Genomic DNA, 54,609 nt, shown 5'->3' with positions numbered 1-54,609 from the left:
CCCGGCACTGCCGCTACGATGGCGGCATGAGACACCTCACCATTCTTACCGGCGCCTCGCGCGGCATGGGCCTCGCCATGGCCGAGCAACTGATCACCGCCGGCCACGACCTGTTGTGCATTTCGCGCAAGCACAACGACGCCCTGGGCCTGCGCGCTTCGGCCGCCGGGCGCCGTTGCGAGCAATGGCCGCAGGATCTGACGCACGCCGACGCGGCTGCGGCGAAACTGGAGGCCTGGCTGGCAGCACAGGACGCCGACGCCTTCGCCTCGGTCACGCTGATCAACAACGCCGGCATGTTGCCGCGCATCGCCCCGCTCGCGGCGATCCCCGCCCAGGATCTCGCCGATGCAATGCGGGTCGATCTGGAAGCGCCGCTACTGCTGACGTCCGCGTTCCTGCGCGCCACGCAATCGTGGAGCGCGGCGCGCAAGGTCCTCAACATTTCCTCGGGACTGGGCCGCCGCGCGATGGCTTCGCAAGCACCCTATTGCGCCGCCAAGGCGGGCATGGATCATTTCACCCGCTGTGTCGCGCTGGAAGAGGCGGACCGGCCCAACGGGGCCAGGCTCTGCTCGCTCGCGCCGGGCGTGATCGACACCGACATGCAAGTCCAGCTGCGAAGCGCCGACGCCAGCCAGTTCCCGGACAGGGGCAACTTCACCGGCTTGAAGGACAAGGGGGCCCTCGCCTCGCCCGCGCAGGCAGCGGCGAACGTGCTGGCGTTCCTGGCACGGCCGGATTTCGGCAGCAACCCGGTGGCCGACGTTCGCGGCTGATCTGCGATTTTCGGGCCCTACGGAGCCTGGTTAGGCGCTACCATTTGGTGCAGCCAACAAAGGAGGTCCCCATGCCCGAAGTCACCACCCGCACTGCTCCCAGGGAAAAGTTGATGACCGATCTCAAGCTGGTGATCGCCGATGCCGAGGAACTGCTCAGGCTCACTGCCGGACAGGCCGGCGACAAGGCGACCGAGATGCGCCTGCGCATGCAGGCCCGCATGGAACAGGCCAAGGCCGACCTCGCCAGGCTGCAAGACGCGGCAATGGTGGGGGCCAAGGACGCCGGCAGGGCGGCCGACATGTACGTGCACGAGAACCCCTGGCCCGCCATCGGCGCCGCAGCCGGGCTCGGGTTCGTGCTGGGCCTGCTGGTCAGCCGCCGCTAGCACCCTGGAAGCCGCCAGCGCGATAGGTCAGCACCAGCGTGTCGCGCTGCCCGTGCGCGGCTGTGGGCTGGATCGGTGTGGTTTCGTGGATCACCCGCTCGTCATCGAGCAGCAACAGGCTCCACGGCTCGGTCAGGGTGAATCGCTGGCCCGCCGGACCGTCGGCCTCGAACACGCGCGTCTCGCCGCCCTTGATGCTTTCGCGCCCGACCAGGAACACGCCCACCAGGTCGACGCCGTCGCGGTGCGCACCCTCAGGGGTGGGCCGGCCAATGCCGCCCTCGGTGTCGATGCGGAACTGGTGCGCCTCGACGTACCACGGCCGCTCGCCCTTCAGGTCGCCGCTCACCCGGCCCAGGGCCCGCAGCAATTGCTGCCAGGCCGGTGACTGCACGACAGCCGGCTCCATCGGCTCGAACCAGCGCTCCATGCCGCCATGCAAGGCGTTGTACTCCACCGGCTGCCAATGCGCGCGGTGCGGCGCCTGCGCGACTTCCTTGCCCTCGACCACAAAACAGGAGTGACGGCGCCGGCGATAGTGCCCGCCGTCCTTCAGGTAAGCGTCGGGCACGAGGTCGTCCCAGCTGGGACGCAGAGCCATCAAGTCCTCGATCTTGCACCCGGCCAGCGCGCAAACCGCCTGCGGCGCCAGGACGGCGTAGCCTTGGCCGCGCAGCACGGCCGGCAGTTGCAGAGAGGACGTAAGGGCCGGGGCAAGAATCATGGCCCAAGCATACCAAGGGCCCCTGGGGCGGGCTCAGGCCAGGGGCTTGAGCTTGCCCAGGATGGTCGGCAGGAATTCGGCCACCGTGGGGTGGATGGGAAGCGCTTCCTTCATCGCGTGCCAGCTTGCCCCCGCAGCCATGAAGTTGCTGATGACCTGGATGATCTCGTCGCCGTTGATGCCCAGGATGGAGGCGCCCACGAAACGCTCCGTGTCGGCGTCCACCAGCAGCTTGACGAGGCCATGGGTCTCGCTCTCTTCTTTTGCGCGGCTGACATCCTTCATCTTGAACTGCGCCATCAGGATGCGCCTGCCGGAAGCACGTGCCTCGGTCTCGGACAGTCCGACGCGACCCAGCGGCGGGTCGGTGAACATGGCATAGGCCATGACGCGGTCATCTGCCGAACGGGTGCCGCCGTCGTGATTGGCCAACACGATCTCATGGTCGTGATAACTCGTGTGGGTGAAGGCGCCGCGCTTGTTGATGTCGCCCAAGGCCCAGATGCCCGGCACATTGGTTTCCAGCCGGCCGTTGGTCGGAACGAAACCCCGCGCGTCCTTCTCCACGCCCACCGCGGCCAGGTTCAGCCGCTCGGTGTTGGGCAGCCGCCCGGTCGCCATCAGCAGATGCGAGCCCTCTACCCGGCGGCTGGCCAATTGCACCACCACGCCCTGCGTTGACCGCTCGACGCGAGCCACCGGTTCTCCCGTCAGGACGGTGACGCCCTCTTCGCCCAGGAAGGACGCAATGCTGGCGGAAACTTCCGGGTCCTCACGGCTCGCGACGCGCGGGCCGGGTTCGACCACGGTCACCTCGCTGCCCAGCCGCCTGAAAATCTGGCCCATCTCCAGGCCGATGTAGCTACCGCCGATGACAATCAGGTGCGCGGGCCGGCTGCGCAATGCGAGCAGGCTGACGTTGTCCAGGTACGGAACGCCTTCCAGTCCCGGGATCGGCGGGATAGCCGCGCGGGTGCCCGTGTTGAGGTACACCCGGCGGGCATGCACCGATTGCGCGCCGGCCATCAAATCGAACCCATCCGCGCTGCGGCCGGCAAACGAAGCCCAGGCTCGCAGCACCGTCACGTTGCGCTCACCGGCGAGCCAGCTCTCGAGGCCGCCGCGGGCTGCATCCACGCGCTCCTGCATGCGGTTCATCGCCGCGGCGAAGTCGACCTCGACCTTGCCGACCAGCACGCCGAATTCCGCGGCGCGGCGCGCCAGGTGGGCGACGCGGGCGCTCTTGCGCAAGGTCTTGGTCGGTGTGCAGCCCACATTGACGCAGCAGCCGCCGAGCTGGTCCCCCTCGATCAGCGCAACGCGTTCGCCGCGCTTGGCCAACGCCACGGCCAGCGCGGGCGCGGCCTGTCCCGAGCCGACGATGGCTGCGTCGACTTCTATCGGCTTGCTGCTCATGGGAACTCCTACGGCTCGATCTTCACGCCCTTCCAGAAGGCCACGCGGTCCTTGACCATTTCGGCTTCCGGCTTCGGGTCGGGGTAGTACCAGACGGCGTCGGTGTTCATCTCGCCGTTGATCATCAGCGAGTAGTAGCTCGCCCTGCCCTTCCAGGCGCAACTGGTGTGGTGATTGCTGAAACTGACGTAGTCGCGGTTGAGGGACGCGGCGGGGAAATAGTGATTGCCTTCCACCACGACGGTGTCGTCGCTTTGGGCTATCACGGTGCCGTTCCAGGTTGCTTTCATCGGTCTTTCTACTTTCTAGTCGGGTGCGTGCAGCCAGTGCACGCTGAAAAGCCTGTCCGGGTCCGTCCATACCGGTCCCGGCCTGAAGCCCGCGCGCTGCGCCAGCGCATGCAGCCCCGCGATGGTGAACTTGTACGAGTTCTCGGTGTGCAGGGCTTCGCCTTCGTCGAACTCGTAGCTGGCGCCACCGAAAGCTACGGTCTGGCGCAAGCGGCTGACCAGATGCATTTCTATGCGCTGCAGGGGAGCGTTGTAGAAGGCGCTGTGGTCGAACTGCTCCAGCACGAAGCGCGTGCCCAGTTCGCGATTGGCGCGCGCCAGCAGGTTGAGGTTGAAGGCAGCCGTCACGCCTTGCGCATCGTTATAGGCGGCATGCAGCACGGCGGGATCCTTCACCAGGTCCGCGCCCAGCAGCAACGCGCCGCCGCGCAGCTCCTGCCCCGCCGCCCGCAGGAAATGCAGCGCCTCGCCAGGCGTGAAGTTGCCGATCGTCGATCCCGGGAAAAAACCCACCCGCCGTCCCGCGCCCGGCAGCGGCGCCGGCAGGCGCAGGCGCTGGGTGTAGTCCGCGATCACGGGCTGGACCTGCAGGCCGGGATAGTCGCGCTGCAGCGCGACCACCGATAGCGACAGATGCTCCGCCGAGATGTCGATCGGCAAATAGCGCGCCGGCTGCTTCATTGCGTCGAGCAGTAGCCGCACTTTGCGCAGCGAACCCGCCCCGAACTCGACGATCTCGGCATGCGGCCCCATCTGCGCGGCGATCTCGCGCGCGTTGCTTTCGAGGATGCGCAGTTCGGTCCGGGTCGGGTAGTACTCGGGTAGCTCGCAGATGCGGTCGAACAGCTGCGAGCCCACGGCATCGTAGAAGTACTTGGGCGAGATGCTGCGCGGGCGCGAGGCCAACGCCGCCGTGAGGTCGCAGGCGAACTCGCTGGGGGCCTGGTCCGGGGGCCGGCTGTCTGCGGGGTCGCTCCCCGCTTCGACGCTGATCAGGTCGCGCGTCAGCATGGGCCTGCGTCCCTGGCCAGCCGCAAGCCGGAGAACTGCCAGCGCGCTGCCGGCGGAAAGAAGTTGCGGTAGCTCGGCCGCGTGTGGCCCGCAGGCGTCGCGGCGCTGCCGCCCCGCAGGACGATCTGCCCCACCATGAACTTGCCGTTGTACTCGGCCACCGCACCGGCCCAGGGGCGAAAGCCGGGATAGGGATCGTAGGAAGAGCGCGTCCACTGCCACACATGGCCGGCCATCTGCGTGATGCCAGGTGCATGGACGGCCGCTTCCCACTCGAACTCCGTCGGAAGGCGCCCGCCCGCCCACTCGGCATAGGCTGCCGCTTCGTAGAAGCTCAGCTGGCTCACGGGCCCGGCCGGATCCATGGGTCGCACGCCATGCAGGCCGAAGACCTGCCAGTGCGCTGCCGGCGCCCGCGGGTCATTGGGCGAGATCCAGTACAAAGGCGCTTGCCATCCGCCCGCCTGCACGGCAGCCCAGCCGTCGGACAGCCACAGCGCCGGCCGCTCATAGCCGCCATCGGCGATGAACTGCGCATACTCGCCGCAAGTCACCAGCCGGTCGGCGATGCGATACGGTGCCAGCAGCACGGGGTGGCGCGGCGTTTCGTTATCGAAGGCAAAACCCTCGCCGCCATGGCCCACCTCCACGGTTCCGCCCGGCATGTCGATCCAGCGGGACGCCGAAGCGGCGGTTGCCAGCCGCAGCCCAGGTGCGTGAGCCGGCTGGTACGCGGGCAACAGTGGGTTGCACGACAGCGCATGCAGGACGTCGGTGAGGATCAGTTCCTGGTGCTGCTCTTCGTGGTTCAACCCCAGTTCGACCAGCGGCGCGGCAGCCTCCCAGGCTTCGCCCGCGTCGCCGATCAGGCGCTGTATGGCGGAATCGACATGCGCGCGATACGCAAGAACTTCGGGCAAGTCCGGCCGGGTCAGCAGCCCGCGTTGCGGCCGCGGGTGGCGCGGCCCCAGCGACTCGTAATAGGAGTTGAACAGGTGTGAAAAACGCGGGTCGAAGGGCTGGTAGCCCGGCAAGTTGGGCGCCAGCACCACGGCCTCGAAGAACCAGCTGGTATGGGCCAGGTGCCACTTGGTGGGGCTGGCGTCGGGCATGGATTGCACGCACTGGTCTTCGGCGGAGAGCGGCTCCGCCAACGCCAGGCTATGCGCGCGCACCTGCGCATAGCGCAGGCCCAGGTCCGTACGGCAGGATGTGGCCGGCAAATAGCTGCGGGCGGATGATGACGGGAACGCGGGCATGCGAAAGCCTCCTGTGTGGCGTGCCTCAGCACATCAGTCGTGAACCCCTCCGGATTTATTACAGCACAAGCCCGTGAATCTTTCCTGTCCGCCCCGTCCGCCCTCCTGACAGAAAAAAACGCTTACACAACCTTGCGGATAGACGCCACTGCCGGGATTCCTGTCACTTGCGCTACCGGAGGGATCGGCCCCGGCCGCTACCATGCCTCATTTTCCAGCCCGACCCTTCCGGAGACACCATGAGCGCGATCACCACCCTCACCAACCATCAAGTCCGCCTGGCCAAGCGCCCGACAGGAACGCCGACGCGCGAGGACTGGTCCTTCACCACCGAGCCGGTGGCCGAGCCCGCAGCCGGCGGCGTACTGGTCAAGACGTTGGCGCTGTCCCTGGATCCGGCCATGCGCGGCTGGATGAACGATGCCAAGAGCTACATCCCGCCGGTGGGCATCGGTGAAGTGATGCGTGCTGGTGGCATCGGCAAGGTCATCGCCTCGCAGAACCCCCAGTACGCCGTGGGGGACCTGGTCTCGGCAGGGCTGGGCATCCAGGAGTACTTGGCTCTAGCCGAAGACCAGATCAAGCGCAACGGCATGTTCAAGATCGATCCGCGGATGGGCAGCATCACGCAGTGGCTCAATGTGCTGGGCATGCCCGGCATGACGGGCTACTTCGGCCTGCTGGACGTGGGCCAGCCCCGGCCCGGCGACACCGTGGTGGTTTCGGGCGCCGCCGGCGCCGTGGGCCAGACCGTGGGCCAGCTGGCCAAGATCAAGGGTTGCCGCGTGGTGGGCATCGCCGGCGGCCGCGCCAAGTGCGACTGGGTCGTCAGTGAGCTGGGTTTCGACGCCTGCATCGACTACAAGGCCGGAAACGTCAAGGCCGACCTGAAGCAACATTGCCCCAAGGGCGTGGACATCTATTTCGACAACGTGGGCGGCGAGATCCTGGACGACGTGCTGGCCCGCATCGGCCGGGGCGCGCGCATCATCATTTGCGGCGCCATCAGCCAGTACAACAACACCACGCCCATCCAGGGCCCCAAGAACTATCTGTCGCTGCTGGTGAACCGCGCGCGCATGGAAGGCATGGTGGTGTTCGACTATGCCGAGCGCTTCCCCATCGCCGTGGCCGAGCTGGCGGGCTACCTGAAGGACGGCCGCATGAAAAGCAAGGAAGACGTCGTCCAGGGCCTCGAGACATTCCCCGAGGCGCTGATGAAGCTGTTCACCGGCGAGAACTTCGGCAAGCTGGTCCTGCAAGTCGCACAGGACTGAACGCGGGTCAACTCTGGCCGGGTAACGGTGCGGCCAGCACCCGGACCGATTTTCCCTCGACCATCACGCGTGAGCCCGCGGCCAGCGCGCCGCGCTGCTCAACGGTGCGCGTGGTGCCATCGTCCATGCGGATGTGCATCTGGTAGCTGCTTGGCTTGGGCTGGCCGTAGTCGTGCACGGCCACGACCATCTGCACCACCCCGCAGTTTCGGCAGGCGGCGCTCGCGCCCATCGCGTGAGAGGCAGGCCGGCTTTCCGCGCCTTGCGGGCTCGCCTTGGCCGCGACCGGCGGCGCGGGCTTCAAGGGCGGCGCCGTGACGACGCTCTTGTCGCTGACGGACGTATCCGCGACCTGTTCCGCGGACGACGAACCATTGCGTTGCACCATCACCGAAGTGATGACGGCGGTGACTGCCACTACGGCAACGGCAAGCGTGGGAACGAGTGTTTCGCGGCGCCATCGCACGCGAGGGTCCGGCCCGTGGGGCGCCTCGTCGGCGCTCTCGGGCCGCTCGGCCGCCGGCGCGGCCGTATCCTTGTCAGTGTCCATGCCACAGACTCCTTTGCTCCTTCCGTTTTAACGAAGGATACGGAGATGGGTAAGGGGCAATTGCTGACCTTACTGTAGGAATCGTCCCACAGCACCTGTTACTGATGAGCCACAAACGCGCTCGGGCTCAGACCCGTGAGTTGCGGTTGGCTTCGTTCACGGTCACCCAGAAATCGTAGACCTGGCGCATCTTGCGGCGCAGTTCGTCGTAGTCCAGGCTCTTGCGCACCACGCTGTTGGCGCCTGCCTCGTAGCAACTGTCGAGCTCGGGCTTTTCCGTGGACGAGGACAACATGACCACCGGAACGGATTGCGTCAGAGCATGGGCACGCATGGCCTTGAGTACATCCAGCCCATGCAATCGCGTGAGCTTCATATCCAGGATGACCAGCCGCGGTTGCTTGCGCGTGTCCCGGCCATCGTGGATGCCCCGTCCGAACAAGAAGTCCAGCGCGTCGGTCCCGTCGGAAGCCGTCGCAATGCGCGCAGGGTCACAGCACTCGCGCAGTGCGAGAACGGTGAGTTCGCGGTGGTCTGGGTTGTCTTCGACGACAAGTATCGCAATATCGGTCACAGTAATTCCTGTGACGCCATCTTACACACCACCTTTGGGATGGGTGGGGTCGATCCACAGCACCTGCTCCGGTTTTTCCACCGGTTCGATGTCCAGGTTGACCGCCACCGCCTCGCCGTCGCTGCGGCACACCACGCACTCCAGCGTCTCGCTGGGGCTGGCGTTGATTTCCTGATGCGGCACATACGGCGGCACGTAGATGAAGTCGCCGGGCCCGGCTTCGGCCGTGAATTCGAGGTGGTCGCCCCATCGCATGCGGGCGCGCCCCTTGACGACGTAGATCACGCTCTCCAGGTGGCCGTGATGGTGCGCGCCGGTCTTGGCGTCGGCGTGGATCGTCACCGTGCCGACCCAGAGTTTTTGCGCCCCGACGCGCGCGAAGTTGATCGCCGCCTTCCGGTCCATGCCGGGGGTTTGGGCGGTGTTGGGATCGAGCTGGTTGCCCGGGATCACCCTCACACCGTCGTGCTTCCAGTGGTCGTGAGAATCCATGGGCGCAGACTAGCACTGTGCCAGCCCGCTGTCACTATCCCGGTCAGCTCAGCACCACCACATGCCCCGCCGAGGGGTCGATCCGGCCGGCGTGCAGATCGGCGATCAAACCCTGGGCGGCTTCGAAACCCGCGTGCTCCCGCACGGCCATCCAGGGCTTGCGGCTGTCGCCGATGCGGCGAATGAAGGCCAGCTGGGCTTCGTTGAACTTTCGGTTCACTTCGGCGTGGCCCCAGTCGGCGTTGCGCTTTCGGATCTGCACCGGCGCAAAGTAGAACTTGGGCTCCGGCCCCGGCAAGCCGGTATCGCGCAGGAAGTTGGTGTTCTGCGCCGAGCCCGCGAAGCAGTCGTACACCAGCGCCGCTCCGAAGTGATGGTGGATCCTGGCGCGCAGGTCCTCGTCGCCGGAAAAATCGACGTACAGGGTCGGCAGGTCGGCGTCGATGGTGTGCAGTTCGTCGTAGGCCACGGCCCGGTGATAGCAGCCCAGGCCTTCGACGAAGGCCTTGTTGCCGGCCGAGGTGAGCGCAACCAGTTCCACGCCAGCCAGCCCTTCCAGGCAGAACGCGGTGCCGTACGCCGTCTTGCTCGAGGCGCTGGAAACCACCAGCCGCCTGGCGCCGAAGAACGCGTTGTCCTGCAGGAAGTCGGCCAGCATGAAGGAAGTGATGAACAGCGGCCGCACCAGCATCTGGTAGTTCTCGTCGGCAGCGCGATAGGCCGGGTCTGCCGTGACCCGGGTGTACTGGTTGTAGGCCGAGGTGAGCGCGAGCCGGTGCTCGGCGCCGTCGTAGAAGCCGCGTTCGGTCACGCGCACCGGCTTCATGCGCAGATGGCTGGCGATGGGGAAGTAGCCGTAGAAGCGCTCGCCCACTTCCACGCCCGGCACGGTGGAGGCCACGACGTCGGCGAAGCCCCATACCGGCATGTGGCCCCAGCCGTCCTGGCCGCTGGGGAAGAAATTCCAGTACTGCATCGCGTCGCCGAATGCGGCGTAGGTGATGTTGTTGGTGGTCACCGCCACGCGGCGGATCTGGAGCAGCGCCTCGCCCTCGGCCGCCGGCGCCAGCGGCGTTGCGTCGATACGGGTGTGATTCAATGCGCTCTTGTCGGTCAACAGGCGTGTGAGCTCGGTCATGGTGATGTCCTTTGCGTATCCGGTGGGTCTGCAGCTACTGTATGGCCGCGCCGCCTTGCGCGGGTTCGGAAACCGGCCATGAGCAAGGTCGCCCCGTCCACCGGGGTCAAGCCCCTGAAACGTCCGTCGCAGGCGCGGGCCAAGTTCACGGTGCAGGCCATCTACGACGCATTTGTTCGGATTTGGCAGCGCGACGGCTGGGAGCGCCTGACCACCCGCTCGGTGGCGCTGGAGACCGGCATATCGGTCGGCACGCTTTACGACTACTTCCCCAACAAGCTGGCGCTGCTGTCGGGCTACGTGCGCCACAGCGTCGAAGTGCTGCTGATGGCCGTCGAGCGCGAAGCGGTGCAGCCCAAGGGGCTGTCATGGCAGCAACGCCTGCACCAGCTGGTCCGTTTGATGTGCGGCGTCGATGCGCCCGAGCTGACCTGGTTCCATCCGCAGATGCTGGCGCTGGAGGCGCAGATGGCGCAGCCCAAGCATCACCGGCGGGTGCAGGAGGAACTGGAGGGCGCATGGCAGCAGGTGTTCGACGCTTGCGCCGACCTGCCGCAACGGCCTTCGGCGGAAACTGTGCGTGCGCTGCACCTTGCCGTGTGGGGCGGACGGCGCTATGCGCTGTTGCTGGAGCTGGACGAAGCGCAGGCCCGGCTATGGGCGGCGCAGATGGAGCGGATGTGCTGCGGGCTCATTGAGAGGTAGGAGTCCTCGCGCCGCGGCCTGCCCGGACACGCCTTTGCCGCGAGGTCTGCGCCATCAACAATCGCGCAGACTTCTAGTCCAGCGCCGCGTAGACCAAATGCCTGAACAGGTTGCGAAAGAAGATGCGCTGGTTCGGCGCCTGCGTCAGCAGCATGGCGAACAGGTCCTCGGCCGGATCGACGAAGAACGAGGTGCCGCCGATGCCGCTCCAGAAGTACTGGCCCACCGAACCCGGCTGCGGCGCCAGCCCGGCATGCGTGCGCACCGCGAAACCCAGGCCAAAGCCATAACCCGGCAGCAGCAGGTCGCCTTCGGTCGGGATGACGCCCAGGTGGTCGGATGTCATCCATTCGATGGTCTTGCGCGAAACCAGGCGCGTGCCCTCGATCGTTCCCCGATTGCGCATGAACCGCAGGAAGCGCACGTAATCGCCGGCGGTCGATAGCAGGCCACCCCCGCCGGACTCGAACGCCGGCACCTCGCGCGCATTCATCATGACGACGGGCTCGCCGCTGTCGGGATCGTTGGCGAAGGGCTCGGCGATGCGGTGCCGCTGCTCCTGGGGCACGGAAAAGCCAGTGTCGTTCATGCCCAGCGGCTGCAGGACGCGCTCGCGCAGCAGCGTGCCCAGCGGCTGCCCCGCCGCCACCTCGAGCAGCGCGCCCAACACATCCGTGGCACGGCTGTAGTGCCAGCGGCTGCCCGGGTGATGGGCCAGCGGCAAGGCAGCCAGCACCTTGCAGAATTCCGCATTGGTGCGCGACCGGTTGACGATGTCCACGGAGCCGTACTGGCGCTGGACGGCACTGCTGCCCAGGAACTCATAGGTCATTCCCGCCGTGTGCCGCAGCAGGTCGTGCACCGTGGCCTCGCGGCGGGCGGGCTCCAGCCGCAGCTTATCGCCCTCTTCCACCGCGACCTGCTGGCCGGCAAACTCCGGAAGGTACTTCGCAACCGGATCGCCCAGCGGCAGGCGCCCCTCTTCCGCCAGCATCAGCGCCGCCAGCGAAACGATGGGCTTGGTCATGGAATAGATGCGGAAGATCGCGTCGTCCTTCATGGGCGCGCCCGCCGCCGCGTCCCGCCGGCCCAGCGCTTCGAACAGCTCGACGTGCCCGCCCAGCGCCACCACCGCGATAGCGCCGGGGATGCGGCCGCTGTCGATATGCGATTGCAATGTGCTGCGCAGCCGCGCCATCGCCCGGCGGTTCAAGCTGGCCATCAGCCGTACCTCCGGCGGGCCAGCTCGGCGCCTTGCGCCAGTGCCTGCAGCTTCTTCATGGCCACGTCCCGGTCCATCGGCGCCAGCCCGCAGTTGGTGCAGGGAAACAGCCGGTGCTTCGCGACGAATTGCAGGGCCGTCCCGATGGTGTCCGCGACCTGCTCCGGCGTCTCGATCTCGTCGCTGGCCACGTCGATCACGCCCACCATCACATCCTTGCCTTCCAGCAACTTCATCAGATGCGGCGGCACATGCGAGTGGTAGCACTCCAGGCTCACCTGCCGGATGCTGCTGGCAGCCAGTGCGGGAAATATCTGCTCGTACTGCCGCCACTCCTCGCCCAGCGTCTTCTTCCAGTCCACATTGGCCTGGATGCCGTAGCCGTAGCAGATGTGGACGGCGGTGGTGCAGGTCAGGCCCTGCGCCGCACGCTCCAGGGCCTTAACGCCCCAGTCCGCCGCCTCCTTCATGTAAACGTTGAAGGCCGGTTCGTCGAACTGGATGATGTCCACGCCGTCGGCCTGCAAGGCCAAGGCTTCCTGGTTCAGCAGTTCCGCGAACGCGAACGCCATCTCTACCCTGTCGCCGTAGAAGCGATCGGCCACGGTGTCGACGATGGTCATGGGCCCGGGCAGCGTGAACTTGAGCTTGCGCTGGGTGTGGGCGCGCGCCAGTTGCGCCTCGAACGCGTGCACCCGTCCCTTGAGCTTCAGCGGCGCGACGACCTGCGGCACCATGGCGTCGTAGCGGTTGTCGCGGATGCCCATCTTCACCTTGTGCTCGAAGTCGATGCCATCCACCTGTTCGAGGAAGCCATGCACGAAATGCTGGCGCGACTGCTCGCCGTCGCCCACGATGTCCAGGCCCGCATCTTCCTGGGCCTTGATCCACAGCAGCGTGGCGTCGGCCTTGGCCTGGCGCAACTCGTCGCCCTGGGCCTTCCACTGCGGCCAGAGCTTGTGGGTTTCGGCCAGCCAGGCCGGCTTGGGCAGGCTGCCCGCGATGGAGGTGGGGAACATGGACTCTCCTTGGGAGCCTTCATTGTGCCTTCCTCGCATAATGAACCCATGCCCTCAACAGACAACAAGAAAACCCGCATCGTCATCGTCGGCTGTGGCTTTGGCGGCCTGGAGGCGGCCCGCGCCCTGTCTGATGCGCAGGTTGACATCACCGTGGTGGACAAGACCAACCACCACCTGTTCCAGCCCTTGCTCTACCAGGTGGCCACCGCCGGCCTGTCCGCCCCCGCCATCGCGGCGCCGGTGCGCTACCTCTTCCGCAAGCAGTCCAACGTGACAACGCTGCTGGGAGAAGTGATCGCCATCGATACCGGCACGCGCCATGTCCAGCTCAAGGATGGGCCTTCCCTGCCTTACGACCACCTGATCGTCGCCGCCGGCGCCACCCACAGTTATTTCGGGCGGGACGACTGGGCCCCGTTCGCTCCAGGATTGAAAACACTGGACGACGCCTTCGAAATCCGCCGCCGCATCCTGCTCGCATTCGAAGCGGCCGAGAAAGAACCGGACGCTGAACGTCGCACCGCGTGGCTAACCTTCGTGGTGATCGGTGGCGGGCCCACCGGCGTGGAAATGGCCGGCACGCTGGCCGAGATCGCCCGCCACACATTGCCCGGCGAGTTCCGGCGCATCGACCCGGCCAGTGCGCGCATCCTGCTGCTGGAAGGCGGCTCGCGCATACTGCAGGCCATGCCCGAGGACCTGAGCCAGCGGGCCAGAGAGCAACTGGAAAAGCTGGGCGTGGAAGTGCGCCTGGATGCCCGCGTGACCGGCATCGATGGCGGCAGCGTCGAAGTCAAGCCGGGCGCCGGCGGTGACAACTACATCCTAGCCACCCGTTGCGTCGTCTGGGCGGCCGGCGTCGCGGCTTCACCCCTGGGCCGGCAGCTGGCGCAGGCACTGGGCGTGGCGACCGACCGGGCCGGGCGTGTGGCCGTGGAGCCGGACCTCAGCCTGCCCGGCCACCCGGAGATCAGCGTGATCGGCGACCTGGCGGCGGCCAAGAGCTACCTGAAAGGCCATGCCCCACGCGACGTGCCCGGCGTTTCGCCCGGCGCCAAGCAGATGGGCCGCGCGGCCGCGGCCAACATCCTGCGGCGCCTGGCGGGCCAGGCCACGCAGCCTTTCCACTACCGCGACTACGGCAATCTGGCCACCATCGGCCGCAACGCCGCCGTGGTGGACCTGGCCTCGCCGGTGGGCCACTTCAAGTTCAGCGGCTATTTCGCGTGGCTGTTCTGGCTGTTCGCGCACATCTACTTCCTGATCGGATTTCGCAACCGCATCGTGGTGCTGATCGACTGGGCTTCGGCGTACTGGAGCAAGCAGCGCTACGCGCGCGTCGTCACCGATATCGAGCCGGCTTAGGGCGGCGGCCTCGCCACCAAAGACGGCATGTCGGGCAGCTGGGTTCCGCACTGCTGGCAGAAATTCGCTTCCGGCCCGTAGCCCTCGGCACTGCATTTCGTGCAGGCGCGCCGCACCAACAGCGGCCGGGCATGGCGGCGAACCGTCATCTCGGCCGTCACGATGCCGGTGGGCACCGCCAGCGTGCCCCAGCCGATCAGCATGATCACCGAGGCGATCAGGCGCCCGATGTCGGTCTTGGGCGTGATGTCGCCAAAGCCCACGGTGGTGATGGTGGTGACGGCCCAGTACATCGCGGTGGGAATGTCGGTAAAACCATGCTCCGGGCCCTCGACCACATACAGCAAGGTGCCGAGGATCAGCGCCACCATGATCACCGCCGACAGGAACACCAGGATCTTGCGGCGGCTGGCCACCAGCGCTTCGATCATCACCTGGTAGTCGGCCACGTACTCGGTGAGCCGAAAGATCCTGAAGATGCGCAGCAGGCGCAGCACCCGCACATCGATCAGCGCATGCAGCTCGGGGAAGATCAGCGCCAGGTAGGTGGGCAGCACGGCGACCAGGTCGACGATGCCGAAGAAGCTGCGCGCGTAGCGCAGCGGCCGGTCCACGCTCACCAGCCGGGCCAGGTACTCCACCGTGAACAGGGCGGTGAAGAACCATTCCACCGACGTGAACGTGGTGCTGTGGCGGGCGTGCCAGACCTGCACGCTGTCGGCCATGACCACCGCCACGCTGATGACGATGGCTGCCACGATGAGCTGGTCGAACAGCCTGCCCGCGTGGGTATCGGACTCATAGATGACCCGGTAGAGCCGCAGCCGCCAGCCGCCCGCCGGGCGCCCCAATTCGTCTTGCGTCGTCATCTTCAGTCATTCGAATCAATGGCCGCCATGTACTTCTGCTTCGCGCTCGCGCGCGCTTGCGGGCCCTTGGCTGCAGCGCCGAGGATGGCTTCGGCGGTCTGCTGCGGATCCCGGCCATCCGGCTGAACCAACGAGATGGTCACCGGTGCCCCGTCCATTTCCTGAACCTCCGCTCGCAGCGCGTCCGTGAAGCCTTTGACGGCCTGCTTGGAACTGGCATACATGCCCTGCAGCGGACCCGATCCTTGCGAGATCTCGGCGCCGACGTTAACCAAGGAGCCACCCGTCGAAATCAGATGCGGCAAGGCGGCCAGCGACCCGTTCACCACGCCCCAGAAGTTGATCTCGAACAGATGCCGGCTGTCGGCCTCGCTCACGCCGTCGAGGCGGCCGTAGATGGAAACCCCCGCGTTGTTGATCCAGGCGTCCAGGCGGCCGAAGTGCTTGACCGCGGCGTGTGCGGCTGCCACGACCTGCTCGCGGACCGCAACATCTGCGGCCACATGGATGGCCTGGCCGCCGGCTGCGCCGATGGCCGCCATCAAGCTGTCCAGTACCTGGATGCGGCGCGCGACGAGCACCAGCCTGGCGCCCTGCTGCGCCGCCAACTGGGCGGTGCACAGACCGACTGCGTTTGAAGCGCCGGTGAGGACGACGACTTGACGAGCAAGGGACTCAATTTTTGTTGTCATGGATTCTCCTTGTCTCCATCAGGGCAAGCCCCGTGCCTGCGAAATGCCACTCAGACGCCTTCGTGCTCCGGCACGCCTTCCAGCGCGAAGGCGACGGCGGCCCCCAGCGAGTTGATGTCGAAGGGCTTGCGCAGGATGGCGGGCTTGCCGGCGAGCCGCTCCACCGCTGCCATGTCGGCATAGCCGGTGGCCAGTATCGCGGGCAGGTCTCCCACCATTTCGCGGGCCTTGGAGATCACCTCTGCGCCGGTCATGTCGGGCATGGCGTAGTCGACCACCAGCAGGTCGGGCTTGTTGATGGCGATCGCCGCCAGTCCCTCGGCGCCGTTGGCCGCTTCGGCGACGGAATAGCCGATCAGCCCCAGGCATTCGCAGATGACTCTGCGAACATCGGGGTCGTCCTCGACCACGAGGATCTGGCGCGACTTGACCACAGCAGGCAATGCCGGCGCGGGCGGCGGATCGCTCGCACCCTGAGCATTGGCTGGGGCCGCGGGAAAGTACATATCCACTGTGGTGCCGCGCCCCTGCTCGCTGCGGATGAAGGCTAGGCCCCCGGACTGCCGCGCGAACCCATAGACCTGGCTCAGGCCGAGCCCGGTACCGCTGCCCATCGGCTTGGTGGTGAAGAAGGGATCGAACACCTTGCTCAGCAGCGCGGCGGGAATGCCTTTGCCCGTGTCGCTCACCGAAACCACCACGTAATCGCCGCGCTTGAGCTGCGCTTCGTCCTGTGTCCGCGATTCGGTGCAGATGCTGATCTTGAGGACGCCGCCTTCGGACATCGCGTCGCGCGAGTTGACCGCCAGGTTCAGCACGGCCATCTCCAGCTGGCTCGGATCGACAACCACGGCAGCGCGCTGGTCGCACAATTCCAGCTCTACCGTGATGCCGGGCCCGGCCGAAATCTCGAGCAGGTCTTTCATGCCCACCAGCAGTGCGTTCACATGGGTCAGCTTGGGCAACAGGGACTGGCTGCGCGCAAACGAAAGCAGCTGGCCGGTGAGCTTGGCACCGCGCTTGGCGGCGCTTTTGGCGCGGTCCACCACCGGCTTGACCTTCTCTTCCTTGGCATAGAGCGAGATCAGCTCCAGGTTCATGTTGACCACGTGCAGCAGGTTGTTGAAGTCATGGGCGATCCCGCCCGTGAGGCGGCCTATCGCTTCCATCTTCTGGCCCTGGGTAAGTGCCGCCTGGGCCTTCTCGCGCTCTGCTATCTCCTTCATCAGCCGGTCGTTGGCGCTGGCCAGTTCGCGGGTGCGATCGAGGATGCGCGCCTCCAGCTCGCTGTTCAGCAGCTCCATCTCGTTGCGGGTGCTTCCTATCTCTTCCAGATGCTGGCGCGTGGCGTACTGGCGCTTGCGCGCCCTCACGGCGGCGTCGGCGGCGCTGGCCAGGGTTTCGGCGTTGAGCGGGCGTTCCAGCAGGATGACGTTGCCCAGGCTGTGCAACAGTGCGATCGCCTGGGCCGAGCGTCGGCCCGGCTGCTTGGTCGCCAGCACGATGAAGGGGAAATCGGACCAAGAGGGCTGGCGCCCCAGCCAGGCTGCCAGCGTCCGGGCCAGGCCTTCACTGGCCAACGCCTCCTCGGTGAGGATCGCGGCAGCAGCGCCCTCGTCCAGGCAAGCCGCAAGTTGCGCGCTCTCGCCGCAGACCTCGACCACGTGTTGGGGTTCCAGCACGCCCTTGACCACGGCTGCGTCGCGGCCGCGAGGAGCGTGGATGAGTACTCGCAGCTCCATCAGGGGCGCCCCGCCGCATCAGCGTCGCCGAGCAGCGGAATTGCCCCCCTGTACGACGCGACGCCCGTCAGCACGCCCTCGAAATCGACCAAGGCCTCCCCGACCTCGATGCCCTGTTTGCCGAGGCGGAACTCGCGGATCGTCAGCTCGTGGTCGCTGGTGCGGCTTTTGACCACGGAGACCGCTTTCAGCAGGCTGCCACGCGCCTCGAAGAACCGGAACAGCACGATGGAATCGCTGAGGTAGCTCAGGTCCACATCGCTGCGGACCTCCCCCAGTACGCCATGCTGCGCGAGGATCAGCAAAGTCACCACGCCCCGCTGCGTCAGGTAGCTGAGCAACTCGTGCATCTGCAAGAGCAGGTGCTTGTCGCCGGACATGGCCTGGAGGTATGCATTGAGGCTGTCGATCACGACCGTCTGCACGCCGGCTTCGACCGCGCTGCGGACCATGTCGGCGAATTCACCCGGCGACACCTCGGCCGGATCCAGCGTGTGGACCTCCAGCCGGCCCTCTTTCAGGAAAGAATCCACGCCCAGGCCCAGCGCGCGGGACCGCGTCAGCAGTGTGCCCAGGCCCTCGTCGAACAGGTAGAAGGCGGCCTTCTCGCCGCGATGCAGCGCGGCGCGCACACACGCCAGGGCCGTGGTGGTCTTGCCCACCCCGGATGGCCCGCTGAACAGCGTACTGCTGCCCCGGGCCAGCCCGCCGCCCAGCAGTTTGTCGAACGCGGGCGTCCCCGTCCCGACCAGCGAGTGGTCGACGTGGGCGCGATGATCTGCCGCGATCAGGCGCGGAAACACCGCCAGACCGCCCGTGTCGAGGTTGAAATCATGTTCGCCGCCGCCGTACTTGATGCCCCGCATCTTGATGACGCGCAGGTGGCGGCGTTCGGGGCCGTACTGGTCCACCGACTGCTCCAGGCTGATGACGCCGTGGGCGATGCTGTGCAGCTGAAGATCGTCATGGTCGGCGCTGCGGTCGTCGAGCAGCAGGACCGTACAGCCCCGTGTCGCAAAGAAACTCTTGAGCGCCAGCACCTGGCGTCGGTAGCGCAGCGGGTTTTGCGCCAGCAGCCGCATTTCGGACAGGCTGTCGAAAACCACCCGGGTCGGCTTCAGGCGTTCAACCGCGGCAATGACACCGCGGGTAGTTTCGCCCAGCTCGACCTCCGAGGGATGGAGGATCGACTGCTCGGCTTCAGGACTGAGGCCCTCCTCGGTCACCAGTTCGAACAGCTCCACACCGTCGAGCGACCAGCCGTGTGACCCCGCCACGGTCCTGAGCTCGGAGGCGGTCTCGGACAGGGTGATGTACAGGCCCTTCTGATCCTCTTCCACGCCGCGCAGCAGGAACTGGAGCCCCAGCGTGGTCTTGCCGGATCCCGGAGTTCCTTCGACGAGGTACAGGTGGTTGGAGGGCAGTCCGCCGCCCAGGATGGCGTCCAACCCGACAATACCGGTGGACGCTCTTTTTTGGTCGGGGATGGTGTTGTGTAGAGTGTTTTGTCTCATCGCTTCTGTCGTCGTCTCTCGCGGCCAATCCTAGGGGAAAAGCCCCAGACGCCGTGTAGGCGGTCTCCGACAGATGAGTAAGGCTCAGACCGCGCCGCGGCCCTTCTGGCTCTCGAAATAGACCACCTTGCGCGCCCGCTGAACGTCACCCAGGGGCCGGTGCTCCGCCAACGCCTGCCAGGGATCGAACACCGAGGCTTCCACTTGCCGCGCCAGGGCCTGGCCTTCCGGCGCCGTGGTGTCTTGCCGCGGCAACATCAGCCGCGCCACCGTGCTGTAGGGCGTGGGCCAGTTGACCGAGGCGTCCTCTATGGGTGTGAGTTCCTCGCTGGCGAAAAACTGGAGTTGCAAGTCCCAGTGCAGCGGCTGGCGGGCCAGCCGGGTCGAAAAATCCAGGGCCCAATCCTCACGCGCGCCCGGCGCGGCCGCCCCGTTCGAGGCAGCGGGCATCAGGCGCACGCGTACGGCGTAGGGGCCGTTGGCCATGGGCAACGCGCTGAACAGCGGCTCGGTGGCGAAGCCGCCAAAGGGTTTGCCGGCCGCCTTGATCATCTTGCTCAATTGGCGCGGGGTGCCCAGCAGGCCGTAACGCTTGAAAAGGTACTTGATCAGAGACCTGTTGCCATACGACGCGGCCGCGACGAAATCGACGAATTCGCCGCTGCCGGAAAAGGCAAAGGCCTCCTGGTTGATGAGCGTGAAATCCTGGCTCTTGGCCGGGCCGTTGCCCAGAGCCGACTCGCCTTGGACGCCAAATACCCGCAGGGAAAAGCCCCGTATATCGGGTGCCTTGTCCGGCGCGCGATCCATGCCGCCATTGGAAAGCCGCACCCAGACGTCGTAGTCGCGCGGTTGGGCAAACAAGCCATGCCGGGCGAAACCGGGCAGGCCATCCAGCACCTCGAGTACCCCCTGCGCGACCGTGAGCTGCTTGCGGTGCAATGTCCGCCCCGGGCCCCAACGCGCGGACTTGCGCGCCTGGATCTGCGCGAACTGCCTGGCATAGCCGGCGTAGCGCTGCTCCTCGTCGGGGGCAATCTTTTCCCGCCAGCCGGTGCTGGGCGCAGGGATCCTGCTCATGGGACTCTCGATATTCTTCTCTTCGAGAGTGCAGTCTACGCCTTGCTTTCCTGCTCCTGCAAGGTGCGCCACATCACTTTTCCGCTGCCGCTCTTGGGCAGCGCGTCGGCGAACTGCACGATGCGCGGCACTTTGTACACGGCCATGTTCTCGCGGCACCAATCCACGATGTCCTGCTCGCTGACTTGCCCCTTGTGGCTGGCGCGCAGCACCACCACGGCTTTCACGGTTTCGCCGCGGTAGCTGTCCTTGGCGGAGATGACGCAAGCCTCCTGGATGGCCGGGTGCCGGAACATCAGGGCCTCGACCTCGGCGGGCCAGACCTTGAAGCCCGAGGCGTTGATCATGCGTTTGAGGCGATCGGTGAGGAAGAAGTAGCCGTCCTCGTCGACGCGGCCGAGGTCGCCGGAGCGGAAAAAGCGCTTGCCCTCGAATTCGATGAAGGCCGCCGCGGTTGCCTCAGGCCGCTTCCAGTAGCCGGCGAACACCATGGGGCCGTGCATGATAATCTCGCCCTGCTCGCCGACGGCCACCTCCTCGAGCGTCTCGGGATCGACCACGCGTGCATCGCAGCTCATGAATGGAACACCCAGGCATTGCTGCTTGGGATCATCCGGCGGATTGCTGTGCGAGGGCGCCGCGGTTTCCGTCAAGCCATAGCCTTCGACGTAGCGCAGGCCGAACTGCTCGAGCAGCCGCTGCGCGACGGCTTGCGGCATGGCCGCTCCACCGCCGCCGATGTGGACCAGGCTGGACAGGTCGTACTGGTCGAAGTTGGGGCTGGCCAGCAGGTCGATCACCATGGTGGGGATGTTGGTCCAGGTCGTCACCTTCCAGCGCGAGATCAGGCGTCCGGCCAGTTCGCGGTCCCAGCGCGGCATGATCACGAGCGTGGCGCCCGCATAGATGTTGGCGTGCATCACGCTGACCATGCCCGTGATGTGGAACATGGGCACGACCAGCAGCGTCACGTTCTCGGCCGTGCCGTTGCCCCAGACGCAGCTGGACATGGCGTTGTGCATGATGCTGCTGTGCAGGTGCATGCAGCCCTTGGGCAGGCCGGTGGTGCCGCTGGTGTAGGGCAGCACGGCCATGTCGCCCGGTCCCACTTCCAGCGCCGGTAGCGGCGCCTCGCTGTCCAGCGCCTGCTCCCAGCTCATCACCTCGCCGCCGGCCAGGGCAGGCAGCGGATGCCGGGTGAGCAGCCAGTCGCGCCACGCCTCGGGCATGGCATCGCCCGCGGCCGCGCCGGGATCGAACGCGTCGGTGAAGTGGCTCACGATCATGTGGGCCAGGCGCTCCTGGGGCGGCAATGCATCGCTGGCCCTGGCGATCTCCGCCGCCAGGTCGGCGGTGGTGATCGCGACCTTGGCGTCCGGATCGTTGATGTAGTGCTTGAGCTCTTCCGCGCGGTTCATCGGATTGACGGGGACCACCACCGCGTTGGCGCGCAGGATCGCGAAATGCGCGATCACCAGTTGCGGGCAGTTCTGCATGTCGAGCATGACCGGGTCGCCCTTCTTCAGCCCCAGCGCGCTGAGCGTGGCGGCGAGCCGCTGAGCCTTGTCGACGAGTTCGCGATAGCTGAACACTCGGCCGAAAAACACCAGCGCGGCCTTGTCGGGGTAGCGGCGGGCGCTGATCTCCAGGTTGTCCCAGAGCGAGGTCGCCGGCGGGTTGAGGGCATGGGGCAGGCGCTTGGGCCAGAACTTGTGATGAGGACGGTGCATGGCGGTCAGCCTAGCGGGGGCCATGCTGCACCGCATCAGGGATGGCCCCAAGGCGCGTCACGTTGGTGACGCCAAGCAACGAGGCGGCGTCCTACAGACCGCCACCGGCAGCTTGCGCAGACTTGAACGCGTTTCCTCACAGGAGTTCGCCATGATCGAGAAGAAAGCAAGCGTCCATTGGGACGGCGCCGGCAAGACCGGCAAGGGCAAGGTCAGCACCGAAACCGGCGCGCTGCAGGGCTTTGACTACGGCGTCAACGCCCGCTTCGGCGACGACCGCAAGGGCACCAACCCCGAAGAACTCTTGGGCGCGGCGCATGCGGCCTGCTTCACGATGTTCTTTGCCGTCTCCTGCGAAAAAGCAGGCATCGCCACCAAATCGATCGACACCACGGCAGTGGTGCGCCTGGCCAAGGACGGCGACGGTTTCAAGATCGACCGCATCGCCTTGACCATGGAGGCCTCGGTGCCGGGAATCGATGAAGCCCGGTTCAAGGAACTGGCCGAAGGCGCGAAGAAGAATTGCCCGGTATCCAAGTCGCTGGCTGCCGTGCCCGAAATCACGCTGGACGCCAAACTGCGCGCGTAGCGGTCGGCGATCGCCGCCGTTACGATGGCAGTCGATGACACCGACCACGACCGTCCCCGAGTTTGACCCCGCCGCCGCCGCGCGGCGCCTGCTCGCTTCACGCAAAGGCGCGGCGCCGGCTCCCTGCGCGGAGATAGTGCCGCCTGATGCGGCTGGTGCCTATGCCGTGCAGGACACGACGATGGCAGTGCTCGGAACGATCGGCGGCTGGAAGGTCGGCGCCAAGAGCCCCAAGCTGGAGCCCGCCTGCGCGCCCCTGCCGGCCACCGCCATGCTCGACAGCGGCGCCGCGCTGCTGGGACCGCCCTGGCGGATGCGCGGTATCGAAGTGGAGGTGGCGGTGCGATTGCGCAAAGACCTGATTCCCACAGCCGGCGAGCCCGACACGGCCGCAGTGCGTGATGCCGTCGGCGCGGTGCTTCCCGTCATCGAAGTGGTCGAAACCCGCCTGGCCGATTGGCGCGAGAGCCCGCCCCTGGCGCAGATGGCGGACCTGCGAAGCCACGGCGCGCTCATTGCCGGCGCGCCGTCGCAGATGAGCCCCGGGGACCTCGATCTGCGAAGCGTGGAGGCCTATCTCGCCTTCGACGGCCAGCCCGTGGCCAGCACCCGTGGCGCCAACCCCGCAGGGGACATCTGGCGGCTGCTCGCATGGCTGGCCTGGCATTGCGCGCAACGCGGACATCCGCTGCGCGCCGGCCAAATCATCACGACGGGTTCCTGCACCGGGCTGCTGTTCGCGCCCGAAGGCGCGCGCGTGCAGGCGCAGCTGTTCGGCATCGGAATGGTCGAACTGCAGTTCTAGTCCCCATTCGCGGGCCATACCGAACCAGGCTGGTGCATCGGCCAGTGGCAAATCACCAATTTTGGTGCGCAAGTCTTGTATACCAGTGGCACGGGAACTGCTTGTACCTCGCCACCAATGGCTACTTCCTCCGACATCAGCGACCGAATCCTCGAAGCCGTCATGGCGCAAAAGCTCGCACCCGGCTCGCGCCTGGGCGAGCAGCAGCTGGCCATGCTGTTCGACTGCAGCCGCACGATCGTGCGCGAGGCGCTGATGCGGCTCGCCGCCCGCGGCATCGTCACCGTGAGCGCGCGCCGCGGCTGGTACGTGGTGGAACCGTCCCAGGACGAGGCCCGCGAGGCTTTCGAGGCGCGCCGCGTGATCGAGCTCGGCCTGATTCGCAGCGTCAAGTCGGTGGACAAGACCGGCATCCGCCAGCTCAAGGCGCACCTGAGCCGGGAGAAGGCCGCGATCAAGGGCAATGACGTTGGCGCGCGCAGCTTCCTGCTGGGAGATTTTCATGTCTGCCTGGCCGAATGCCTGGGCAACAGCCTGCTGGCCGACACCCTGCGCGACTTCACCGCCCGTACCATCCTGATCGCGATGCTGTACCAGTCCTCGCACGACGCCGCACAGTCTTGCGAGGAGCATGTGCAGATCGTTGCCGCGCTCGAGCAGGGCAAGCTGGCGCTGGCCGAAAAGCTGATGGCCCAGCACCTGGGCTCGGTACAGGCAGCCTTGAAACTGCACGCCACCAGCGACCCGCTGGCCAAACTGCGCGACGCCCTGGCGCCGGTAGCCAAGGCCGGCAAGGGATCGGCACAAGACTTGCATACAAGCCCGCGCAAAACCGGCCGCAAACCGGCCTCACCCTCCGACGATTCGTCAACCTACCTAGGAGCCCTGTTATGACACCGAGCAAACGCAATTTCGCCCTGGGCCTGGCCATGGCCGGGCTGTTGGCCGCGACTGGCGCCCAAGCCCAGGCCGCGCTGGACAATGTCCTGAAGAACAAGAAGATCACCATCGCCATCCCCACCGACTTCCCGCCGTATGGCTTCGTCGGCATCGACCTCAAGCCGCAGGGCCTGGACATCGACATGGCCAACTACATCGGCGCCAAGCTCGGGGTCGCCGTGGAACTGGCGCCGGTGACCAGCGCCAACCGCATCGCCTACCTGCAGACGCGCAAGGCCGACCTGGTGATTTCGACCCTGGGCAAGAATCCGGAGCGCGAGAAGGTGATCGACTTCACCGCCGCCTATTCGCCGTTCTTCCAGGCGGTCTTCGCCCCCAAGAGCACGAGCGTGAAAGGCTTTGCCGACCTGGCGGGCAAGTCCGTGGCCGTCACGCGCGGCGCGATCGAAGACCAGGAGCTGACCAAGGTCGCCCCGGCGGGAACGGACATCAAGCGCTTCGAGGACAACAACGGCACCGTCGCGGCCTTCGTCTCGGGCCAGACCCAGTTGATCGCCACGGGCGCGTCGGTCGCGGGCAACATGATGGCCAAAAATCCGCAGTTGGGCGCGGAGTTCAAGCTGCTGCTCAAGGAAAGCCCTAACTTCATCGGCGTGGCCAAGGGCGAGGACAAGCTGCGCCTGAAGGTCAACGAGATCATCGCCGAGGCGAAGAAGAGCGGCGACATCGACAAGATGTCCGTGAAGTGGCTGGGCCGGCCCGCGGGCGACCTGCCGAACTGACGCGTGGATGCCGGATCGAGTCCGGCATGACAGCCCAAACATGAACGTCACTTTCGACTTTCCCGCCGTCCTGGCCCAGTGGCCCCTGCTGCTCAAGGGCGTGGCCTGGACGCTGGCGCTCACCGCCATCTCGGCTGTCGTCGGCGTGCTGGTCGGCGTGGCGTGCGCCTGGGCGCGCAGCCACGGAGCGGCCTGGCTACGGGTGCTGGTGGGGGCCTACGTGGAGCTGATCCGCAACACGCCTTTCATCGTGCAGCTGTTCTTCATCTTCTTCGGCCTGCCCGCCGCCGGCGTGCGGTTGTCGCCGGAGACCGCGTCGATCATCGCGATGGTGGTGAACCTGGGCGCCTATGCCACGGAAATCATCCGCGCCGGCATCGAGGCGACGCCCAGGGGCCAGATCGAGGCGGCGTTGAGTCTGGCGATGACACGGGCGCAGATCTTCCTTCGGGTGGTATTGCCGCCCGCCTTGCGCAAGGTCTGGCCGGCCCTGACCAGCCAGATCATCATCGTGATGCTGGGCTCGGCGGTGTGCGGCCAGATCTCGACCGAGGAGCTGAGCTACGCCGCCAACCTGATCCAGAGCCGCAACTTTCGCGCGTTCGAAGCCTTCATCGTCGCCACCGGCATCTACCTGCTGCTGGCCATGGGCCTGCGCAGGCTGCTCAACTGGCTGGGCCCGCGCTTCCTGTTCGGCCGGTGATCGGCAAGCACCATGGTTGAGTTCTCTCTCTGGGACATCCTGCGCAACCTCCTGCTGGCGGCGCGCTGGACCTTCGTGCTGTCGCTGATCGCCTTCATCGGCGGCGGCCTCGTCGGGCTGGCCCTGCTGGTCGTGCGTCTCACGCCCGCACCCTGGGCCCAGAAGCTGGTGGCCGGCTACGTGCAGCTGTTCCAGGGCACACCGCTGTTGATGCAGCTGTTCCTGGCCTACTTCGGCATTGCCTTGTTCGGCATCAATACCTCGCCCTGGGTGGCCGCGGCGCTGGCGCTTACGCTCTACACCAGTGCCTTTCTCACCGAGATCTGGCGCGGCTGCGTGGCTGCCATCCCCAAGGGCCAATGGGAGGCGGCGCAAAGCCTGGCCATGAACTTCGGCGAGCAACTGCGCCATGTGGTGTTGCCGCAGGCCAGCCGCATCGCGATCGCGCCGACCGTGGGTTTCCTGGTCCAGGTGATCAAGGGCACGGCCCTCGCCTCGGTGATCGGCTTCGTCGAACTGACCAAGGCCAGCACCATGATCAGCAACGCCACCTTCAAGCCCTTCGTGGTGTACAGCTGCGTCGCCCTGCTCTATTTCGCGCTGTGCTTTCCCATCAGCCTGTATGCAAGAAAGCTCGAGAGGAGGATGAATGACAACCGTCGTTGAAATCACCGGCTTGCGAAAGTCGTTCGGTGCGAACGAGGTGCTCAAGGGCATCGACCTCGCCGTTCAGAGCGGCGAGGTGATCGCCATCATCGGCAAGAGCGGCTCGGGCAAGAGCACGCTGCTGCGATGCATCAACGGGCTGGAGGTTTTCCAGCACGGCGCACTCGCTGTCGACGGCAAGCCCCTGCTTCACGACAGCGCCTCCGCCATGCGCGAACTGCGCCAGCATGTGGGCATGATCTTCCAGAGCTTCAACCTGTTCCCGCACCTGACGGTGGGAAGGAACATCATGCTGGCGCCCACGCTGGTCAAAAAGAAGGACGGCGCCGCGGCCACGGAACTGGCGAAGAAGCTGCTGGCTCGCGTGGGCCTGGCCGAGAAGTTCGACGCCATGCCCGATCAGCTGTCCGGGGGCCAGCAGCAGCGCGTTGCGATAGCCCGCGCGCTGGCGATGGAGCCGGCGGTATTGCTGTGCGACGAGATCACCAGCGCGTTGGACCCCGAGCTGGTCGGCGAGGTGCTGCGCGTTGTCGAAACCCTGGCCGAAGACGGCATGACCTTGCTGATGGTGACGCACGAGATGAACTTCGCGCGCAAGGTCAGCGACCGCGTCATCTTCATGCACGAGGGCCGCGTGCACGAGATGGGCCCGCCGCAACAGCTGTTCGGCAATCCGCAGACGCCCGAGCTCAAACAGTTCCTGTCTTCGTTGAACGACTAGGACGGGTCGCGGCCGCGCTGGAACATCTCGAGATGCAACGGCCAATCGTTGCCCAGCCAGTACGCATGGGTCGTGTGGTCGGCCAGGTCGTCGCCGGTCAAACCGTGCACGAACACATCGAGATCGCCGCGATGCTCGTCCAGCCAGGGGATGACTTTGTCGAATTCGGCTGCGCTGAAGGCCAGCTGGCAACTCCAGGCCGGATGCGGACCGACCAGCTTCTCGTGCACCCGCCCGACCTGGACGTTCAAGTGCTTGCCGGCCTCGGCCACCAATGCCCGCGCCTGGTCGACGGTCTCCGGGCCGAAGTAAACGTGGGCGTGGTAGGCCTTGTGAAGGTTCTCGGGGCGGCGCGGCATGGGGTGAAAGCAGAATTCGGTGCCCCACGGTACCATCGCCGGCATCATGTTGAAAGCCCTCCTCCTGTGCTTCGGCGCGGCCGTTGCTTTTTCGTCCGCCGCCTTCGACCTCCAGGGCCACCGCGGCGCCCGCGGCCTGGCCCCCGAGAACACCCTTCCGGCCTTCGAGCGGGCGCTGGAACTCGGGGTGACGACACTCGAGCTGGATATCGGAGTCACGGCCGACGGAGTGGTGGTGATCCATCACGATCCCTACCTCAACCCAGCGACCGCCCGAGATGCCGGCGGCCAATGGCTGCCGGGCAGCAAAGGCCCACTGATCAAGACGCTGACACTGGCGCAGCTGCAAGCCTACGACGTAGGCCGCATCAACCCGGAAACGCCTTACGCCAGGACGTTCGACGCGCAGCAGGCGCGCGACGGAACGCGCGTGCCCACGCTGGCATCGCTGTTCGACCGCGTGAAGTCGCTGGGCGCCGGCGACGTGCGCTTCAACATCGAAACCAAGATCAACCCCGGCCAGCCGGAGGAAGCCGTGAGCCCCGAGGCGATGACCGGCGCGCTCCTCAAGGTGATTCAGGATGCCGGCATGACGCAACGCGTCGCCATCCAGAGCTTCGACTGGCGCACCTTGCAGCTGGTACAGCGGATCGCGCCGGCGATCCCGACCGTGTACCTCACGGTCCAGACTGCCAACAACGACAACGTGCGGGACGGCACCTGGACCGCGGGCTTCAAGATCGACGAGCATGGCAGCGTGCCCAGGCTGGTCAAAGCTGCCGGCGGAACCGTGTGGTCGCCCAACGGCGGCGCGCTCACGGAGGCGCTGCTGAAGGAAGCACAGGCTCTCGGGCTCAAGGTGATCCCCTGGACCATCAACAATCCCGCTGACATGGAAAGGCTGATCGCCTGGGGCGTGGACGGCATCATCACCGACTACCCCGACCGCCTGCGCAGCGCGATGCAAGCGCGCGGGCTGCCGCTGCCCAAGCCCGTGATGGCCAGGCGCTGACAGACGAACCATGCCCGCCATCCTCTACCTGTTCGCCCTGACCAACCTGGTCATCGGCACCGGCGCCTTCGTGCTGACCGGCATCCTGCAGCCGCTGGCCGCTTCGCTCGATATCAGCGTCGCGGCTGCGGGCCAGGTGATGACCGCCTATGCGCTGACGTCGGCGTGCCTGGCGCCTTTGTTCCTGCTGGCCACCGGCAGCTGGCCGCGCAAGCGCGCCATGCTGCTGGCGCTGGCGCTGTTTGCCGCCGGCTGCGTGCTGTCGGCATCCGCGCCCTCGTTCCCGGTATTGCTGATGGGGCGCGTACTCATGGGCGTGGGCTCGGTGTTCACGGCGCTGGCCGCGGGCGTGGCGGTCGCGCTGGTGCCACCGGAGCGGCGGGGCCGCGCGCTCTCGCTCACCTTTCTGGGCATGAGCCTGAGCTATGCGCTGGGTGTGCCGCTCGGCGCGTGGCTGGGCCTCACCTATGGCTGGCAGGTGCCGGTGTGGCTGGTGGCGGGCGCTTGCGGCGCGGTGTGGATCGTCTTGTGGGCGCTGCTGCCGCGCCACATCGCCGCGCCCGGGGCCAGCTTTGCCGGCATGGCTGCGGCCATTCGCCAATGGCCGATCGTGCGGGTGTGGATTCGCACCCTGCTGTACTTCATCGCCATCTTCAGCGTCTTCTCATACGCGGGCCCGGTGCTGCTGGCGCTCAATCCCATGACGCCCGGCCAGCTGTCCTTCACGCTCGTGATGTTCGGGCTGTCCGGTGTGGGCGGAACCATCATCGGCGGGCGGGCGGTGGACCGCTTCGGCGCGGTGCGCACCTTGCGCGTCCAGTTGGGGGTGCTGGCGGCCATGATGGTGCTCGTGCCCCTCGCGCGCGGCAACTACACGCTCATGATGCTGGTGTTCGTCGTGTGGGGCGTGGCCGGCTTCGGCATGATGTCGCCGCAGCAGGTCTTGCTGGCCACACTGGCTCCGGCCCAGGCGCCGCTTCTGATGAGCCTGAACGGTTCGATGCTGTACACCGGCACGGCCCTGGGCGCGATCATCAGCGGCGCATTCATCGGCGTGCTGGGCTTCGACAAGCTTTCGTGGGTGGGCGTGCCTTTCGCCCTCGTCGCCTTGAGCACCTTGTGGTTCGACCGGCGCGCCAGGCTGGTGACGGCCTGACCACTGTCAGTGGTCGTGCCGGTGGTGCGCGTCGGGAAAATGCGGGTGGCTGTGAACCAGCGGCTGGTGGCGGTGCGCATGGCTGTGGCGAGTTCCCGGCGGCACGGGCGGCACATGCGCGTGGTCGTGATGGACGTCGCCGCCATGCACATGCTCGTGCGTGTGCTCCATGGCCTCGTGCGCATGCCAGTGCACGTGCCGCTCCGATAGATGCAGCGCCACGCCGATAGCCATCAGCGCGCCGGCCAGGAGCAATGCAGCCGTGACCGGCTCGCCCAATAGCACGATGGCCAGCAGCGCGCCGAAGAACGGCGCCACGGAAAAGTAGGCGCCGGTGCGCGCAGTCCCCAGTTCGCGCAAGCCCACGATGAAGAGTGCCAGGCTGGCGCCGTAGCTGGCGAAGCCGACCAGCCCCGCCGCCAGCACCACCGGCAGCGCGGGCCACGAAGCACCCAGGACCCATGCCAGCGCCAGGTTGGTCGCGCCCGCGGCCAGCCCTTTGACCATCGCGATCCATGAGGCATCCGCCAGCGAGACCTTGCGCGTCAGGTTGTTGTCCACGGCCCAGGCGAAGCATGCGGCCACCACGAACAGCGCAGGTTGCCAGCCCGGCCAATTCATCTGGCCCGGCCAGGCCAGCAGCAGCCCGCCGGCTACGATGGCGCCCATGCCCAGCGCAACGCGGGGGTTGACGTTTTCCTTGAACACGAACCAGGCCAGCAGCGCCGTGAACACCGCTTCGGCATTGAGCAGTAGCGAGGCCGACGAGGCCGGCATGGCGGCCAATCCCAGCATCAGCAGCACCGGCCCGGCCACGCCGCCGGCCAGCACCGCGCCGGCCAGCCACTTGGCCTCGCCGGCAACCAGTCGCACCGGTGGCTTGGCCTGGATCCGCCGCATCAAGGCCAGGCCGATTCCCGAACCCAGGTAGAGAAGCGCGGCTAACAGCCATGGGCTGGCCTGCGCCAGCAACAGCTTGGCCAGCGGCGTGCCGGCGCCGAACAACAGCGCGGCCGCCAGGCTGGCCCACACGCCGCGCGGCAGCTTCATCGCATCGGTCCCTCGGCGTGGCATGCGCAGGCCTCGCCGTGCGCGGCGGCTACCAGCTCGTGGAGGATGCCGCACTCGTGCGTAGCATGGTCGGCGTCGCAGCTGTCGCGCAATGCCGTGAGCTGGCGCTCCATCGCCCGGAGGCTCTTGAGGCGCGCGCGCACCCGCAGCAACTGCCCGGCGATCAGCGCATCGATGTCGCCGCGCTCGTCGCGCGCGCCACCGACGAAATCGAGCAGGCGCTTCACGTCGGCCAGCGGCATGTCCAGCGCGCGGCAATGGCGCACGAAGGCCAGGCGCTCCAGGTGCGGCGCGCTGTAACTACGGTATCCGTTCGCCTCGCGCGCGGGCGCGGGCAACAGGCCGGCTTTTTCGTAGTAGCGGATGGTTTCCACGTCGACGCCGGTGGCACGGCTGAGGTCGCTGATCTTCATGGCTCCATCATAGGCAATTGACACTGGAGTGGCTCCAGGGTTTCCAATTCACCCGAAGGAAAGGAAAACATGTCCGCCCACTGCTGTCACCACGAGCCACAAAAAACCTCCAATGGACCCCCGCCGCCCGATTACCGCCGCGTGCTGTGGATCGCCCTGCTGGTGAATGCCCTGATGTTCGGGGTCGAGATCGCGGCCGGATTGAGTTCGGGTTCGGTGTCGCTGCTGGCCGATGCCATCGACTTTTTCGGCGACGCGGCCAACTATGGACTGACGCTGGCGGTGCTGAGCCTGGGCGTCGCGTGGCGCTCGCGGGCGGCGTTGGTCAAGGCGGCCAGCATGCTGGGCTTCGGTGTGATCGTCATCGGCAAGGCCCTGTGGTCCGCAAGCCAGGGCGTCGTGCCCGAGCCGCTCACCATGGGACTGGTGGGCGCGCTGGCGCTCGCCGCCAACCTGGGTGTGACGGCATTGCTCTATGCGTTCCGGGAGGGGGATGCCAACATGCGCGGCGTCTGGCTGTGCACCCGCAACGATGCGATAGGCAATGTCGCAGTGATGCTGGCCGCTCTGGGTGTCTTCGGCACCGCCACCGCCTGGCCCGACCTGGCGGTGGCTGCCGTGATGGCCTGCCTGGCCATCACCGCCGGCTGGTCGGTGATGCGCCAGGCGCGGCGCGAGTTGGCCGGTTCGGGTTTTAGCGCGTGATCTTGGCCAAAAGCCAGCCGATGGCGAAGGCCCCGGCCACGACCGCCAGCGGATTGGCCCGGACATGCTCGCGGGCCATGTCGCCGTATTCGTGTTGCCAGCTCATGACCTTCTCGCTGCTGGAGCCGAGCGTCTGCTCGAGTTTGTCCACGGCTTCGTGGGCTTTCTGGGCGACACGGCGGACCGTGCCCTCGTTGCCGACGCCGTTCAGGCTGGTGGAACCGCTGGGTCCGTTCATGCTGGTGATGCTGTCGCTTGTTTCGCTATTCATGGTGCTTCCTCTCGGGCATGTCGAAAAAATCGCCAGCGGCGCCGGCGAACGTCCACTGTAGAAAGCTCGGCACTGCTTAGCTGTCGGCGAAAGCGCCGCATCCGCTGTAGGACGTTTCCTGCGCCCGCCATGGATAATGAAATCCATGGACCGCTCTGCTATTACCGACGTTGCCGGCATCGAAGTCGGGCACTTCACCGACCCGAGGCGACCGACTGGTTGCACCGTGGTCATCGCCCGCGAGGGTGCTATCGCGGGTGTGGACGTGCGCGGCGCCGCGCCCGGCACGCGTGAGACCGACCTGCTGGCGCCCACCAACCTGGTCGACCGGGTGCACGGCATCCTGCTCGCCGGCGGCAGCGCGTGGGGCCTCGATGCCGCCACCGGCGTCGTGCGTTGGCTCGAGGAGCAAGGCGTTGGGTTTCCCGTCGGGCCGGTGCTCCTGCCCATCGTGCCGGGCGCGGTGCTGTTCGATTTGCTGGTGGGCGACGCCACCATCCGCCCGGACGCGGCCGCCGGCTACGGCGCCTGCGAGTCGGCATCGGCCAGCGCGCCGGCCGAGGGCAATGTCGGTGCCGGTGCGGGCGCCGTCGTCGGCAAGATCTTCGGCATAGAACGCGCCATGAAGGGCGGCATAGGCACGGCGTCAGTCACCGTCGATGGCGTCACGGTCGGCGCGCTGATCGCCTGCAACGCCTTGGGTGACGTGATCGACCCGCAGTCGGGCCTGCCGATCGCGGGCGCCCGCACCACCGACGGCAAGGCCTTGGTCGATACGCGGCGCGCCCTCTTGCGCGGCGAGGCGCCCAAGCCGCTGCTGGCCGGAACGAACACCACCATCGGCGTCATCGCGACCGACGCCGTCATCACCAAGGCCCAGGCCTCGCGCCTCGCGACCATGGGCCATGACGGCCTGGCGCGCAGCATCAACCCGGTCCACACCATGTCCGACGGCGATACCCTGTTCGCCCTGGGCACGGGCCGCGCCGGCAAATCCCCCGGCATGATGGTGCTGGGCACCATGGCGGCCGAAGTCGTGGCGCTGGCTGTGGTGCGTGCGGTGCGAGCCGCGCGAAGCATCACGGCGGGCAAGCTGTACCTGCCCGCGGCGGCCGACCTGTAATGAAGCCACACATGCCCAAGGCCATCCGCTACACCTTGCTTTCCATCCGCGACCTCCTCATCTCCGCCGGCCCCTTTGCGATCGTGGCGGTCGCACTGCTGGTGCTGGCCTACGTGTGGCTGGATCCGACACCGCCCAAGCGCGTGACGCTCGCCACCGGGCCGGCGCAGAGCGCGTATGACGAATTCGGCAAGCGCTACCAGAAAGCGCTGAGAGTCAACGGCACCGAGGTCGTGCTGCTGCCAAGCCAGGGCTCTTCCGACAACCTGCGGCTGCTGCGCGAAGGCAAGGCAGACCTGGGCTTTGTGCAAGGCGGCAGCAACGAGCGCGCGACCACCGAGGAAAGCGGGCTGGAATCGCTGGGCAGCCTGTTCGTCGAACCCGTGTGGCTGTTCTACCGCGAGGACTCCGCGCGCAAGGTGACGGCCACCGCCAGTCTGTCTGCGCTCACACAACTGCAGGGCCTGCGCCTGAACGTCGGCACTGCCGGCAGCGGCGTGCCGCGCCTGATGGAGAAACTGTTCGAGGCCAACAACATCGACATCAAGCGCGTGACCCTCTTGCAGCTCGAACAAACGCCTGCCACGGTGGCTTTCCTGGGCGGCGAGATCGATGCGGTGGTTTTCGCCTCGGCGCCGGAATCGCTGATGGTGCAGATGCTGCTCCAGACACCGGGCGTCAAGCTGATGGATTTCGCGCAGAGCGAAGCCTATTCCCGGCGGTTTCCGTTCCTCACGCCGGTCGTGCTGCCGCGTGGCGTGGTGGACCTGGCGCGCGATCTGCCGGCCAATGACCTGCGCCTGGTCGCCACCACCACGTCCCTGCTCACGCGCGAGCAAACCCATCCCGCCTTGTTGCAGCTGTTCACGCAGGCGGCGCGCGACCTGCACAGCCCGGCGGGCTGGTTCAATCGGGCAGGCACCTTCCCGACCACCGAGCACAGCGAGTACCCGGTCTCCCGGGAAGCCGAGCGCGCCATCAAGGGCGGCCAGCCCTTTTTGCAGCGGTACCTGCCGTTCTGGCTGGCCAACCTGGTAGAGCGCATGTGGCTGGCACTGGGCATCATCATCGCCATCCTGCTGCCGCTGTCGCGGATCGTGCCGCCGCTGTACGAGTTCCGCATCCGTTCGCGCGTGTTCCGCTGGTACGGCCAGCTGCGCGCGATCGAGAACGAGATGCAGGCACCGGACGCCGACTCGGCGCAGCTGGCGCAGGAACTGGACGCCCTGGAAGACAAGGCCGGTCGTATCAGCGTGCCGCTGTCGTATGCCGATGAGCTTTATGCATTGCGCAACAACATCAACCTGGTTCGGCGCAAGCTGGCGGAAATCTCGGGTACGCGAATCGCGCACCGTCCTACAAGTGCGCGCGGCAGCCCTGCCTAGCATGAGCTTTTCGTTCTCCACGGGAGCTAGAAGCATGCCGGACAACAAGACGCAGCCCATGGCCCGCGATCAGGATCGCATCGATATCCACCACGAATACGAGTTGTGCGCCTGGGCGAAGCACTTCAACGCCAGCGAGAAGCGCGTCAAGGAAGCGGTTGCCGCCGTGGGCGACCGCGCCGGCAAGGTGCGGGAGCACCTGTCGGCCAAGAGCGACCGGCCTTCGGGCAACTAGTCGAGGCTGTTGCGCAGTGCGGCCTGCGCCACCGCGTCGAGGGCGCCGTCCACCACGGCCCGGCCCGAGATCATGCGCAACGTGCCGCCTTGCAGCATCTTGCCCAGCAGGCGCCGCGTCATCGAATGGGGCTTGCCGGCGGCGCTGGAGAACATGAACAGCGTGCCGTGCGGGCTGGCCCATGTCACCTGGTAGCGTGCCCAGCCCCCATCCAGCATCATTTCCACCCAGGCGCCCGGCTCGAAGCCCGCTTCGGGCAGCGTCGGCGCCAACTCGCCGGAGGTGGGGCGGGTGTCGCCAAACCCGGGCTCGGTCTCCTGGAATATCGCTCGGGGAGCCGTAGGCAGGTGCGTTTCCATGAAGCCGGAATGCTGCGCCTCGGTCGGCGCCAGCCAGGGACCGGGGCCCTCGTCTTCATCGGTGCCCAGCATGGCCTCCAGCTCCTCACGCGTCATGCTCGTGGACAAGGGCGCGGGCCGCGCCGCCATCTCCACTGCCTGCCGATGGGCGCCCGCCAGGTAGTCCAGGAAGCGCTGCGTCGAAGGGGCGGGATAGTCGATGATCGCCAAGCCATGGCGCAGTTGTTCGACCAGTGCGGGCGCCAGCTTTGCCAGCCGCGCGGTGTTGCCGGCAGCCAACCGCGGCTGCGCGCTCCAGACCAGGTCTGCTACCAGCGCGGCATACCCGTCCGGATCGTTGCCGCCGCTTTCATCGGCCAGGCGCGCCTGGGCCATCACCTGCGACCAGGGCCCGGTGACGAAAACGGCCACCTCGCGAGGCACGCCCGCCATGTCGGGGCGGTAGCGAATCTCCCGCGCGATCTTCTCGGCCAGCAGGTTGCGTTGCTCGGCCTGCAGCAAGGCGCGCACGGCCTTCTGGCGATACCGCCGGTCGCGCTGCTGTTCATCGCCCCAGGCTTCCTCCAGCGTTTTCAGCGCGAAGTCGAAGGGCTCGGCGCCCGCAATGCGAGTTGACAGCAGCACCTCCACGGCCTGCTGCAAGGGCTCGATGAAACCGGCGAAGCCCGGCGCGTCCACGGATTGCCAAGCCAAGCTGCGCTGCGTCATCTGCTCCAGCAGTCGGCGCGCCGGATGCTTGCGGTCGCTGAAAAAGCGCGGGTCGCCCAAGGCCAACCGGAGCAAGGCCGGCTCGAGATCGCGCACGGTCTGCTGCACCGGCGGCAAGAGCCGCGGATCCTGGGCGATGTTCTCGACCATGAGATTGACCACTTCCAGGCCGAGCGCCTGCGTCGGGTTGCGCGCCTCGTCCTGGGTAACGCCGCCTTCGGCACGGCGTTGCCGCAGCCGCTTCATCACCTGGTCGACCTGCCTCATGTCCTGCAGCGCTTCGAACGCGGCGGGGACCGTCATCGAGAAGTCGGGTTGCTGCCTGCCACCGGCATCCGCCGGGGCGGCCTCCTCGGTGCCGCCGGAGAGCAAGCGCCTCAGCTCTTTCAGGTTGAGCAAGGCGCTGGCGTGCGTCGAGGCGCCGGCCGGCGTGGCCCGGGCTCCGGCAGGGGCAGCGCTCTCAGGCGCGGGGATGGCGTTGAAGCGCGCTTCCACCACCCCCTGCGACCGCAGGGTCTGGGAAAGTTCGGCATAGGCCCGGGCGAGCTCAGGCCCCAGGGCCTCGCCCAGGTCGAGCATCCAGCGGGCGCGCACAGCGGCCCCCACCGGGCTTTGCAGGACGACGCTGCGCAGGCTTCGGACATACACTTCCGGCCGCAAGGGGTTGCGCTCCACCTGCACCGTCCGCAAACCCTGGACCGAGCAGATGAGCGCGTTGAGCTCGGCCAGTTCGCCGTCGACTTGCAACGCCACAGCCTGTTGCAGGCGCATCAGCTCCACGCTTTCGCGCATCTGCTCGTCACCCATGAGTTCCAGCGAATCGAAGCTCAGCGCGCCCGCCTTGCGCGTATCGCCGGCTATGGCCTGGGCGAATTCCGCGAGCAAAGCCTGGGGATAGGCTTCGCAGAGCGTGGCTTCATGCTTCATGAGGATGCGCACCGCATCGGTCAGGAGCTTTCGCTCATGGTCGTCCGGCGCCAGCGCGGCGCGGCGCGGCATGGATTCACCGGCCCGCACTACCAGGCGCTGCATCAGGGTCTTGCCTTGGGCGGCCGCCTCCTTCATGCAGGCACGGTAGAGCGCCTGGTAGGAAGTTTTCTCCGGTGCGGTCGACATGGATGCTCCCTTGGCCTACGAACTGCTGTGTCAGCCCGAGTTTAAGCTGGCCCCATCATTGATCAATGGGAGTATTTCTGTGGCAAATCCTCTTTTGGGCCAGATCCTGGGCGGTATTTTCGCGAGCGCCATGCGCGGGCGCGGGCGCAGCGGGCCGTTCCGCGGCGGTACGGGCGGCACGGGGTTGGGCGGCTTGGCCGGCGGCAAGCGCGGCATGCTGCTGGCCATGCTGCTGCCCTTTGCCATGCAGTGGGTGCAGCGCAACGGCGGCATCGGCGCAGTGCTCGATCGCTTCAAGCAAAAAGGTTTCGGCCAGCAAGCCGACTCATGGGTGTCCACCGGGGTAAACCAGTCGCTGCAAGCTGACGCCGTGGACAACGTGGTTGGCCGCGAGGAGCTGTCCCGCTTGGCGCGCCAGCTTGGCGTGCCTGAGCAGGAGGTGGCCGATGGTTTCGCCGAGATCCTGCCGGAGATGGTCGATCAGCTGTCGCCCGAGGGCCAGGTGCCCCCGGAGGCCGACGACGCACTGGACGGCGGACTCTCCGAGATCGAAAAGGAATTGAGCCACCTCACGACCAGCACGCTGCCATGAGGCACTTAAAAACGCAACACAGTTGCGTTATTTAAGAGCTTTGTAGCGCATGCGCTTGGGCTTGGCGCCCTCTTCGCCCAGGCGCTTGCGCTTGTCGGCCTCGTATTCCTGGTAGTTGCCGTCGAAGAAGGTCCACTGGCTGTCGCCCTCGGCGGCCAGGATGTGCGTGGCGATCCGGTCCAGGAACCAGCGATCGTGGCTGATCACCATGACACTGCCGGCGAATTCCAGCAGCGCGTCTTCCAGCGCGCGCAGCGTTTCCACGTCGAGGTCGTTCGAGGGTTCGTCCAGCAGCAGCACGTTGCCGCCGGCGATCAGGGTCTTGGCCAGGTGCAGGCGGCCGCGCTCGCCGCCCGAGAGTGAGCCGACACGCTTTTGCTGGTCGCCGCCGTTGAAGTTGAAACGCCCCGCATAGGCGCGGCTGGCCATCTGGAACTTGCCCACGTTCAGGATGTCCAGCCCGCCGGAGATGTCTTCCCACACGGTCTTGTTGTTGGCCAGCTCGTCGCGGTGCTGGTCCACGAAGGCCATCTTCACGGTGGAGCCGATCTTCACCTCGCCGCTGTCCGGCGCTTCCTTGCCGGCGATCAGCTTGAACAGCGTGGACTTGCCCGCGCCGTTGGGCCCGATGATGCCGACGATGGCGCCGGCCGGAACCTTGAAGCTGAGGTTGTCGATCAGGACCCGGTCGCCGAAGGACTTGGTAACGTTCGTGAATTCGAAGACCTCATTGCCCAGGCGCTCGGCCACGGGGATGAAGATTTCCTGGGTTTCGTTGCGCTTCTGGTATTCGAAGTCCGACAGCTCCTCGAACCGGGCCAGCCGCGACTTGCTCTTGGCTTGGCGGGCCTTCGGGTTCTGGCGCACCCACTCCAGCTCCTTTTTCATCGCCTTCATGTGGGCGTCTTCGGATTTCTGTTCGGCCTCCAGGCGCGCTTCCTTCTGCTCCAGCCAGGTGCTGTAGTTGCCCTTCCATGGAATGCCCACGCCGCGATCCAGTTCGAGGATCCATTCGGCGGCGTTGTCCAGGAAGTAGCGGTCGTGGGTGATGGCGACCACGGTGCCGGAGAAACGCGTCAGGAACACTTCCAGCCACTCCACGCTTTCGGCGTCCAGGTGGTTGGTGGGCTCGTCCAGCAGCAGCATGTCGGGCTTGGACAGCAGCAGGCGGCACAGGGCCACGCGGCGCTTTTCGCCGCCGGAGAGCAGGCCGATCTTGGCCTCCCAGGGCGGCAGACGCAAGGCGTCGGCGGCGATCTCGAGCTGGTGCTCCGAGTCGGTGCCCGCCGTGGCGATGATGGCTTCCAGGCGCGCCTGTTCGGCGGCCAGCGCGTCGAAGTCGGCGTCGGGCTCGGCGTAGGCCGCATATACGTCCTCGAGCTTGGCCTTGGCGGCAAACACCTCGCCCATCGCCTCTTCGACGCTCTCGCGTACGGTGTGCTCGGGGTTGAGCTTGGGCTCCTGTGGCAGGTAGCCGATATTGAGGCCGGGCATGGGCGTGGCTTCGCCCTCGTACTCCTTGTCGACGCCGGCCATGATCTTGAGCAGGGTCGATTTGCCCGAGCCGTTCAGGCCCAGCATGCCGATCTTGGCGCCGGGGAAGAAGGACAGGGAAATGTCCTTGAGGATTTGTCGTTTCGGCGGCACGATCTTGCCGACGCGATTCATGGTGAAGACGTACTGGGCCATGGGGATATCTTTTCAGGAAAACTGCAGGTGCAACCCTCCATTATCGGCGGGATGAGGGATCGCAACCTGCCGGCTGGCTTTTTTGGCTTCGCGTCGCGGGAGGCGGTACCCGGCAGGGGCTCATACTGTGGCGGTCGGCGCTTTGCGCCGACTCCGCTGCGAGCCAACGTGGTGGGCGTGCGGTGCGACGAATACCAACCACCTCTCTACAAAGGCGTGTCTGGGCAAGCCGCGGCGCATCGTTGCGAGGCGCCTGGGTTTGCTCGATTTCGTGGCCGCGCGCAGCGCTTCGTGCTCTGACTTGTCGCAGCTGTTTGAGCGAAGCGGCCTCAGGGCGCGCAGCGAGTTCTGCGACGGGCCGCGAAATCGAGCAAACCCAGGGAAGTCGGTGCGAAGGCACCGACCGCCTTGTCGATGCGACGCGGCCTGCCCGGACACGCCTTTGCCGCGTGCCTTGGGCTTCGCTCTCACTGCCTCAGGCCTTGCCGTCGAGGCTGTTTCTCAGGGCTGCCTTGGCGACTTTGTCGAGCGCTTCGTCGACCACGTTGCGCTCGGCGACGATCTTGATCGAGCCCTGCGCCCGCAGCCGATCCAGGGTGCGGCGCGACATCGAGTGCGCCGATCCGGCCAGGGAGGTGAACATGAACAGGGTCGAGTGCGGGCTGGCCCAGGTGAGCTGCGCCCGGATCCACTGGTCCTTGACCAGCAACTCGACCCAGGTGCCGGTCCTCATGTCGCCCGCGCGAGCCTGCGCTGCCGGCTCCTCCTCCATCGCGTCGGGACTGGCCGGCTCCTCCGGCGCGACCGCTTCCTCGGCGACATAGCCCGATTCCGCGACCTCCTGCTCGTCCAGCCACACTGCGTCGACCGCGCTGTCGCTGAACTGCGATTCCTGGGCCTCCGCCGCATCCGCGGCGGCCTGGCTCACGGCATCGCGGCCCTCGTGCACGGCCGCCCGGTGGATGGCGATGAGGTTGTTGAAGAAGCGCGCCGTGAGCTCGGGCGGGTATTCGATGCGGTCCAGGCCTTCGCGCAGCTTGGCCAGCAGGCCCGGGATCATCTGGACCAGGCGGCGGGCCCGGCCACGGGTGGCGGTGCTCTTCTGGATGCTCCACACCATGTCATCGACCATGGCCCGGTAACCATACGGATCGTCCGATCCGTCGGCGCAGCTGAGCTGCGCCTCGGCCACCACCTGCGCCCATGAATTGCGCAGGAAATCGGAAACGAAATCCGCCACCTCCAGGCCTTCGATCTGCTGCATGAACTCGGCGGCGAGCTTCTGCGCCAGCAGGTTGCGCTGCTCCGCGTGCAGCAGCGCCCGCGCCGCTTCTTCGCGGCGCTGCATCAGGCCCTCATCCTGACCGGCCCATTGCGTCTGCAGATGGTCGATCAGTTCGCCGAAGGTATCGGCATCCACGACCTTGCTGGTGAGCCAGCGCACCGAATCTTCCACGGTGGCCTGGAAGCGCTGCCAGCCGGGATCGCTCTCGCTGGTGAAGGCCAGGCTGCGCTGGGTGATCCGGTCCAGGAACTGGCGCGCGGGGTGGGTGCGGTCGCTGAAAAACCGCGAGTCCAGCTCGGCCAGCCGCAGCATTCCAGGCTCGATCGTCTTGAGCTGGCGCTTGAACTCGGGCAGGAGGCGCTTGTCCTGCGCCAGGTTATCGAACATCAGCCGCACCACCTCTTGCCCGAGCTGCAAGCCCAGGCGGGGCAGCGCCTGGTCCTGTTCCGGGGGAGCCTGGGCCAGCATGTCCGCCGGCGGCGGTGCCGCGGGGGCCTTGGGCCGCTTCTCGAGCTTGTTCACCAGCGCGTCGACCTGCTTCATCTCCTGCAGCATGGCCATCGACGCCGGCATGGTGTAGAGGAAATCCTGCCTTGGCGCCTTGTTGTCGAAATCGCCGGCCAGCAGCTTGCGCAGCCGGTCCAGCGTGAGCAGCGTCTTGGACACCGAGTCGGCAGCGGGCTTTCCACTGGAGCCGCTGCCCTTGTGCACCCTGCCGCCGATCGGCACGGCCGGCTCGACGCCGCAGGAACGCAGCCAGTCCGACAGCTCGCGGTAGAGCCGGCGCAGATTGGCGCCCAGCAGGCCAGCAGCGGGTGCTATCAGGAAGTCGCGCACCGAGGCGTCCGGCACATGCTGGGACAGGCAGGATTGCAGCGCACGCACGAAGACTTCGGGGCGAACAGGGTTGAGGCCGGGCTGTATGGTTCGCCAGCCCAGCAGCGTGCTCACCAGCGCATCCAGCGTGGGCAGGACGTCGTCCACGGCCAGCGACACTTCCTGCTGGGCCCGGGCGACCTCGATGCTTTGGTCCAGCTCGTCATCCTCGAACAGGCGCAGGTCTTCGAACCTCAGCGCCTCGGCATGGGCCTGTTCCTTGCCGCCGCCCTCGTAAACCAGGCGGGTCAGCTCGCCGCGGTAGGTAGCCGCCACCGACTGGGCGTTGGCGGCCATGTCCTCGATGGCGATTTGGGTGCCGGCTTGCTCGAAACCGGGAATGCGGCGCGCATTGCCGGGCGCCGCGGCAGCTTCCAGCCCGCTGAGCATGTCGTGGACCAGCAGGTCGGCCTGCTTCAGCATGGCCTCCAGGCAGTCATTGAGTGACGGCTGGAAGGCCGACGGGTCGTCGGATACGCCGAGTCGAAGCTTCAGCAGGTTGGCCATGGGTGAACGGGGGTAAGCGAGGCCAATTATCAGCTCCAAGGTTGAGCTACGCCAGCTTTTTGACCTGCCATCCGCGCGGCGCGGGGGCAAATGCGACAGATCGGTATTCGTACCGAGGCGGCTGTCAACCGGGTGTAAGAGTCGGTAACCATGCTGTCGCGGGGAGACAAAAGATTCAGATCCGAGATCAACATGCTTTACGTTAAAACCGATGCCGGCCGCCTCGAAGTCCAGGCCCGCGCCCTGACTCTCACCCCGTCCCAGCGGCAGGTGCTGATCCTGTGCAATGGCGACCGCCAGGAGGACGACCTGCTGGAAATGATGCCGGCCGAAACCCTCAAGGCGGCGCTGGACCAGCTGTGCGCGCACGGCTTGCTCGAAGCCAGGCAGGCAGCGCCGCGCGTCAAGGTCGGGCCGGTCGTGCTGACCGAAGCAGAGCGCTACCGGGCGATTGTCGAAATGGCCACGTCCATGGTGATCGAGCTGGGATTCACGGCGCGCATCAAGGCCCAGCTGCAGATCGAGAAGGCGCAATCCCTGCAGGATCTCACGGGCGTGGTCGAGTTGCTGTCCAAGCACCTCAAAAGCACGCCGCTCATGGCGTTGCGGCTCAACAAGCTGCGCGAATTGGCCGCGGCGTAGGGGCCATCCCAGCTCACTCTCAGCGGCAATCGCTCAAGCATGCGACAATAGGGTCGTTGCGGACTCCAGTTGCCCGCAACCTCAGCGTTTCGCTGGGGACGACGCAGGCTTCTTGCAAGCTTGCAGGCTCCCACCCTTGAACCTCATCTGCCTTTGACTGGCTCGGTGCCATGCACCGTACAGGCCGATTCCCAAGCGCCATGGATGGCGCACCCTTAAATGACCTTTGACGAACTGAATCTGGCACCCGCCATTCTCAAAGCCGTGCACGAGCAAGGCTACGAAACCCCCACCCCGATCCAGGCCCAGGCGATTCCCGTCGTGCTCGACGGCCATGACCTGCTTGGCGGCGCCCAGACCGGCACCGGCAAGACCGCTGCCTTCACCCTGCCCCTGCTGCACAAGCTGAACGCCGGCAGCAGCAAGACCAACAAGTTCGGCAAGGACGGCGTCGCCGCCCTCGTGCTCACGCCCACGCGTGAACTTGCCGCGCAGGTGGAAGAGTCCATCCGCACGTATGGCAAGTACCTGCAACTGACCTCGACCGTCATCTTCGGCGGCGTGGGCATGAACCCGCAGGTCGACCGCATCAAGCGTGGCGTCGACATCCTCGTGGCCACGCCGGGCCGCCTGCTCGACCTGCAGCAGCAAGGCAACCTCGACCTGTCGACTGTCGAAATCCTCGTGCTCGACGAAGCCGACCGCATGCTCGACATGGGCTTCCTGCCCGACGTCAAAAAGATCCTCGCGCTGATGCCCAAGGAAAAGCAGAGCCTGCTGTTCTCGGCCACCTTCAGCGATGAAATCCGCGACCTAGCCAATAGCCTGCTGAAGAACCCGCAAAGCATCCAGGTGACGCCGCGCAACACCACCGTGCAGCGCATCACGCAAGTGGTGCACCCGGTCGGCCGCGGCAAGAAGAAGCAACTGCTGGCCCACATCATCCAGGAACACAATTGGAGCCAAGTGCTGGTGTTCACCCGCACCAAGTTCGGCGCCAACAACGTCGCCGAATTCCTGACCAAGAACGGCATCCAGGCCATGGCGCTGCACGGCAACAAGAGCCAGTCTGCGCGCACCCAGGCGCTGGCCGGCTTCAAGAGCGGCGACATCCGTGCGTTGGTCGCGACCGACATCGCGGCGCGCGGTATCGACATCGACGAGCTGCCGCACGTGGTCAACTACGAAATCCCGAACGTGCCCGAAGACTATGTCCACCGCATCGGCCGCACCGGCCGCGCGGGCAACGAAGGCGCGGCCGTGAGCTTCGTCTGCCTGGACGAAGAAGGCTTCATGCAGGAGATCGAGCGCTTCACCAAGCAGCGCATCCCATCCGTCCCCATCGAAGGCTTCGGCGCCGAACCCGGCGAACGTGGCGAGCCGATCGCCATGGGCCGCCAGACCATCTGGGGCGGCGCCGGCAAGCCGCCGAGCCGCGAAGTCATGATGGCGGCCGCGAAAGCAGCGCGCCAGGAAATGATGACTCGCATCCGCGACAACAAGGGTGCCGAAGGCGGCGGCCGTGGCGGTGACCGTTCGGCCAAGCCCAAGCAGCCGCAAGGCCAGCGCAGCGCGAATGGCAATGGCAATGGCAATGGCAACGGAGCGCGCAACGGTAACGGCAATGGTGCCCGCAACGGCAACGCGCCCAGGCAGGGCGGCGCCCGTCCGCCGCAGCAGAGCCGGCCGCCCAACAGCCATTCGCCGCGTCACGCGGATGACGCGCAGCCGCGCGATGGGGCGCACAATATCGCCAGCCCCTTCGTGCAACGCGACGCCCCTGTAAGACACACCGATGGACAACCCGACCCCTTGCGCACCAGCGTCGACAGCATGGGCGGGCGCGGACGCCGCGGCGGCGGGGGCGGCGGGGGCGGCGGTGGCCGCTCGAACCGTGGTGGTGGCGGGGGCTTCGGCCCTCGTGGGCCGGGAAATCCTACAAGGACTTTTGGCCGATGATTCGGTGGTGGCGGTCCATTCGCTGGGCCGCCGCGAACTGCCTCTCAAGCACCCCAAGCTGACCCAGTATCGGGTCGATTTCAAGGCCTTGCCCGCGCTGCCCCGCGTGGGCGAGGCCTTTATCGCTTTGGGCACCACGATCAAGGTGGCTGGAAGCCAGGCGGCGTTCCGGGCGGTCGATTTCGATGCCGTCGTGGCCGTCGCGAAGGCGGCCAAGGCGGCGGGCGCCAGCCGGCTGGGCGTGGTCAGCGCCATGGGGGCCAGTGCGCGCTCCCCGGTCTTTTACAACCGCGTCAAGGGAGAGATGGAAGAGGCGCTGTCCGCGCTGGGCTTCGACACGCTGGTCATTGCCCGGCCGTCCTTCCTGGCGGGAGACCGCGAGGCGCTGGGTCAACCGCTGCGTTCCGGCGAGAAACTGGCGCTGCGGGTTTCGAAGCTGCTGGCGCCGCTGATCCCCGCCAACTATGCATCGGTCGATGCGCGTTTGGTGGCGAACGCGCTACTCACGATCGTGCCGCGAGAACGCGGGCGCCGTGTGCTGCTCTCGGGAGAATTGCAGAACCTCAGGAAGCCCGCCGCTTCGCCCCCGTGACGCGCGTTGCCGAGCCCTCCTCGCGCAGTTCACGCACCACCCTGTCCATCGTGGGCGCCAGCATGTTCCAGTGGAGGACACGGGCCATGGGCCGATGGGACGCGCGCCAGGCCTGCGAGGACACCAGTCCCAGCGGGTCGCTATAGAGGCCCAGGTCGCTCATCACCATGACGTCTTTCTCGGTCGCGACGCCGCCCAGGAAGGCATCGCCCGCGGCACCCCACATCGCGTCCCCGTTCCGGTGGATGCCATAGCCCCAGTCCCAGCCGTGATCTTTCAGCCGCTGGCGCGCCGCGGACATGTAGACCGCGTCGAAGATATAGGTGTCGGTGCGCAGCCAACAATCGTTCAGCCAGATTTCAGCGAGGGGCCGGCCGGCCGAGGCGACATTGGACGTGAGGCCGCGCAGGATCTCGCCGCGCATTTCGATGTAGCGCAGCCGCGCCGGGATGCCGGCTGCGCGCATCAACGCGATCAGCACCGTCGCCTTGTCGTTGGCGTCGCCGCAGCCCGCTTCGATGACCTGCCGCGCGGTGCGCAGGCGCATCTTGAAAGGCTTGGCAAAAGGGATGCGCTTGACGAAGCCATAGACCGCCAGCGCTTTTTCGCGGTCGGTCCTGCAAAGTTGCGTCAGCGCGTGCGCGCGAAGGCGCAGCTTGGGATCGTCCAGATCGAGCAGCTCGGTGGAACCGAGCCAGCAGTCTGGCCCGTCCACGACCGGCTGGCGATCGAAACCATGCGATTCCAGGAAGTCCGCCAAGGGTGAGTCTCCAACGATTCCGGGCAGGCGGTCGCCGCGCCCGGGTAGCCCGCGTGCACATGGCCGCGGATCTTGTAACTACAAATTCTACCGCGCCGTCGGGCTGCGGCAAGGCCCCGCGTTTGTCACGCGAAATCAGGCTGCCTTGATAAGAGGCGCGGGCGTGTTCAGGCGCGGCAGGCGCTTGCGCGTGGACAGCACCTGCTCGATATCCTCACGCGCCCCATCGATCAACACGAGGATGGCTTTTTCGGCCTTGGCGGGGTTGTGGGCCACCACGGCGTCCAGCACTGCACGGTGCAAGGGCAGCGAATTCCGCGGGCCGTCCTTGCGCGCCGTCGAGATTTCAAAACTGGTGCGCAGCAGCGCTCCCAGCGCCTTGCTCATTTGCACGATCATGCGGTTGCGGCAGGCGCGCAGCAGCCCCTGGTGGAACAGCAGGTCGTACTTGACGTAGTCGCCGCCCTCCTCCACGGCCTTGCGCATGCCTTCGTACGCCGATTCGATCTCCGCCAGGTCTTGCGGCGTGGCGCGTTCAGCCGCCATGCGCACGGCGGCGGGCTCCACCACCCGCCGCAGGTCCTGCAGGTCGCGCAGGAATTCGGGGGTCAGGCCCGCATGCGACTGCCACATGATGACGTCGGGGTCGAACCAGTTCCACTGGTCGGAGTCCAGCACCCGCGTCCCCACCTTGGGGCCGCTGCTCACCAGGCCTTTGGCGATCAGCGATTTCACGGCCTCGCGCACCACCGTGCGGCTGACGCCCAGCTCCTCGCACAGCAGGGGCTCCGGCGGAATCGGCGCGCCGGGTCCGTACCGTCCCGCGACGATCGCCCGGCCGAGATGATCGACCGTGTTGCCGTGGACGTTCTTGATCATGTTGGCCTGCGCTCTCATCCTCGCACGAACAGCGTTACCAGCGGATCAGGACCCACCTGCCGGCTCCAGTGACCGTGCACCGACGCGTCGAAAGTCGCGCCGGCAGGCAGCAGGTCGGCGGAATAAAAATGCTGCCCCGGCCCGAAGATGCGTGACGTGCCGTCCTGCAGGCCGATCTCCATCCGGCCGCCCAGGATGAACACCCATTGCGTGTGGGGACTGCAATGGAACTGGCTGCGAAAGCCCACCGGGCTGTGGCGCAGTTGCATGCCGCCCGAGGGCATCAGCGCCGAAAGCATGGACTGGGGCGTGCCCTCGGCCAGCTCGATCGGCTCCTCGCGAAATCGGGCGCGCCCATCCGCGTCCGTGAAGAGAACTACTTTGGTGAATACGGTCATGGTTTCAATCCAGGCGGTTGCCGCTGGCACCGTCAAATACGTGGGCCTTGCCGGAGGCAATGTCCAGGCGAACGATATCGTCCGGCTGGACGGCGGTGCGCCCATGCAGCACGACCACCAGCTGCGCCTTGCCCACTTCGACCAGGAGCTCGGTCTCCGCGCCGGTTGGCTCGACGACGATCACCTTGGCAGGAATACCGTTGCCCGAGGTCGATACGGAAATGTCGCCGGGCCGCACGCCGTAATGTACGGCAAGCCCGTCGCGGGCTTGGGTCAAGGCGCTCGCCGGCCAGCGCTGGCCTTCGGCTTCGACCCAGGTTTGCCCATCGCCGGTGCGCAGCGTTCCCGCCACCACGTTCATCGCGGGAGAACCGATGAATTGCGCGACGAAGAGGTTGCGCGGCCGGTCGAACAGTTCGAGCGGCGTGCCGATCTGCTCGACGATGCCGTCGTGCATCACGACGATGCGGTCGGCCATGGTCATGGCCTCGATCTGGTCATGGGTGACGTAGACCGTCGTGGTCTTGAGGCGCTGGTGCAACGCCTTGATCTCGGCGCGCATCGCCACCCGCAGCTTGGCGTCGAGGTTGGACAAGGGCTCGTCGAACAGGAACACCTTGGGATCTCGCACGATGGCGCGCCCCATGGCGACACGCTGGCGCTGGCCCCCGGAGAGTTCCCTCGGAAAGCGCTCCAGCAGCGCATCGAGGTTGAGGATGCGCGCCGCGTTCGCGACCCGCTCGCCGATCAGCCCCTTGTCGGCCTTGCGCAGCCGCAGGCTGAAGCCCAGGTTGTCGCTCACCGTCATGTGCGGATAGAGCGCGTAGCTCTGGAACACCATGGCGATGTCGCGGTCCTTGGAATCGACCTCGTTGACGACGCGCCCATCGATGGCGATTTCGCCGCCGGAGATCTCTTCCAGCCCGGCCAGCATCCGCAACAGCGTGGACTTGCCGCAACCCGAGGGGCCGACCATCACCACGAACTCGCCGTCGGCGATGTCGAAGCTGATGCCGTGGATGATCTTGAACTTGCCGAAGTTCTTCTCGACGCGATTGAATGAGACAGCTGCCATGGTGAAAAGCAGTTCCTTGTATTTGCTAGCTCTTCACGGCGCCGGCCGTCAGGCCCGACACCATGTAGCGCTTGAAGGCGTAATAGATCGCCGCCGGCGGCAGCGCATAGACGAAACCGGTGGCCATGAGCAACTCCCATGGCGAATCGTCCGCCGCCAGGAAGTTGCCCAGCGCGACCGCCAGCGTGAGATCGGTTTCGTTGGACAGCAGCAGGAACGCGTACAGATACTCGTTCCAGGCCAGCAGCAACGCATAAGTTCCCACGGCCACCAGCGACGGAACCATGAGCGGCAGGTACACCAGGAAGAACAGCTGCACCGGCGTGGCGCCGTCCATGCGGGCGGCTTCGTCCAGCTCGTACGGCAGCTTGTCCGAGGCCTGCTTGAGCACCCAGATGCAATAAGGCGATGCGATCGTCACCATGGCCAGGATCAGCGACCACTGGTTGTTGAGCAGGCCATAGTTGGCCATGGTCTTGTACATCGGCACCGCCAGGAAGGCAGCGGGGATGAAATAGGTGAACAGCGCCATGTTCATCACCGTGCGTCCACCGCGCACCCGCAGGCGGCTGATCGCAAACGCGGCCGTTGTGGCCACCACCAGCGTGATGGCGCCGACGGCCAGCGCGATCAGGAGGGAATTGCCCAGCTGCACCCAGAAGTGACTCAGGTAGAAATGCTTCTGGAAGAAGACCGTCTCGAAGTTCTGCAGCGTCGGGTTCTTGGGCCACAGCCGCCCGGAAGTGGCCGAGTCGCGCTCGGAGATCGCGAACAGGAACATGTGATAGACCGGAATGATGGTCCAGAGGAACACCGGGATGCCGATCAGCAGCAGCTTGGCTTCCGCCGTGACCATGCGCAGGCTGATCTTCTTCATTTGCTCAGCCTCTTCATCATGAAATACACCAAGGGCAGCACGAGCGGCAGCGCCACCACGATAGAGGCCATGGCCACGTCCACCTGGTCCAGGCGCAGGTAGCGGATGCCCAATGTCGCCAGCACGTGCGTGAGGTCGGCCGGCCCGCCACCGGTGAGCAGGTACACGCTGTTGAAATCACCCAAGGTCCAGATGGCCGAGAGGATCGTGGATGTCACGTACAGGTTGCGCATCGCCGGCCAGGTGATGAAACGGAACTTCTGCCAGTTGCTGGCGCCGTCCACCGACGCGGCTTCGTATTGCTCGCCCGGAATTGCCAGCCGCCCGGCGATCAGGATCAACGTCCAGAACGGCAGCGACTTCCAGATGTGCATGAGCATGGAGAACGACAAGGCGAGCGTGGGGTCGTTGAGCCAGTTCGGGCCGTCCAGCCCGGTCATACGGAAGATCAGGGAGTTGATGACGCCCCACTCCGGATTGAGCATGAAGCGCACCGACAGGATGGTGGGGATGGAAGGCACCGCCCACGGCAGGATGAACAGCACCGACAGCGCCTTGATCCACCAGCGCGTCCTGATGAAGAAGCCCGAGAGCACCAGGGCCACCATCATTTTGACGTTGATGGCCACGAACAGGAACACCAGCGTGTTGACGGCGCTGCGAAAGAAGATCGGGTCGTCGAACAGCTTGGTATAGCTGGCGGGATGGCGTGCCAGCCACAGCCCGTAGATCACGGGGTAAAGCACGAACACCGCGAACACGAGCAGGTAGGGCACGACCAGCAGCCGTCCCCAGAGCTCATATTGCGACAGGGCCCGGGCCGATCGGGCCGCGGCGGGCATCGATGCGGTTGCGACTTGGGTCATGATTCGAAGGCCAGCACGGGCTGCGGTAATGAGGCCGGCCGCAAGCCCATTGGCTTCCGGCCGGCCGTTGCTTTCCTAGTTGGCGGCGACGGTCTTGATGCGGGCGATCAATTCGTCCGTGGCTTTATCCACCGGCACCTTCTCGTTGAGGATTCGGTTGGCGGCCTTGGCCCACACGTTCTCGTTGTTCAGCACCGTGAACTTGTAGTTCTTGGTGAATTCGAAAGGCGTGGTGCCGTTCATGAACTGGTTGTAAACGGCCAGGCGGTGCGGATCGCTCTTCCAGAACGGGCTTTGCTGCGCCGCCTTGGTGACCGGGAACCAACGGCCGAGCGAGCCTTCGACATACGGTGTCAGGTTGGCATCGTCCAGCATGAAGGCCACGAACTTCTTGGCGCCTTCCTTGTTCTTGGCATCCTTGAAGATCACACCCGTCTTCACGGCGGCGCGATACACCATCTTGGAGCCGTCCGGCTTGTTCGGAAAGCCCGCCGTAGCGATCAGCTCCGTGTAGTTCTTCTTGGCCGTTGCGCGCTGCGCCTCGGTCAAGGTGGCGTTGTTCATGTCGTCGAGCCACTTCGCCGCGATGGAGATCGTCGCGTTGTGGGTCAGCACCGTCGTCTTGTTGTGGAAGGCAACGTTGTTGTCGGGGTCCTTCCAGTTGGTGGCCGAGGGCGGCGTGCAGCCCTTGCCGTACACGCTGGTGTAGTCGGTCAGCGCATTGATCAGCCCCTGGCGCACGGCCGGGTCATCCACCAGCAGCTTGCCGGAGTCGCTGACCAGCTTGACGTTGTAGGCGTCCATGAACGTCAGGAACGAGTAGAAGGAGTCGCTGGAGTCCACGCCCAGCGGCTGGCCTATGCCGAACACCCGGTTGCCGGTTTTCTGGCGATACCCGACCTGCACCTTGTCGCACCAGAAGCTCCAGTAGCCCTTCCAGTCCTTGGGGATGTCGCTTTCCTTGAAGCCCGCTTCAGCCAGCATGTCTTTCCAGTACTGGATGTGCATGGTCTGCTGCTTGATCGGATAGGCGTAATAGGCGCGCGTGCCGTTGGTGTTGTTCAGCAGGAACGTGGTCGACAAGGCCGAGGGCTCGAACTTGGACTGGATCGGATTGATGATGCTGGAGACGTCCTCCAGCTTTCCGTCGTACGCCCACTTGGCGGTCACCTGGAAATCGAACACGTCGCCGTAAGTCACGTCCGGCACGTTGCCGGCGTCGAGCGCGGCGACCGCCTTCGGGATCATTTCCTGCGGCGCATAGAGAGACAGGTCGATCTTGTACTTGGGATTCTTGGCCTCGAACTTCTTGATGGCCGCGAGCAGCGCGTCGTCCTCCGCCTTGTAGAAGCCCTTCTGCCACCAGACGGTCAGCTTTTCCTGGGCGGCGGCCTGCCCTGCGGCCACCAGGCCCGCAGCGAACATCGCCGTGGCCAGCAGTGTCTTGAGTCTCATATCGCTTGTCTCCTATACAGGTGAGTCAGTGAACTGTGCATTGTTATCATATGATGATTAAAACCTTCGAACTCTATGGAAAACCCGCAGCCGGATGGCGCGTTCCTCAGGACCATTCCGGCACCGGGCTGAGCAAAGGCCGCCCCGCGAAATGCGAGCGAAGGTTGTCGAGCGCCAGGTCGGCCATGGCCTGGCGCGTCTCTCGCGTGGCGCTCGCCATGTGCGGCGTCAGCACCACGTTGTCCAAGGCCTTCAGCGCTTCGGGCACATGGGGCTCTTTCTCGAACACGTCCAGCCCCGCGCCGGCGATCACGCCGTTTTGCAGCGCCTCGATCAGCGCCGCTTCATCGACGACCGAGCCGCGCGCCACGTTGATCAGGTAGCCCTTGGGTCCGAGTGCGTTCAGCACCTCGGCATCGATCAGGTGGTAGGTGCCGGTCCCGCCGGGGGTGATCACGACGAGGAAGTCCACCTGCGCCGCGAGCGCCTTCGCCGTGGGATGGAAATCGAAGGGAATCTCCGGCTTGGAGCTGCGGGCCGTGTACGCGACCGACATATCGAATGCCTGCGCGCGGCGCGCGATGGCCTGGCCGATGCGGCCCAGGCCGACGATGCCCAGGCGCGCGCCCGAGACCTTGCGCGCCAGCGGCATCGGCCCTTCGGTGGCCCAGCGGCCCTCGCGCACGTAGCGGTCGGCCTGCGGAATTCGCCGGGCGATGCCGAACATGAGGCTGATGGCCAGGTCGGCGACGTCGTCGTTGAGCACCCCGGGCGTGTGCGTCACCGGGATGCCCCGCTCGAGCGCGGCCGGCACATCGACGCCGTCGTAACCCACGCCCATGATGGACACGATCTCGAGCGCCGGCAGTTGCTCCATCAGAGCGCGCGGCACCTTGGATTCGCCGCCGCCGCAGATGCCGCGAATCTCGGGCGCGACCTTGGCGAACGCCGCGGGATCGGTCTGGTGCAGCCGGTCATGGACGACGAAGGCTTCGTTGAGGGGCTCCAGCAGGAATGGAGGCAGTTTGGCGACGGTAAGTATTTGTGGACGAGACAAGGCGGTCCCCTTTGGTCATGGTTTCCACTGAGAAACTGGCTCCAATGGTATGAACATAATATGATTGAACATTCAGGACTTTCCCTATGACCACTCCTCCCAAGAAAAAACCCGCAGCCGAGCTGCGCAGCCAGCAATGGTTCGGCCGGCAGGACCGCGACGGATTCGCCTACCGCAGCTGGGTCAAAGGCAAGGGTGTGCCGCATGACCAGTTCGACGGCAGGCCTGTCATAGGTATCTGCAATACGTTCAGCGAACTCACGCCCTGCAATTCGCATTTCCGCACCCTGGCCGAGCAGGTGAAGATCGGCGTGTACGAGGCCGGCGGTTTCCCGCTGGAGTTCCCCGTGATGTCGCTGGGCGAGACGCTGTTGCGCCCCACCGCCATGCTCTACCGCAACCTCGCCAGCATGGACGTGGAGGAAAGCATCCGCGGCAACCCGATCGATGGGGTCGTGCTGCTGATGGGTTGCGACAAGACCACGCCTTCCCTGGTCATGGGCGCGTCCAGCGTCGACCTGCCGACGGTCGGCGTGTCCGGCGGGCCCATGCTCAGCGGCAAATGGCGCGGGCAGGAACTGGGCTCGGGCACCGGCGTCTGGAGCATGAGCGAGCAGGTGCGCGCCGGCACGCTCAAGCTGGCCGACTTCTTCGAAGCCGAGAGCTGCATGCACCGCAGCCACGGCCACTGCATGACCATGGGCACCGCCTCGACGATGGCCAGCATGGTCGAAGCGCTGGGCATCGGCCTGCCGGGCAACGCCGCCTACCCGGCGGTGGACGGCCGGCGCAACGTGCTGGCGCGGATGGCCGGCCGGCGCGCCGTCGAGATGGTCCACGAAGACCTGACGCTGTCGAAGATCCTCACGCGCCAGGCCTTCGAGAACGCCATCAAGACGCTGGCGGCGATCGGCGGCTCGACCAACGCGGTGATCCACCTGATTGCAATCGCGCGGCGCATCGGTGTCGAGCTCACGATCGAGGATTTCGACCGCCTGGCCAGCGAACTGCCCTGCCTGGTGAACCTGCAGCCTTCGGGCAAGTACCTGATGGAAGACTTCTGCTACGCAGGCGGCCTGCCGGTGGTGATGAAGGAGATTTCGCAGCACCTGCACCTGGATGCCATCACGGCCAACGGACGCAAGGTCGGCGAGAACATTTCTGACGCCCAGAACTACAACACCGAGGTGATCAAGCCGCTGGCCACCCCGTTCAAGGACAAGGCCGGCATCGCCGTGCTGCGCGGCAACCTGGCCCCGCGCGGCGCCGTGATCAAGCCCAGCGCCGCGACGCCGGCGCTGATGGTGCACAAAGGCCGGGCCGTGGTGTTCGAGAACATCGAGGACTTCCACGCCCGCATCGACGACGAGAACCTGGACGTGGACGAGAACTGCGTGCTGGTGCTCAAGAACTGCGGCCCCAAGGGCTACCCCGGCATGGCCGAAGTGGGCAATATGCCGTTGCCGCCCAAGGTGCTGCGCAAGGGCATCACCGACATGGTCCGCATCAGCGATGCCCGCATGAGCGGCACGGCCTATGGCACGGTGGTGCTGCATACGGCGCCGGAAGCCGCCGCCGGCGGTCCGCTGGCGATCGTGCAAAACGGCGACATGATCGAGCTCGACGTGCCGAACCGGCGCATCCAGCTGCACATCAGCGACGAGGAAATGGCGCGTCGCCTGGCGGAATGGAAAGCGCCCGAGCCGCCCCTGAAGTCAGGCTACTGGAAGCTGTACGTCGACCATGTACTACAGGCCGACGAAGGCGTCGACCTCGACTTCCTGGTCGGCAAGCGCGGGGCCTTCGTGCCGCGGGACAATCACTGAAAGCCTGGATTGCGGGTCGAGCCCGCAATGGCAGCCCGTTGTCATCCCGGGCCTGACCCACTACTGTCCGGAGAAGCGTTCTCATTTGGATCGCAAGTCGTTGATTTTATTGATTTAAACGGCCGGGCGTGGCCGGGTCGATTTGAATTTCAGCTTCCCGAAGCCGCACACTCGTATGGATTTGCGGGGGTGCGGCCATGCACAAAGGCAAGCTGGTATTTGCTCAATTGAAGGAGCATCTGCCGCGGTCCGTTTTTGATCGGTGCGTGGCGCGTTACTCGGGCTCGCACGCGCCGCTGAAGTTCTCGCATTGGGATCAGTTGCTGTGCATGATGTTTGCGCAACTGACTTCGCG

General features: G+C 66.2%; 56 protein-coding genes. 24 read left to right on the top strand and 32 right to left on the bottom strand.

The genetic code is table 11. The features are described from left to right. The first annotated feature begins 26 nt into the window (after positions 1 to 26). Together HNE04_RS07220 and HNE04_RS07215 are read left to right on the top strand one after the other, a co-directional pair. Positions 27 to 779, top strand: a complete 753-nt coding sequence (locus tag HNE04_RS07220) for an SDR family NAD(P)-dependent oxidoreductase (protein WP_172217860.1) — start codon at positions 27 to 29, stop codon at positions 777 to 779. A gap of 71 nt (positions 780 to 850) precedes the next feature. Next, entirely contained in the window at positions 851 to 1,168 is a 318-nt protein-coding gene (locus HNE04_RS07215) for a DUF883 family protein (protein ID WP_172217859.1), read from the top strand. On the opposite strand, the gene HNE04_RS07210 is transcribed toward HNE04_RS07215, so the two are convergent. The 5 genes from HNE04_RS07210 to egtB are packed head-to-tail and all read right to left on the bottom strand — an operon-like array spanning position 1,155 to position 5,868. After that, on the bottom strand, positions 1,155 to 1,892 hold the full coding sequence (locus HNE04_RS07210; protein ID WP_172217858.1) for a 2OG-Fe dioxygenase family protein: 738 nt from the start codon (positions 1,890 to 1,892) through the stop codon (positions 1,155 to 1,157). The genes HNE04_RS07215 and HNE04_RS07210 overlap by 14 nt on opposite strands. Positions 1,893 to 1,925: 33 nt before the next feature. After that, positions 1,926 to 3,308, bottom strand: a complete 1,383-nt coding sequence (locus HNE04_RS07205; protein WP_172217857.1) for a mercuric reductase — start codon at positions 3,306 to 3,308, stop codon at positions 1,926 to 1,928. Positions 3,309 to 3,316: 8 nt separating this feature from the next. Continuing rightward, positions 3,317 to 3,598: a DUF427 domain-containing protein gene (locus HNE04_RS07200; RefSeq protein WP_172217856.1), complete on the bottom strand. Its 282-nt coding sequence runs from the start codon at positions 3,596 to 3,598 to the stop codon at positions 3,317 to 3,319. Positions 3,599 to 3,613: 15 nt separating this feature from the next. Then, positions 3,614 to 4,609 (bottom strand): L-histidine N(alpha)-methyltransferase, encoded by a 996-nt coding sequence (gene egtD, locus HNE04_RS07195; RefSeq protein WP_172217855.1) that lies wholly within the window; start codon positions 4,607 to 4,609, stop codon positions 3,614 to 3,616. Then, a complete protein-coding gene (egtB, locus tag HNE04_RS07190; RefSeq protein WP_172217854.1) occupies positions 4,603 to 5,868 on the bottom strand; it encodes an ergothioneine biosynthesis protein EgtB in 1,266 nt (421 codons plus the stop codon). Before egtB ends, egtD begins: the two co-directional genes overlap by 7 nt. Before the next feature lie 239 nt (positions 5,869 to 6,107). Here egtB and HNE04_RS07185 point away from each other — a divergent pair, with 239 nt between their 5' ends. Next, positions 6,108 to 7,145 carry an NADP-dependent oxidoreductase gene (locus HNE04_RS07185; RefSeq protein WP_172217853.1) on the top strand — a complete coding sequence of 346 codons (1,038 nt, stop codon included), beginning with the start codon at positions 6,108 to 6,110 and terminating at the stop codon, positions 7,143 to 7,145. A 7-nt stretch (positions 7,146 to 7,152) separates the two neighbouring features. Here the strand turns inward: HNE04_RS07185 and HNE04_RS07180 are convergent, their stop codons facing one another. The 4 genes from HNE04_RS07180 to HNE04_RS07165 form a co-directional block, all read right to left on the bottom strand. Next, positions 7,153 to 7,695 (bottom strand): hypothetical protein, encoded by a 543-nt coding sequence (locus tag HNE04_RS07180; protein WP_172217852.1) that lies wholly within the window; start codon positions 7,693 to 7,695, stop codon positions 7,153 to 7,155. A gap of 127 nt (positions 7,696 to 7,822) precedes the next feature. Continuing rightward, positions 7,823 to 8,269, bottom strand: a complete 447-nt coding sequence (locus tag HNE04_RS07175; protein WP_172217851.1) for a response regulator — start codon at positions 8,267 to 8,269, stop codon at positions 7,823 to 7,825. A 21-nt stretch (positions 8,270 to 8,290) separates the two neighbouring features. Next, complete coding sequence (locus HNE04_RS07170; protein WP_172217850.1) at positions 8,291 to 8,761, bottom strand: cupin domain-containing protein; 471 nt, start codon at positions 8,759 to 8,761, stop codon at positions 8,291 to 8,293. Between the two features lie 43 nt (positions 8,762 to 8,804). Then, entirely contained in the window at positions 8,805 to 9,899 is a 1,095-nt protein-coding gene (locus tag HNE04_RS07165) for a DUF2855 family protein (RefSeq protein WP_172217849.1), read from the bottom strand. A 78-nt stretch (positions 9,900 to 9,977) separates the two neighbouring features. Here HNE04_RS07165 and HNE04_RS07160 point away from each other — a divergent pair, with 78 nt between their 5' ends. After that, positions 9,978 to 10,604: a TetR/AcrR family transcriptional regulator gene (locus HNE04_RS07160; RefSeq protein ID WP_172217848.1), complete on the top strand. Its 627-nt coding sequence runs from the start codon at positions 9,978 to 9,980 to the stop codon at positions 10,602 to 10,604. A gap of 73 nt (positions 10,605 to 10,677) precedes the next feature. On the opposite strand, the gene HNE04_RS07155 is transcribed toward HNE04_RS07160, so the two are convergent. Both HNE04_RS07155 and HNE04_RS07150 read right to left on the bottom strand, forming a co-directional pair. Beyond that, positions 10,678 to 11,826 (bottom strand): serine hydrolase domain-containing protein, encoded by a 1,149-nt coding sequence (locus tag HNE04_RS07155; protein WP_172217847.1) that lies wholly within the window; start codon positions 11,824 to 11,826, stop codon positions 10,678 to 10,680. Beyond that, positions 11,826 to 12,845: a methionine synthase gene (locus tag HNE04_RS07150; protein ID WP_172217846.1), complete on the bottom strand. Its 1,020-nt coding sequence runs from the start codon at positions 12,843 to 12,845 to the stop codon at positions 11,826 to 11,828. The genes HNE04_RS07155 and HNE04_RS07150 overlap by 1 nt, the downstream gene beginning before the upstream one ends. A gap of 48 nt (positions 12,846 to 12,893) precedes the next feature. Between HNE04_RS07150 and HNE04_RS07145 the strand changes: the two genes are divergently transcribed. Next, positions 12,894 to 14,213, top strand: a complete 1,320-nt coding sequence (locus HNE04_RS07145; protein ID WP_172217845.1) for an NAD(P)/FAD-dependent oxidoreductase — start codon at positions 12,894 to 12,896, stop codon at positions 14,211 to 14,213. On the opposite strand, the gene HNE04_RS07140 is transcribed toward HNE04_RS07145, so the two are convergent. From HNE04_RS07140 to HNE04_RS07115, 6 genes are all read right to left on the bottom strand, one after another. Next, positions 14,210 to 15,082 carry an ion transporter gene (locus HNE04_RS07140; RefSeq protein ID WP_172217844.1) on the bottom strand — a complete coding sequence of 291 codons (873 nt, stop codon included), beginning with the start codon at positions 15,080 to 15,082 and terminating at the stop codon, positions 14,210 to 14,212. The two genes, HNE04_RS07145 and HNE04_RS07140, sit on opposite strands and share 4 nt — an antisense overlap. A 2-nt stretch (positions 15,083 to 15,084) precedes the next feature. Further along, positions 15,085 to 15,774, bottom strand: coding sequence for an SDR family NAD(P)-dependent oxidoreductase (locus HNE04_RS07135; protein ID WP_172217843.1), 690 nt, complete (start codon positions 15,772 to 15,774; stop codon positions 15,085 to 15,087). A 50-nt stretch (positions 15,775 to 15,824) separates the two neighbouring features. After that, positions 15,825 to 17,516: an ATP-binding protein gene (locus tag HNE04_RS07130; protein WP_172217842.1), complete on the bottom strand. Its 1,692-nt coding sequence runs from the start codon at positions 17,514 to 17,516 to the stop codon at positions 15,825 to 15,827. Further along, the gene (locus tag HNE04_RS07125) at positions 17,516 to 19,030 is read right to left on the bottom strand and encodes an ATPase domain-containing protein (RefSeq protein ID WP_172217841.1); all 1,515 of its coding nucleotides are present in this window, start codon (positions 19,028 to 19,030) and stop codon (positions 17,516 to 17,518) included. The genes HNE04_RS07130 and HNE04_RS07125 overlap by 1 nt, the downstream gene beginning before the upstream one ends. 84 nt (positions 19,031 to 19,114) lie before the next feature. Beyond that, a complete protein-coding gene (locus HNE04_RS07120; protein WP_172217840.1) occupies positions 19,115 to 20,110 on the bottom strand; it encodes a catalase family protein in 996 nt (331 codons plus the stop codon). 35 nt (positions 20,111 to 20,145) lie between these two features. Then, on the bottom strand, positions 20,146 to 21,840 hold the full coding sequence (locus HNE04_RS07115) for a long-chain fatty acid--CoA ligase (protein WP_172217839.1): 1,695 nt from the start codon (positions 21,838 to 21,840) through the stop codon (positions 20,146 to 20,148). 151 nt (positions 21,841 to 21,991) lie between these two features. On the opposite strand from HNE04_RS07115, the gene HNE04_RS07110 reads away from it, so the two are divergent. From HNE04_RS07110 to HNE04_RS07080, 7 genes are all read left to right on the top strand, one after another. Continuing rightward, positions 21,992 to 22,429 (top strand): OsmC family protein, encoded by a 438-nt coding sequence (locus tag HNE04_RS07110; RefSeq protein WP_172217838.1) that lies wholly within the window; start codon positions 21,992 to 21,994, stop codon positions 22,427 to 22,429. Positions 22,430 to 22,463: 34 nt separating this feature from the next. Continuing rightward, on the top strand, positions 22,464 to 23,234 hold the full coding sequence (locus HNE04_RS07105; RefSeq protein WP_172217837.1) for a 2-keto-4-pentenoate hydratase: 771 nt from the start codon (positions 22,464 to 22,466) through the stop codon (positions 23,232 to 23,234). Between the two features lie 117 nt (positions 23,235 to 23,351). Then, the gene (locus tag HNE04_RS07100) at positions 23,352 to 24,128 is read left to right on the top strand and encodes a GntR family transcriptional regulator (protein WP_172217836.1); all 777 of its coding nucleotides are present in this window, start codon (positions 23,352 to 23,354) and stop codon (positions 24,126 to 24,128) included. Beyond that, complete coding sequence (locus tag HNE04_RS07095) at positions 24,125 to 24,916, top strand: transporter substrate-binding domain-containing protein (protein WP_172217835.1); 792 nt, start codon at positions 24,125 to 24,127, stop codon at positions 24,914 to 24,916. Before HNE04_RS07100 ends, HNE04_RS07095 begins: the two co-directional genes overlap by 4 nt. Before the next feature lie 40 nt (positions 24,917 to 24,956). Then, on the top strand, positions 24,957 to 25,619 hold the full coding sequence (locus HNE04_RS07090) for an amino acid ABC transporter permease (RefSeq protein WP_172217834.1): 663 nt from the start codon (positions 24,957 to 24,959) through the stop codon (positions 25,617 to 25,619). Positions 25,620 to 25,631: 12 nt separating this feature from the next. After that, positions 25,632 to 26,285 carry an amino acid ABC transporter permease gene (locus tag HNE04_RS07085; RefSeq protein WP_172217833.1) on the top strand — a complete coding sequence of 218 codons (654 nt, stop codon included), beginning with the start codon at positions 25,632 to 25,634 and terminating at the stop codon, positions 26,283 to 26,285. Next, positions 26,269 to 27,006 (top strand): amino acid ABC transporter ATP-binding protein, encoded by a 738-nt coding sequence (locus HNE04_RS07080; protein ID WP_172217832.1) that lies wholly within the window; start codon positions 26,269 to 26,271, stop codon positions 27,004 to 27,006. Before HNE04_RS07085 ends, HNE04_RS07080 begins: the two co-directional genes overlap by 17 nt. Here the strand turns inward: HNE04_RS07080 and HNE04_RS07075 are convergent. Next, positions 27,003 to 27,365: a DOPA 4,5-dioxygenase family protein gene (locus HNE04_RS07075; RefSeq protein ID WP_172218122.1), complete on the bottom strand. Its 363-nt coding sequence runs from the start codon at positions 27,363 to 27,365 to the stop codon at positions 27,003 to 27,005. The genes HNE04_RS07080 and HNE04_RS07075 overlap by 4 nt on opposite strands. A gap of 46 nt (positions 27,366 to 27,411) precedes the next feature. Between HNE04_RS07075 and HNE04_RS07070 the strand changes: the two genes are divergently transcribed. Together HNE04_RS07070 and HNE04_RS07065 are read left to right on the top strand one after the other, a co-directional pair. Continuing rightward, positions 27,412 to 28,377 (top strand): glycerophosphodiester phosphodiesterase, encoded by a 966-nt coding sequence (locus tag HNE04_RS07070; RefSeq protein WP_172217831.1) that lies wholly within the window; start codon positions 27,412 to 27,414, stop codon positions 28,375 to 28,377. A gap of 10 nt (positions 28,378 to 28,387) precedes the next feature. Then, on the top strand, positions 28,388 to 29,533 hold the full coding sequence (locus HNE04_RS07065; protein WP_172217830.1) for an MFS transporter: 1,146 nt from the start codon (positions 28,388 to 28,390) through the stop codon (positions 29,531 to 29,533). 6 nt (positions 29,534 to 29,539) lie between these two features. Here the strand turns inward: HNE04_RS07065 and HNE04_RS07060 are convergent, their stop codons facing one another. Next, positions 29,540 to 30,583, bottom strand: coding sequence for a DMT family transporter (locus tag HNE04_RS07060; RefSeq protein ID WP_207717478.1), 1,044 nt, complete (start codon positions 30,581 to 30,583; stop codon positions 29,540 to 29,542). Then, a complete protein-coding gene (locus HNE04_RS07055; protein ID WP_172217828.1) occupies positions 30,580 to 31,017 on the bottom strand; it encodes a Cd(II)/Pb(II)-responsive transcriptional regulator in 438 nt (145 codons plus the stop codon). The genes HNE04_RS07060 and HNE04_RS07055 overlap by 4 nt, the downstream gene beginning before the upstream one ends. Before the next feature lie 69 nt (positions 31,018 to 31,086). Between HNE04_RS07055 and HNE04_RS07050 the strand changes: the two genes are divergently transcribed. Continuing rightward, the gene (locus HNE04_RS07050) at positions 31,087 to 31,722 is read left to right on the top strand and encodes a cation transporter (protein ID WP_172217827.1); all 636 of its coding nucleotides are present in this window, start codon (positions 31,087 to 31,089) and stop codon (positions 31,720 to 31,722) included. Here HNE04_RS07050 and HNE04_RS07045 read toward each other — a convergent pair. Next, positions 31,712 to 31,993 (bottom strand): hypothetical protein, encoded by a 282-nt coding sequence (locus tag HNE04_RS07045; protein ID WP_172217826.1) that lies wholly within the window; start codon positions 31,991 to 31,993, stop codon positions 31,712 to 31,714. The two genes, HNE04_RS07050 and HNE04_RS07045, sit on opposite strands and share 11 nt — an antisense overlap. A 136-nt stretch (positions 31,994 to 32,129) precedes the next feature. Between HNE04_RS07045 and HNE04_RS07040 the strand changes: the two genes are divergently transcribed. The 3 genes from HNE04_RS07040 to HNE04_RS07030 are packed head-to-tail and all read left to right on the top strand — an operon-like array spanning position 32,130 to position 34,736. After that, complete coding sequence (locus tag HNE04_RS07040; RefSeq protein WP_172217825.1) at positions 32,130 to 33,116, top strand: P1 family peptidase; 987 nt, start codon at positions 32,130 to 32,132, stop codon at positions 33,114 to 33,116. 11 nt (positions 33,117 to 33,127) lie between these two features. After that, a complete protein-coding gene (locus HNE04_RS07035) occupies positions 33,128 to 34,501 on the top strand; it encodes a TAXI family TRAP transporter solute-binding subunit (protein WP_172217824.1) in 1,374 nt (457 codons plus the stop codon). A gap of 34 nt (positions 34,502 to 34,535) precedes the next feature. Next, the gene (locus HNE04_RS07030; protein ID WP_172217823.1) at positions 34,536 to 34,736 is read left to right on the top strand and encodes a DUF3606 domain-containing protein; all 201 of its coding nucleotides are present in this window, start codon (positions 34,536 to 34,538) and stop codon (positions 34,734 to 34,736) included. Here HNE04_RS07030 and HNE04_RS07025 read toward each other — a convergent pair. Further along, complete coding sequence (locus HNE04_RS07025; protein WP_172217822.1) at positions 34,733 to 36,919, bottom strand: DUF1631 family protein; 2,187 nt, start codon at positions 36,917 to 36,919, stop codon at positions 34,733 to 34,735. The genes HNE04_RS07030 and HNE04_RS07025 overlap by 4 nt on opposite strands. A 79-nt stretch (positions 36,920 to 36,998) precedes the next feature. On the opposite strand from HNE04_RS07025, the gene HNE04_RS07020 reads away from it, so the two are divergent. Next, a complete protein-coding gene (locus HNE04_RS07020; RefSeq protein WP_172217821.1) occupies positions 36,999 to 37,511 on the top strand; it encodes a YidB family protein in 513 nt (170 codons plus the stop codon). Positions 37,512 to 37,538: 27 nt separating this feature from the next. On the opposite strand, the gene ettA is transcribed toward HNE04_RS07020, so the two are convergent. Further along, positions 37,539 to 39,200, bottom strand: coding sequence for an energy-dependent translational throttle protein EttA (gene ettA / locus HNE04_RS07015; protein ID WP_172217820.1), 1,662 nt, complete (start codon positions 39,198 to 39,200; stop codon positions 37,539 to 37,541). 475 nt (positions 39,201 to 39,675) lie between these two features. Then, positions 39,676 to 41,868 (bottom strand): DUF1631 family protein, encoded by a 2,193-nt coding sequence (locus tag HNE04_RS07010; RefSeq protein ID WP_172217819.1) that lies wholly within the window; start codon positions 41,866 to 41,868, stop codon positions 39,676 to 39,678. A 192-nt stretch (positions 41,869 to 42,060) separates the two neighbouring features. On the opposite strand from HNE04_RS07010, the gene HNE04_RS07005 reads away from it, so the two are divergent. The 3 genes from HNE04_RS07005 (at position 42,061) to HNE04_RS06995 (ending at position 45,061) form a co-directional block, all read left to right on the top strand. After that, complete coding sequence (locus tag HNE04_RS07005) at positions 42,061 to 42,510, top strand: hypothetical protein (RefSeq protein ID WP_172217818.1); 450 nt, start codon at positions 42,061 to 42,063, stop codon at positions 42,508 to 42,510. Positions 42,511 to 42,729: 219 nt separating this feature from the next. Then, entirely contained in the window at positions 42,730 to 44,469 is a 1,740-nt protein-coding gene (locus HNE04_RS07000; protein WP_172217817.1) for a DEAD/DEAH box helicase, read from the top strand. Then, a complete protein-coding gene (locus HNE04_RS06995) occupies positions 44,390 to 45,061 on the top strand; it encodes a Rossmann-fold NAD(P)-binding domain-containing protein (RefSeq protein WP_172217816.1) in 672 nt (223 codons plus the stop codon). Before HNE04_RS07000 ends, HNE04_RS06995 begins: the two co-directional genes overlap by 80 nt. On the opposite strand, the gene HNE04_RS06990 is transcribed toward HNE04_RS06995, so the two are convergent. The 8 genes from HNE04_RS06990 to HNE04_RS06955 form a co-directional block, all read right to left on the bottom strand. Further along, positions 45,033 to 45,821 (bottom strand): transglutaminase domain-containing protein, encoded by a 789-nt coding sequence (locus tag HNE04_RS06990; RefSeq protein ID WP_172217815.1) that lies wholly within the window; start codon positions 45,819 to 45,821, stop codon positions 45,033 to 45,035. The two genes, HNE04_RS06995 and HNE04_RS06990, sit on opposite strands and share 29 nt — an antisense overlap. 135 nt (positions 45,822 to 45,956) lie before the next feature. Continuing rightward, a complete protein-coding gene (locus HNE04_RS06985; protein WP_172217814.1) occupies positions 45,957 to 46,700 on the bottom strand; it encodes a FadR/GntR family transcriptional regulator in 744 nt (247 codons plus the stop codon). A gap of 14 nt (positions 46,701 to 46,714) precedes the next feature. Next, positions 46,715 to 47,098, bottom strand: coding sequence for a cupin domain-containing protein (locus HNE04_RS06980; RefSeq protein ID WP_172217813.1), 384 nt, complete (start codon positions 47,096 to 47,098; stop codon positions 46,715 to 46,717). A gap of 4 nt (positions 47,099 to 47,102) precedes the next feature. Beyond that, positions 47,103 to 48,173 (bottom strand): ABC transporter ATP-binding protein, encoded by a 1,071-nt coding sequence (locus HNE04_RS06975; protein ID WP_172217812.1) that lies wholly within the window; start codon positions 48,171 to 48,173, stop codon positions 47,103 to 47,105. A 25-nt stretch (positions 48,174 to 48,198) separates the two neighbouring features. Further along, positions 48,199 to 49,050, bottom strand: coding sequence for a carbohydrate ABC transporter permease (locus HNE04_RS06970; RefSeq protein WP_172217811.1), 852 nt, complete (start codon positions 49,048 to 49,050; stop codon positions 48,199 to 48,201). Then, on the bottom strand, positions 49,047 to 49,916 hold the full coding sequence (locus HNE04_RS06965) for a carbohydrate ABC transporter permease (protein WP_172217810.1): 870 nt from the start codon (positions 49,914 to 49,916) through the stop codon (positions 49,047 to 49,049). Before HNE04_RS06965 ends, HNE04_RS06970 begins: the two co-directional genes overlap by 4 nt. A 75-nt stretch (positions 49,917 to 49,991) precedes the next feature. Continuing rightward, positions 49,992 to 51,371 carry an ABC transporter substrate-binding protein gene (locus HNE04_RS06960; RefSeq protein ID WP_172217809.1) on the bottom strand — a complete coding sequence of 460 codons (1,380 nt, stop codon included), beginning with the start codon at positions 51,369 to 51,371 and terminating at the stop codon, positions 49,992 to 49,994. Positions 51,372 to 51,477: 106 nt separating this feature from the next. After that, positions 51,478 to 52,428 carry a 2-hydroxyacid dehydrogenase gene (locus HNE04_RS06955; RefSeq protein ID WP_172217808.1) on the bottom strand — a complete coding sequence of 317 codons (951 nt, stop codon included), beginning with the start codon at positions 52,426 to 52,428 and terminating at the stop codon, positions 51,478 to 51,480. A gap of 86 nt (positions 52,429 to 52,514) precedes the next feature. Here HNE04_RS06955 and HNE04_RS06950 point away from each other — a divergent pair, with 86 nt between their 5' ends. Together HNE04_RS06950 and HNE04_RS28500 are read left to right on the top strand one after the other, a co-directional pair. After that, positions 52,515 to 54,254, top strand: a complete 1,740-nt coding sequence (locus tag HNE04_RS06950; protein WP_172217807.1) for an IlvD/Edd family dehydratase — start codon at positions 52,515 to 52,517, stop codon at positions 54,252 to 54,254. A 197-nt stretch (positions 54,255 to 54,451) separates the two neighbouring features. Beyond that, positions 54,452 to 54,609 (top strand): DUF4372 domain-containing protein (locus HNE04_RS28500; RefSeq protein WP_172217806.1); only part of this gene is annotated, 158 nt, incomplete at its 3' end.

This window comes from Caenimonas soli (assembly GCF_013155545.1).
GTDB lineage: Bacteria > Pseudomonadota > Gammaproteobacteria > Burkholderiales > Burkholderiaceae_C > Ramlibacter > Ramlibacter soli.
Note: the sequence above shows the minus strand (reverse complement) of the source record. Positions and strands in the feature narration are given on the sequence as shown.

Bases quoted from the DNA above. Each gene is read 5' to 3' on its own strand.
- HNE04_RS07110 (WP_172217838.1), top strand. From the start codon at position 21,992: ATGATCGAGAAGAAAGCAAGCGTCCATTGGGACGGCGCCGGCAAGACC.
- egtD (WP_172217855.1), bottom strand. From the start codon at position 4,609: ATGCTGACGCGCGACCTGATCAGCGTCGAAGCGGGGAGCGACCCCGCA.
- HNE04_RS07155 (WP_172217847.1), bottom strand. From the start codon at position 11,826: ATGGCCAGCTTGAACCGCCGGGCGATGGCGCGGCTGCGCAGCACATTG.
- HNE04_RS07025 (WP_172217822.1), bottom strand. From the start codon at position 36,919: ATGTCGACCGCACCGGAGAAAACTTCCTACCAGGCGCTCTACCGTGCC.
- HNE04_RS06980 (WP_172217813.1), bottom strand. From the start codon at position 47,098: ATGACCGTATTCACCAAAGTAGTTCTCTTCACGGACGCGGATGGGCGC.
- HNE04_RS07050 (WP_172217827.1), top strand. From the start codon at position 31,087: ATGTCCGCCCACTGCTGTCACCACGAGCCACAAAAAACCTCCAATGGA.
- HNE04_RS07115 (WP_172217839.1), bottom strand. From the start codon at position 21,840: ATGCACCGTCCTCATCACAAGTTCTGGCCCAAGCGCCTGCCCCATGCC.
- HNE04_RS07125 (WP_172217841.1), bottom strand. From the start codon at position 19,030: ATGAGACAAAACACTCTACACAACACCATCCCCGACCAAAAAAGAGCG.
- HNE04_RS06970 (WP_172217811.1), bottom strand. From the start codon at position 49,050: ATGAAGAAGATCAGCCTGCGCATGGTCACGGCGGAAGCCAAGCTGCTG.
- egtB (WP_172217854.1), bottom strand. From the start codon at position 5,868: ATGCCCGCGTTCCCGTCATCATCCGCCCGCAGCTATTTGCCGGCCACA.
- HNE04_RS07030 (WP_172217823.1), top strand. From the start codon at position 34,536: ATGCCGGACAACAAGACGCAGCCCATGGCCCGCGATCAGGATCGCATC.
- HNE04_RS07210 (WP_172217858.1), bottom strand. From the start codon at position 1,892: ATGATTCTTGCCCCGGCCCTTACGTCCTCTCTGCAACTGCCGGCCGTG.
- HNE04_RS07005 (WP_172217818.1), top strand. From the start codon at position 42,061: ATGCTTTACGTTAAAACCGATGCCGGCCGCCTCGAAGTCCAGGCCCGC.
- HNE04_RS06965 (WP_172217810.1), bottom strand. From the start codon at position 49,916: ATGACCCAAGTCGCAACCGCATCGATGCCCGCCGCGGCCCGATCGGCC.
- HNE04_RS07120 (WP_172217840.1), bottom strand. From the start codon at position 20,110: ATGAGCAGGATCCCTGCGCCCAGCACCGGCTGGCGGGAAAAGATTGCC.
- HNE04_RS07045 (WP_172217826.1), bottom strand. From the start codon at position 31,993: ATGAATAGCGAAACAAGCGACAGCATCACCAGCATGAACGGACCCAGC.
- HNE04_RS07220 (WP_172217860.1), top strand. From the start codon at position 27: ATGAGACACCTCACCATTCTTACCGGCGCCTCGCGCGGCATGGGCCTC.
- HNE04_RS07130 (WP_172217842.1), bottom strand. From the start codon at position 17,516: ATGGAGCTGCGAGTACTCATCCACGCTCCTCGCGGCCGCGACGCAGCC.
- HNE04_RS07135 (WP_172217843.1), bottom strand. From the start codon at position 15,774: ATGACAACAAAAATTGAGTCCCTTGCTCGTCAAGTCGTCGTCCTCACC.
- HNE04_RS07215 (WP_172217859.1), top strand. From the start codon at position 851: ATGCCCGAAGTCACCACCCGCACTGCTCCCAGGGAAAAGTTGATGACC.
- HNE04_RS07205 (WP_172217857.1), bottom strand. From the start codon at position 3,308: ATGAGCAGCAAGCCGATAGAAGTCGACGCAGCCATCGTCGGCTCGGGA.
- HNE04_RS06985 (WP_172217814.1), bottom strand. From the start codon at position 46,700: ATGATCAAGAACGTCCACGGCAACACGGTCGATCATCTCGGCCGGGCG.
- HNE04_RS07035 (WP_172217824.1), top strand. From the start codon at position 33,128: ATGCCCAAGGCCATCCGCTACACCTTGCTTTCCATCCGCGACCTCCTC.
- HNE04_RS07055 (WP_172217828.1), bottom strand. From the start codon at position 31,017: ATGAAGATCAGCGACCTCAGCCGTGCCACCGGCGTCGACGTGGAAACC.
- HNE04_RS07185 (WP_172217853.1), top strand. From the start codon at position 6,108: ATGAGCGCGATCACCACCCTCACCAACCATCAAGTCCGCCTGGCCAAG.
- HNE04_RS07165 (WP_172217849.1), bottom strand. From the start codon at position 9,899: ATGACCGAGCTCACACGCCTGTTGACCGACAAGAGCGCATTGAATCAC.
- HNE04_RS07065 (WP_172217830.1), top strand. From the start codon at position 28,388: ATGCCCGCCATCCTCTACCTGTTCGCCCTGACCAACCTGGTCATCGGC.
- HNE04_RS07090 (WP_172217834.1), top strand. From the start codon at position 24,957: ATGAACGTCACTTTCGACTTTCCCGCCGTCCTGGCCCAGTGGCCCCTG.
- HNE04_RS06975 (WP_172217812.1), bottom strand. From the start codon at position 48,173: ATGGCAGCTGTCTCATTCAATCGCGTCGAGAAGAACTTCGGCAAGTTC.
- HNE04_RS07105 (WP_172217837.1), top strand. From the start codon at position 22,464: ATGACACCGACCACGACCGTCCCCGAGTTTGACCCCGCCGCCGCCGCG.
- HNE04_RS07080 (WP_172217832.1), top strand. From the start codon at position 26,269: ATGACAACCGTCGTTGAAATCACCGGCTTGCGAAAGTCGTTCGGTGCG.
- HNE04_RS07200 (WP_172217856.1), bottom strand. From the start codon at position 3,598: ATGAAAGCAACCTGGAACGGCACCGTGATAGCCCAAAGCGACGACACC.
- HNE04_RS07150 (WP_172217846.1), bottom strand. From the start codon at position 12,845: ATGTTCCCCACCTCCATCGCGGGCAGCCTGCCCAAGCCGGCCTGGCTG.
- HNE04_RS07170 (WP_172217850.1), bottom strand. From the start codon at position 8,761: ATGGATTCTCACGACCACTGGAAGCACGACGGTGTGAGGGTGATCCCG.
- HNE04_RS07010 (WP_172217819.1), bottom strand. From the start codon at position 41,868: ATGGCCAACCTGCTGAAGCTTCGACTCGGCGTATCCGACGACCCGTCG.
- ettA (WP_172217820.1), bottom strand. From the start codon at position 39,200: ATGGCCCAGTACGTCTTCACCATGAATCGCGTCGGCAAGATCGTGCCG.
- HNE04_RS07075 (WP_172218122.1), bottom strand. From the start codon at position 27,365: ATGCCGCGCCGCCCCGAGAACCTTCACAAGGCCTACCACGCCCACGTT.
- HNE04_RS07070 (WP_172217831.1), top strand. From the start codon at position 27,412: ATGTTGAAAGCCCTCCTCCTGTGCTTCGGCGCGGCCGTTGCTTTTTCG.
- HNE04_RS07000 (WP_172217817.1), top strand. From the start codon at position 42,730: ATGACCTTTGACGAACTGAATCTGGCACCCGCCATTCTCAAAGCCGTG.
- HNE04_RS07040 (WP_172217825.1), top strand. From the start codon at position 32,130: ATGAAATCCATGGACCGCTCTGCTATTACCGACGTTGCCGGCATCGAA.
- HNE04_RS07100 (WP_172217836.1), top strand. From the start codon at position 23,352: ATGGCTACTTCCTCCGACATCAGCGACCGAATCCTCGAAGCCGTCATG.
- HNE04_RS06950 (WP_172217807.1), top strand. From the start codon at position 52,515: ATGACCACTCCTCCCAAGAAAAAACCCGCAGCCGAGCTGCGCAGCCAG.
- HNE04_RS07095 (WP_172217835.1), top strand. From the start codon at position 24,125: ATGACACCGAGCAAACGCAATTTCGCCCTGGGCCTGGCCATGGCCGGG.
- HNE04_RS07140 (WP_172217844.1), bottom strand. From the start codon at position 15,082: ATGACGACGCAAGACGAATTGGGGCGCCCGGCGGGCGGCTGGCGGCTG.
- HNE04_RS07180 (WP_172217852.1), bottom strand. From the start codon at position 7,695: ATGGACACTGACAAGGATACGGCCGCGCCGGCGGCCGAGCGGCCCGAG.
- HNE04_RS07160 (WP_172217848.1), top strand. From the start codon at position 9,978: ATGAGCAAGGTCGCCCCGTCCACCGGGGTCAAGCCCCTGAAACGTCCG.
- HNE04_RS07145 (WP_172217845.1), top strand. From the start codon at position 12,894: ATGCCCTCAACAGACAACAAGAAAACCCGCATCGTCATCGTCGGCTGT.
- HNE04_RS07085 (WP_172217833.1), top strand. From the start codon at position 25,632: ATGGTTGAGTTCTCTCTCTGGGACATCCTGCGCAACCTCCTGCTGGCG.
- HNE04_RS06960 (WP_172217809.1), bottom strand. From the start codon at position 51,371: ATGAGACTCAAGACACTGCTGGCCACGGCGATGTTCGCTGCGGGCCTG.
- HNE04_RS07060 (WP_207717478.1), bottom strand. From the start codon at position 30,583: ATGAAGCTGCCGCGCGGCGTGTGGGCCAGCCTGGCGGCCGCGCTGTTG.